Here is a 57671-nt window from a genome sequence, read left to right on the forward strand (position 1 = left end):
CAAAGTACTTTACATTTAACAAACTACCAATTACCACAACAGTCCTCATCGCAGCGTTTCTTCTTCCAACAATCGTGGTGATGGTCCTCATCGCAGCATTTTCTCTTTTTGCAACAACACTCGTGATGTTCATTATCGCAGTGATTTTTCTTTTTACAACACTCGTGATGTTCCTCATCGCAGTGGTTTTTCTTCTTCCAACATTCGTGATGTTCATTATCGCAGTGATTTTTCTTCTTGCAACAATCATGATGTTCATTATCGCAGTGCTTTTTCTTTTTACAACACTCGTGATGTTCATTATCGCAGTGCTTTTTCTTTTTACAACACTCGTGATGTTCATTATCGCAGTGCTTTTTCTTTTTACAACACTCGTGATGCTCATTATGGCAGCGATTTTTCTTTTTACAACACTCGTGATGCTCATTATGGCAGCGATTTTTCTTTTTACAACACTCGTGATGTTCATTATTGCAGTGATTTTTCTTTTTACAACACTCGTGATGTTCATTATCGCAGCATTTTTTCTTACACCAATCGTGGTGATGGTCCTCATCGCAGTGATTTTTCTTTTTACAACATTCGTGATGCTCATTATGGCAGCGATTTTTCTTTTTACAACAATCATGATGCTCATTATCGCAGCATTCTTTCTTACCCCAATCGTGGTGATGTTCATTATCGCAGTGATTTTTCTTAGAACAATCCTCGTGATAACACATAGAAATGTCACTCCTTTCTATTCTATAAAATAAATAAAGGCAAAGCCTTCTCTATTTAGAGAGGGCTTTGCTAGTCAAGATTAAAAACTACTCAACACTGTCATTTATGGAGCAGGAAGAGTATTAGTCGTTGGAGTAGTTGTAGTTTCACAACGACGTTCATTTACGTCGCAAATACCACCATGTGAATCCACGATAACTTGTCGAGTAACTGTAATTGTAGTGCGTAGTACAATCTTGACTAAAATAGCATTGGTAGAAACAAGTCCCGTGGTGCCGATGACTGGAACGCCTGGTTGAGCAAAGATCCCTTCTACTACTAATGGGGGTTCTACCACCATATCCTCAGGACAGGCACCTGGAAAATCTGTATGCTCCTGGAATGGTAAACTCGTTGAAAGTGTGGCTGTTAAAACAGGAGTGGTTGTTCCTGGTGCCGTATATGTTACCGTAATAGCTACAGGAATAAGCCCGATGTTAACGACTTTGTCCCTAATGATTGTCGTGTTACGTGTAACGCCAGCTAGATTCGGTACAACAGCTACTGAAACAATAGTGGATCCTGCTGGAATTGCTGGAGTAAACGCGGTAAAAGGAAGTGTTGCTTCTGCAACCTTTTGGACCGATTTTGAGCCTACAACGGAATTAACTAGGACACAGTCGCTGTTTAATGGAGCAGCAAGTTGGCGAGCAGCAGCTTTAAAATTGCAATTGCATGCAGACTCGTCGTGAGACTTACAAACCTTACATGGCTTTTTAAATTTTGAATGACGATCAAATCTTGAATCATTCCCAAAACCCCAGTCGCTGTCAGAACATGCAGAACCCCAGTTGCTGTGCATCGGATTATTCATACCAAAATTTCCCACAAAATCACAATCCTTTCTTGTAACCCTTTTTTTTTCGAAAATGAAATGGAGTGTAGTATCGAATCGTACTACCCCAAGTGTATTTTCGTAGTAGTTACAAAATATAGTATTAATAAATTAAGGCGATTGCTTGGACAAGTTACTTATATTTCCGGACAAACTGTAAATATTTATAGGTTTATAATGTAGCATTAGAGGGAGTATGGAACGCGGTAAAGAATTGGATGAAACCAAAAGGGAGGCAAAAAGATAAACATTGAAAAGCAGTGCCTACTAAAATACTGGTAAACGCAAAAAGGTCTTCTTTGCTCGACCTTTCGAAAAGTGAACAAAGAAGACCTAAACTCTGTTTAAGGAGTCTAAACGAAGTTTCGTTTCCGTTATCATCGTTTAAATCTATGGGGTTATAGAGGGAACTTCAACCGTTACCTTTTAATGATGTTAAAAAATAGGCGTGTGCCAAGTATATTTTACGGTTTTTCTAATCCGGCTGGGTTTGGTCAAGGGATAAAGTATTCCTTTTGTCTTCGGAGACTTGATTCGTAATCACGGATCAAATCTTTTTCAGCGATTTGAAAGGAACGGATGTTTCAAATTAGAATGTGGAATTATTCCTTTTTTTTAGAATCAGCTCTGCTATATTGTTGTTTCACTTGAAGGGAGCAAGACAGTCGTAGTGTTATAAACTACGCAAGAAATATATGCTATAATTGGACAAAAAAGGAGAAATGCTTTGACCACGTTAATTATCTCAGTATATATAATCATTACACTTGTATCGCTTTTTACTTTCGCTGGGCCTTATTCTCCATTGGTGGGACTTGCAGTTGGATTACCTATACATATTCTAATATTGCTTACACAAATATATAAAGAACTGAAAGTGATATCTAAACAATTTATGTCGTTCAATAAGGAGGCATAGAAAGGAGAACCGTATGACTCAGTACATTTATATAGCTTCACCAATGTGATTGCCAAAAAGTTCGTTCGGGTCAAACCCCTTGTCCCAAGGTCAACCTAATGTCTTTAAAAATGACATACTCAAATCACATCCCTTTAAGACTTGAATTTAAAGGAACAGCGGAAGAAGTAAAATGTTTAACAATCTTATATTCTTATTTAGATGAAGCCCTTAATGCTAGTAATGCAGTAGTGGTAAAGAGGATTCTGCACTTTCTAAGGAACGAAACATTCGCTGGATGGACATTAAAAATCCTTATGACCTAGTCATGGAGGATCGTTAGTTTTGGGAAATTATCTTTTAGAATGAAATGTGCTTTCCTTCAATAGTAGAATTTGATCTGCGGCCTTTTTCTAATGCAACTAGCGGCGGAGGATAGTTCAAGAAGCTTAGTTTATACGTTCTGTATAGTATACAAAAAAAGATAGGGGCGGAGTTCTTTGGGTTTCAATACCGGTGATATAGTATATCAACTGATTATATTTATTTTGTTGTTTGGTGTCATTTTTGCTGTTTACTTTTTTGTTCGGTCTCTCCTTACAAGGTCAAACAAATCCAATAGCATAGAACAAAAACTTGATAGAGTAATTGAGCTGCTTGAAAAGGATAGAAGAGATTAATTTCTTTTATCTTTTTCATTTTTTTTGCTCCTACATAGTTATTAAACTGGGCTGGTTAGATGTAGATCAAAGATTGTTAAGGAAAATGATGAGTAGAATGCCACTTTAATTTTTCTTGATTTGTCTTTAAACAGAAGCTTCCTAATCACAGGAAATAAAAACGCAATATTTATAAAAGCAAGTAAAGTTTTAATTATTATTGGTGTAGTTGAAACAAGCACTATTGTAAACATAACAAGCACGGTGAAAACAAGAATATAAGTATTTCCTTTTATCATAGATACCTCGAACCTTTTTACCTTAATTGTACAATAAACCGAAGTTAGTAGGAATTGCTTGTTGAACTAACGTGCCGTCCGCCATTATAGAGATAGTAGCTAACCCTGTTCCTTCTTCAGCCGAAGCTGGGAACGTCAAGTTGGTTCATGGATCGGAGATATTCTTGACCGAGATAATTGGATTCCCAAATGTTTTAGTGGGTTGTTAAAAAGTTTCCGGAGATTTTTGTGTCATTATCCTATTTGGAACATATGTTGAATTAACCCATTTAATTATTTCCTCCTAAAACGAATAAGGAGATGTTTCTATTGTCAAATTGTGGTCATGAATCAAGTTGTTGTAATGAAGTTGGTGGATTTGGTGGCGGCTTCGCTTTTATAGTCGTTTTGTTTATACTCTTAGTCATCGTTGGAGCTGCTTGTTTCGGCGGAGGTTACGGCGGCGGGTACGGCGGCGTACAAGGGTATGGCAGTTACTGCTAAAAGTAGTATATAAAAAAAAGCCGACCTTTATTGGTCGGCTTCTTTTATGACTAATTTATCGCAAGGTAAGCTTAATGACTGAATCGATAATTTGATCCCAATCTTCACTATGAATCTCATGCCCCGATCCATCAAGAGTCACTAATTCTGCATGAGGGATGGCTTTTGCAAGGGCAAGCCCATGCTCGTATGGCAAGGCTGGATCTTCTGTGCCATGAATAATGAGGACAGGTACGGATATCTCACCCATTCTATCAAAATATTCGTCCCCGCCAGCAAGCAAAGCATGATTGAATCTGCTCGGCAGTTGTTTGGCGCGGTCCGCCTCCCTTTGTGCCAGTTTATACATTCTTTCCTGCTCGTAAGGTTTGGAACCGGCTAAAGTTTTCCATCCATCCGCAAGAAAAGCGATGACCGCCTCCCGATTTGACCAATCCATGGATGCACTCTTCGCATGATGATCCAATATGCTTTGGTCCATTGGGGGGAGTTTTTCCATTACAGTCCCGAACACACTTGATGCAATTAGCGTAAGCGTAGTTACGCGTTCCGGATATCTTAAAGCGAGAATCTGGCCGATCAAACCGCCTAGGGACATCCCGACGATAGACGCCTGCTCTATGGAATAAGCGTCCAGAACACCCGCGGCATCGTCAGCCATGTCCGTTATTGTATAGTTGGAGGTACCGGGTTCATAACTGACAGATCGTCCGAGATCCCGATGATCGTACCGAATGACAAACCTCCCCGAATCAGCGAGGCGGAGACAGAAGTCATCATCCCACCAATCTAATGAAGACATCGCTCCCATGATCAAAAGCACAGCAGGGTCCTTTGGGTTTCCAAAACTTTCTGTACATATATCCACTTTATTTATTTTCAGTATCTGTTCACTCATGTTTTTTTACCTCCGTATTAAATATTATCTAATAGCCGTTACCTTGGCGCAGATCAATAAATTCTTTCCGGAGCATGATGATTGGCCTGCGCTTTTAATTATCGCAGTCTAACCCACTTAATAATCATGACGAGGCCTCCTTTTATATTTGTAAAATGGGAAATGTCCCTATATTACTGTAACATGTGCGAGGTCTGTGAACCACCAAATTTTCCCACAATCCAAGGAAGCCAGAAAACCCCGAATGCAGAGCACCTTTTTGGTGTCATTTATTCGGGGTTTATCGCGGATGCCTTTTTCCTTTTATTGAGCTGTATATCCGCCATCTAACACGACTGCCTGGCCTGTGATGCCCCGTGCTTTGTCGCTTGCGAGGAAAATGGCATAGTCGGCAATTTCACTTACATCGAGTAAGCGGTTTTGTGGGACAAGTGGATAGATGACATCTTCCAAAACGCTTTCTAGAGGTACTTGTCTTGTTTTTGCCAGATCCTCCAATTGTCCGCGGACGAGAGGTGTGTCTACATATCCTGGGCAAAGGGCATTGACGGTAATGCCAAAAGAGGCGCTTTCCAAGGCGGCGACTTTCGTTAAACCGATTACACCGTGTTTGGCACTATTGTACGCTGCTTTGTTGGCAAATCCAATCAGGCCGTTAATGGAAGAGATATTGATGATTCTGCCGAAGCCTTGTTCTTTCATGATCGGCAAAACGTTCTTTATTGAAATGAATGGCGCGGTCAGCATGATTTTGATCATCAGTTCGAATTTTTCAGTTGGAAACTCCTCGATTGGAGCAACATGCTGAAGGCCTGCGTTATTGATGAAAATATCTATTCGTCCGTATTTGTCTTTAGCTTGTTTGATTAGTTGGATAATATCCTCTTCACTTGTTACGTCCGCTTTTAGGCCGATAACATCCAAGCCTTTGTTCCTCAGGTCTAAAGCAGCTTTTTCAACTGTGTTTTGATCAAGGTCGGACAAAACGACCTTTGCGCCATTTTCCGCGAATATCTTTCCGATCTCAAAACCGATTCCTCTAGCGGATCCGGTAATGATCGCCACTTTATCTTTAACCATATTACATTCCTCCAATAAAAAATGTAATGGTCCAGGTCTGTCATTTTATGTCGTAAATAGGGAATATTTCACAAGGTAAACTCCATTGGAAATATAAAGGGAAGGTTATAAAAATATGGTTTAGGTTAATGAGTAAGAGTCTATCATGATTTTCAAGATAAAAAAAGAATTTTATTTCCCTCTAATCTTTGGCATAAATATTGCATAGATAAAAAGGTGAGTAAATAAAGGTAATGGAAACGGAAAGGGGAAGCTGGATGATTAAAAAAATAACCATTATCGGTTCAGGTGTAATGGGGAGCGGGATCGCTCAGTCTTTTGCAGTTAGCGGGTATTCCGTCACCATTAACGATATAAAGGAAGAGTTGCTACACCATGCCCAAAATCGGATTTCTGAGAATCTATCACTGCTCATTGAGGAAGGGGCATTGACTGATCAGGAAAAGCAAGATGCTTTAGCTAATATTACGTATAGCGTAGATTTGGAAGGGGCTGTAAGGGATGCTGACTTTATCATTGAGGCGATTCCGGAAGTCATTGAGCTGAAGTTGAATCTATATCAGCAAATGGAGGGAATAATCAAACCGGATGCCATTGTTGCTTCAAATACATCGACCTTTCCAATTTCTCATTTGATGGAGAAGGCCTCGTTTGCCGACAGAATGGTCATCACGCATTTCTTTAATCCTGGCCATTTGGTTCCGTTGGTTGAAGTTGTTCAGCATGACGAAACAAAGCCTGAAATCGTCAAGACAACAATGGATTTAATGCGTAAAATCGGCAAGTCTCCGATTCTCTTAAAAAAAGAAATAGCAGGATTCATCGCCAATCGTCTCCAGACTGCCTTGATGCGGGAAGCCTTTTATCTATTGAAAGAGGGCGTTGCCGATGCTGAGGATATCGATACGGCGATAACGGCTGGACCAGGTTTTCGATGGGCATTTACTGGGCCGATCGAGATTGCAGATTTTGGCGGATTGGATACATGGATGCGCGTTTTTGATAATGTTTCACCGGTATTGGATCAAAGTAAGGAAGCCCCTGATTTGATTCGTGATTTGGTAGCTAAGGGAAAGCTTGGGACGAAGTCGGGAGAAGGGATTTTTACGTATGAAGGATCTGCCGTGTCTCAGAAAATCAATGAGAGGGACCGTAATTTTATTAAACTGGGAAAATTAAAAATGGAGAAGGAGGAAGTATTATGAGAGAAGTAGTGATTGTGGGGGCAGCAAGAACACCAGTTGGTTCTTTTGGAGGCAGTCTTGCCAATGTGTCGGCGGTTGACTTGGGAGTTGTGGCTGCCAAGGAAGCGATTAAGCGGGCGAATATCTCGGCTGACATGATTGATGAGGTATTGGTAGGGAATATTCTATCTGCTGGATTAGGGCAAAATGTGGCACGTCAGGTTGCGATTCATGCAGGGATTCCGGAAACAACGCCGGCCATGGCCATAAATAAACTTTGCGGATCTGGCCTCCGGACGGTAATAATGGGCGCACAATTCATTGCCCTTGGCGATGCTGATGTGATTCTTGCCGGAGGAATTGAAAGCATGAGCAATGCTCCATATTTACTTCCGAATTATCGTTTTGGACAGAAAATGGGGAATGCCGAAGCAGTCGATTCCATGACATATGATGCCTTGACGGATGTTTTTAATCAATATCATATGGGCGTGACTGCGGAGAATATCGCCGAGCAGTGGGAAATCAGCCGTGAAAAGCAGGACGAATTTGCTTTAGATAGCCAACTGAAGGCTGAAAAGGCACAGCTTGAAGGACGATTTGCAGATGAAATCGTACCTGTTGAATATAAACGCAGAGGAAAGACGATCTTGGTGGACCAAGATGAACACCCGCGTCATGGGCTGACGATCGACCAGCTAGCGAAGCTGCGTCCTGCTTTTAAGGAAAATGGGACGGTTACGGCAGGAAATGCATCCGGAATCAATGATGGGGGTGCGATGTTAGTCCTGATGTCTAAGGAAAAAGCGGACGAGCTGGGACTGGAAGCATTAGCAACAATTAAGTCATATGCAAATGCTGCGCTTGATCCGAAAATCATGGGATACGGTCCTGTGCCTGCGACAAGGAAGGCTTTGGCAAAAGCGGGATTGACAATAGATGATCTTGATTTGATGGAAGTGAATGAAGCCTTTGCGGCACAATCACTCGCCGTGCTTAAAGACCTTAAACTGAATCCGGAGAAAGTGAATGTAAATGGCGGTGCAATAGCTCTGGGTCATCCGGTAGGTGCTTCCGGTGCCCGAATCTTAGTGACTTTATTGTATGAAATGAAGCTTAGGGATGCAAAAACCGGCCTTGCCACATTATGTATCGGTGGCGGACAGGGAACTGCGCTGATTGTGGAACGGTAATGACTTGGCCCCTTTTTCCTATGATATAATGGAGGAAACTTCAGACGGGTTAAGGAGAATAGGAATGGCCAGCGATAATAAAACTATTCAATTTGAATTAGTGAAAGCGATATTGGAAGAATTGCCTTTTGGTGTTTTGGTAACGAAAAACGAAACGGAAATCGTTCTCAGCAATCGCGTATTATCCGAGGCTTTTGCTGAGAATGAATTGGATTTGCAAATAAATTTGATTATTGAAAAAAAACTTGTACCCGCTGTAAATACTCCGATTCGTTTGAATGATCATAATGGGATTGTCAGAAAGGCCCTCATTCAAATGGGTGATGAGGAGTATCAGATTTATCTCCTATTATTTACAAATAATAAAAGTGATTTTCTTAACAGCGATAATCATGAAGAACTTCTGTTTAAGGATATTATCGAATTTGCCTATGACGGCTTGGTGATGGTCGATACGGAAGGGTATGTCCAAATGCTGAGCCACGCTTATGCGGATTTTCTTGGCGTCGATCAGGAAAGTTCCATTGGGAAACATGTAACGGAGGTCATTGAAAATACCCGTATGCATGTGGTCGCCAAAACTGGCAAGCAAGAGGTCGCTGAATTACAAAAAATAAAAGATAATTATATAATTGCGACCCGCTCCCCGATAAGGAAACAAGGTAAATTAATAGGGGCGGTCGGAAAGATTCTGTTTAAGAATGTCGGCCAATTTACCGCTCTTTCCAAACGGATAAATTCACTAGAAGTTGAGCTGAAAAAGTACAAAGGCGATTTTCGCGAGAGGAATAAGGCCTCATATACGTTTGATCATCTGATGGGGAGAAGTCCTGCTTTCATGGAAGTAAAAGGTCAAGCCAAAATTGCCGCTAAAAGCGACTCGAATGTGTTGATCTTGGGTGAAAGCGGAACAGGTAAGGAGCTGTTTGCCCATTCCATTCATAATGATAGCAGAAGGGCCATGGGTGTATTTGTCAAAGTGAACTGTGCGGCCATCCCGGCAGAGCTTCTGGAGTCAGAACTATTCGGCTATGAAGAGGGTTCCTTCACTGGTGCAAAAAAAGGCGGAAAAGCAGGTAAGTTCGAAGCGGCTGAAGGCGGAACGATTTTTCTCGATGAAATCGGTGAGCTGCCACTGCATATGCAGGTTAAGCTGCTCCGTGTGTTACAAGAAAAAGAGATCGAGAGGGTCGGTTCGACGGGAAGCATTCCGATTGATGTACGGGTAATCGCTGCAACGAACCGTAATCTGGAGGAAATGGTCTCGAAGGGGGAATTCCGACTTGATATGTATTACCGGCTGAAGGTCTTGCAAATCCAGGTTCCTTCCATGAGAGAGCGACCGGAGGACATTGAAATACTGGTAAATCATTTTGTTGAAAAGTACCAGAACCTCATGAAAAAACGCGTAACGGGGATGAGTGAACAAGCTTTACGGCTGTTGCGTCTTTATAAATGGCCGGGTAATATCCGTGAGTTGGAGAATATCATCGAACGCGCAATGAATATTGTGGAAGAAGGGGAAATGATACGTTCCAAGCATCTCCCTGAAGAAATAACGGGACATAAAGAATCAGTATCGATTCGCACTTTAGCGGAAGTAATGGATGAAACCGAACGGGCTGCAATCGTTTCATGTTTGGAAATGACTTCTGGTAATAAATCAGAAACGGCAAAGAGACTCGGAGTGAGTCGAACGACACTGTATGAAAAAATGAATAAATATGGTTTATGAATGTTGAAATTGTCCTTTTGCGAAGGGTACTTTCTGAATTTTTAAAATAGTAGATTGGACGGAAAGCGAGTACCTGGAGTAAACGCAACGTTCAAAGTATACAAAACATAAAAAAAGAATGTAGGAACAGAGGTTAAATCTAAAGTTTTAAAAAAGTTGATTGGAACGGAAGGTGCGAGACTCCTGCGGGAAAAGCGAGTCCAGGGGAGACCCCACAGGCGCAAAAGCGCAGAGGAGGCTCCCGGACCGCCCGCGGAAAGCGAGTGCCTGGAGAGGAAATCAACGATCAAATTAACTATAGACCAACTCGATTTCCATTGAGTATGTCTACAGTCTGAAGTGCCCTTTAGTCCAAGGGCACTTTTTTTATACTTATTAACCACCTCTTAAGAATTTTTCACTAGCAAATATTTGAAGTGTAAGGAAATCCGTACATAAAACGAAAGGGAATTTAAAAGTTGTAAGAAAAGTCTTACACTTTTTTGGAGTTTATCTTTGTGTGTACTGAAACCTTTACAGTTTTAAGTGATTTTAGGGAAGGAAATGTTTGAAAAAGCTTTAAAAGATGAGATTTTTCCTTGTATTTAAGTTGGCACAATAATTGCATAATTACTTTAGTGAATGGCCCATCTGTCATTTTATATTGTGTTTCCACGTAAAATGAAAAGGAATTATTGAAAGCGTTCTCAATATTTAGGGGGATCATTCAGTTTGACTTGGGGAAGGCAGGCTGAATGGTAAAAGCGGAAAAATTAAAAATATGGAATTTAGGAGATTGCTAGTCCTATTTAACGGCTTCCGAATTATTTTGGGGCAAGGGGAGAAAAGGGGGAATTGAATTGGTGATTCAAATTTTAGCCATTGTGGTGGCACTGGGACTTTTAATTTTTTTAGCCTACCGGGGCTATCCGGTCATTATCATAGCGCCGGTTGTTACTTTATTGGCGGTCATTTTATCCGGCGGACATTTGCTGCCGAGTTATACAGAGACATATATGACGTTTGCGGCTAACTATATAAAAGCGTTCTTTCCGATATTTTTATTAGGGGCCGTATTTGGAAAAGTCATGGAGATGAGCGGTGCAGCTGCATCCATCGCCAAGACCATCGTAAAATCACTAGGCTCCAAGCAGGCTATTCTTGCTGTAGTGCTGGCGTGCTCGGCGCTGACATATGGCGGGGTTTCATTGTTTGTAGTGGCATTCGCCGTTTATCCATTTGCAGCGGCAATTTTTAAAGAAGCAGACATTCCAAAAAGATTATTGCCGGGAACGATAGCATTGGGCGCCTTCACATATACGATGGATGCCCTTCCTGGAACACCTCAGATTCAAAATATCATTCCAACGAATTATTTCGGAACAGATACGTATGCAGCTCCAATCATGGGGATTATTGGCGCGATCATGGTATTCACTGGAGGAATGATCTGGTTAGAGCGTCGCCGTAAACAAGCGGTGGCAAATGGTGAAGGCTACGGGGAAGGACATATCAATGAGCCAGAAAGTGCAGAACAGCAAAACCTGCCTAACTTTTGGCTGTCCATCGTACCGCTCATCCTTGTCGTAGCGTTTAATTTTGCTTTCAGCCGCAGTGCCATTTCGGTTAAGCATTGGTATGATGCTTCGATGTTGAAGGAAACCTTCAACATTGCCGATGTAAGCACAGTGACTTCATCCTGGTCTTTGATTGTTGCCTTGGCAATCGGCATCATTGCAGCGATGCTTCTGAATGTTGGACGCATCAAGGTCAAATTGGCTAGTGGATTAACAGCTGCGGCAATGGGATCATTGCTTGCCATATTCAATACTGCATCTGAAGTTGGTTTTGGGAATGTGGTGAAAACACTTCCTGGATTCTCGGTCATTCAAAACTGGGTGTTCAATGCAAGCGGTAATCCGCTCGTATCCGAAGCTATTGCCGTCAATGTGCTCGCAGGGATTACCGGATCCGCATCAGGTGGACTTTCGATTGCGCTAGAAGTGATGGGAAGTCACTATTTGCAGGTAGCCCAAAGTGTCGGAATCACCCCGGAAATGCTTCATCGAATAGCATCCATGGCATCTGGCGGAATGGATACACTGCCGCATAATGGTGCCGTCATTACCTTGCTTGCCATTACTGGACTGACACATCGTCAATCTTACAAGGATATTTTTGCGATTACGATTTTGAAAACAGTGACCGTGTTCATCATAGCTTTTGCAACATCACTGTTTATTTAATAGAATAGTATTAGGAATGGAGATGATGGAAAATGAGTAAATTATTAACATCTTTTGATAGCGCTATTCAACAAATCGAGGATGGAGCAACCATTATCGTAGGCGGGTTCGGATTAAGCGGAATACCAGAGAAACTAATCATTGCTTTGCGTAACAAAGGTGTAAAGGATTTGACGATTGTCAGCAACAATTGCGGTGTCGATGACTGGGGTCTGGGTCTATTGCTGGAAAATAAACAAATCAAAAAAATGATCGCTTCTTATGTTGGGGAAAATAAGTTATTTGAACAGCAATTTTTAAGTGGCGAGCTGGAGGTCGAACTAGTTCCCCAAGGAACGCTGGCCGAGCGTTTAAGAGCGGGCGGAGCGGGAATTCCTGCCTTTTATACAGCTACAGGAGTAGGGACGGAAGTCGCAAAAGGTAAAGAACATAAAGAGTTTGATGGCCGCACATACATTATGGAAAAAGGAATAGTCGGGGATTTTGCCTTTGTAAAAGCCTGGAAAGCAGATCATTTCGGTAATCTTGTATATCGGAAAACGGCAAGGAATTTTAACCCTGTCGTTGCCACCGCAGGGAAAGTCACACTTGTCGAAGTGGAGGAGCTTGTGGGCACAGGGGAGCTCGATCCAGATGAAATTCATACTTCAGGGGTTTATGTACAAAAAGTGCTTGTAGGAAATGACTATGAAAAACGAATTGAAAGACTTACAACTGCTAACGCATAAAAAGGAGGAGTATCGAATGACTAGACAACTAATTTTAGAACGGGCCGTTAAAGAAATCAAAGATGGAATGTGTGTGAATTTAGGGATTGGAATGCCGACCTTGATTGCCAACATGATTCCAAATGACTTTAATGTCATGCTTCAATCGGAAAATGGCTTACTCGGAATCGGGCCTTATCCCCAAAAGGATGAAGTTGATCCGGATTTGATCAATGCAGGAAAAGAAACGGTAACGGCAAAAGCGGGGGCATCATTTTTTGATAGCGCTGAATCATTCGCAATGATTCGCGGCGGCCACATCGACCTAGCCATTTTAGGCGGGATGGAAGTTTCCGAGAATGGGGACTTGGCAAACTGGATGATTCCAGGGAAGATGGTAAAAGGAATGGGAGGAGCGATGGACCTCGTCCAAGGCGCAAAACGAATTGTCGTCATCATGGACCATGTGAACAAGCATGGGGAATCCAAAGTGAAAAAGAGCTGTACATTGCCATTGACGGGGGAAAAAGTCGTCCATTGCCTGATTACCGACCTGGCTGTTTTTCAATTTACAGAAGCTGGTATGGAATTGATTGAATTGCAAAATGGCATACCACTTGATGAAGTGAAAAGTAAAACAGAGGCTGACTTTACAATAAGCCCCTCTATTGAAATTAAGGCGTAAGTTAAAGAGATTAATAAAACAATTCATTAATAGACTACTTTCATTCGCAAACAGGCGAACGGAAGTAGTCTAATTTTTTTGGGGAAATTCCATTTCTATTGTGAAGGAACAACAGGCTTTTTCACCCTCAGTCATCAATCTTGGATAAAGATGATATATTCAAAAAAAAATAATAATTTCCGACATTCCCTCCGAATATCTGGCTAGCCGAGACCCCACAGACGCTTACGTCGAGGAGGCTTGGCAGGCAGTCGGCGGAAAGGGAGCGGATTTCTGAAATCAGCTGGAACGTTTGTTAAATAACCTATTACTTCCATTCTCTAATAAAAGAGAACAAACTTTTCCAACCATGCTACTTTTCCATTTAAAGGGCTTATATAAAGCCTGATGGGAACTAAAAGGAGGGATTGCATTGACGGTAGCATTACGAACATTACTTGATCGATCAGTGAAAAGGATGGGCAAAGGGATGAATCCTGTGGTGAAGGGATCAGCATTGGAAATGGTGGAATGTGCTTATACTGAAGGGATCACTGTACAGATAAGTGCAGGCCATCGCTCTTTGGAAGAACAAGCCGCACTTTATGGTCAAGGACGAGTTTACAGCTACAATGGAAAAAACTATAGCAATCTAGCTAAACCTATTGTGACGAACGCTAAACCAGGGCAATCTTATCATAATTATGGACTGGCCATTGATTTCTTCATTGTGAGTGATGATGGCAAGAGGGCGATATGGACAGTTGATTCAAAGTGGCAGCGCGTGGCTGCCATAGGTAAGGATTTAGGATTTAAATGGGGCGGGGATTGGAGTTCATTCAAGGATTATCCCCACTTGGAGATGACAGGCGGGTTATCTTTTACACAGTTACAAGCAGGAAAAGAACCTCACCTTACCTTCAAATTAGAAAAAATGGAAATGCCGAAGGCCAGCAAAGGAGATAGTCATATAATTTCGATACAAAAAACGTTAAATAGCCGATATAAAACGAATATTGAAGGTGATGGGTTTTATGGTCCAAAAACTCGATCGGCTCTAATAAAAGGTTTACAAACGGAGCTGAATAAGCAATACAATAAAAAGCTAATTGCCGATGGAAAATGGGGACCTAAAACCAAGACAGCAACCGTCACTATAAAAAAAGGAGCTGCTGGCAACATCACATGGATCCTGCAAGCAGCGCTCTATTTGAAAGGGTTTAACCCCGGGCCCCTTGACGGAGAATTCGGGGGGAAAACAGAGGCGGCATTATTTCAATACCAAAAGGCAAGCAAGATTTCCGCTGATAAGCTTGCAGGTAAAGAAACATGGAATGAATTGCTTGCTTGATAGAAAAACCATACCGTTAGCAGAAAGTTAAAGCTGTGGCAAAAGCGCTCCAACTTCTCACTACTTATACTTCCCCTCAATGATTAATTATGGATTGCAAAGTTCTTAATATTCCTTTAGAGTACGTACCTGTCGCTATTTTAGGATGAGCTTCCTTCGCTTCTTGAGTTGCATTCCCTACCAAGTAACCATGTTTAACACTTTTTAACATGAGCAGATCATTGCCGCTATCCCCGAATGCAAAGGCATGCTCCCGACTCAGCGCGAATTTGTCTAGCATAAAACGTACAATTTCATTTTTTCCAGTACCTAATGGAATAAAGTCTATATCATAACTATCTTCAGGATCTCCGGCAAGGGGATTGCAACGATTGATATTTACCCCTACCCCGTACTCTTTGGCCACCATCTGGATGGTGGCTAAGTTCTTCTTGTCGAGGGATTCATGTTGTATTTGATAATAATAATTTCTTTTGTAGCGTGAACTTCCCATTTGAGTCTGAGGAATCAATGGTATATTGCCGTTATGTAGAACATTATAAATTTCATCGACTTTCCTTTTATTAAATTCTTCGATAGTAATCTGTGAATGCCAATCTGGATCATTTTCCAAAAAATTATTTTCTGAGAAATAGGTGATTTCAGTACCTAAGTCACTGGCAATAAAATGCGGGAAAAATCTGAAGCCACCTTGTTCCATTTTATGTAATATTGATTCAATACCACTTCCAGTGACCCAGCCAAAGACAAGTTCTCCATCGTGACTTTTTGCCTCTAAGTAATTTTCAAGTTCATATAAATCTTTCTGTCTCTCGTGACTCATGGAGTGAGGATAATAGGTTTCATCAAAATCACAGAATACAATGTATTTTGGGTCTTCAACATTTGGCAGTAACTGAAACCCGCCCTTTTTATTCAATAACATAACAATCCCTCCATTAGCTAAAAATATCCGCTTCAATAACATGTAAAAATGCAACTCAGGAAAATTTGGTAATATGTGATATGTGAGGAACGGTTTAATAATAACTTCTGAAATCGGTAACATGTCAACCACTTATTACAAGGATGTGATCAAATGACTAAAATTAGCGAAATAGCCAAGATGTGTAATGTCTCTAAAACAACGGTATCTAGAGTCTTGAATAATCATCCATATGTATCAAAAGAAAAAAGGGAACAAATCTTAAAGGTCATTGAAGAACTTGATTATGCACCAAGTTCACTTGCCCGGAATTTTAGGACAAATAAAAACCAAACCATTGCACTATCAGTCCCAAGATTCGATCATCCATTCTTTGCCCAATTGGTTAAAGGGGTATCTCTAGCGGCATTGGAAAATGATTATAAAGTTCTTATTTTTCAAACCTTTTATGATTCGAAAAATGAATTGGATGTTATGGAAAAATTAAAGAATAGAGAAGTAGATGGAGTTATTTTAGGAGCGTTAGAAAATGAATGGAATGTAATAAAGCCTTATTTGAAATACGGCCCAATCTTACTGTGTAATGAATACCATCATTCCGCCTCTATACCAATTATTGGTTATGATGAATTTGAAGCGACTTACAAAGCGGTAAATCATTTAATAAAAAAAGGCCATAGGAAGATAGGTTTTTGCTACGATACTTCTTATAGTCAGGCTCAGGGTCAAAGAAAAAAGGGGTTTTTAAAAGCGCTAGCGGATAATAATTTACTACACAATGAAGATTGGATATTTGGACATGGATTTAATATTGAAGATGGATTCCGTATTTGTGATGAAATATTAAAATTAAAAGAAAAACCTACTGCCTTATTTACTGGAAATGATCAGGTAGCAGCAGGAATTATTAAAAAGGCAACTACATTGGGCTACAAAATACCGGAATGCCTAGCTATAGTTGGTTATGATAATCAATCGATTTGCCAAGTCACAACCCCTACCATAACCACAATCGATATACCAATTATGGAACTGGGACAATGCACTGTAATAGAATTAATAAAATATTTTAATGATGATTTGGAATTAAAGCGGGACATTATTAAATTGCCTACCAAACTTAAAATCAGGGAATCAACCTAACCATCATTAAGATATAAAACTTTCTATTCAGGTACATTATCCTTTTAGACAGACACCAAAAAGAAGAGCGGGATTAAGCAGTTCCAGCTATATGGATGTTGTCGGATAGGATGCAATCCGTCCTGCCCTGGGAATAATTCGACTTTCCCGGGAAATAATTCACCTAAACCCGTCATGATTCGACTTACCCTGGAATAATCCTTCCTGCACAAGTCCGCTAATCATCTAAAGAATTCATTCAAGTTCCAAGCACCAATCATTGCATCTCATAAAGCTCCCTGGCGGGTATTCGAATTCACATTCGGAGATGAGGTTGAAGCCGAGCTTGCGGCAAATTGCGTTTGATGCAGAATTATTGATCGAAGGGAAAGCGTGAATGTATTTGTATTTTCGTTCGGCTTTGACTTTCTCTATCAGTGCCTTCACGGCTTGAGATGGGATTCCTTTTCCTTGAAAGGAAGGGAGGACGCTCCAGCCGATTTCGTATACATATTCATCATTCCACACTTTTTGCCAGTAGCCAACGGAACCGGCTGCCTCTGCCTCCGGAAACGAGTTGATGCTAAACATGCACCCCTTATCCCCAATCTGTAGATACCGTTGATGGCGTTTCAGGATTTGTTCATTATTTTCTGTTCCGCCAAGGTGTTCCATCAAGCCAATAAATCCAAGAGTTATTATCATTTTGCTGCAACTGTTAAAAAGGGTGGAGTATATATTGGTAAGGGCTTATCAAAGTCTAAGGCAGTTGCTAGAATAAAGTCGAAGAATGATACGTGGTCTACTTCTAGTAATCAAGCAAAAGGTGTTGCATCTTCGGCTAATAAGAATGGAAAACCAATAAATGAGGTTGACAAACTTAACGGTAAACCTAAAAAAGGTTATTACTGGCATTGGCACCCTTATAAGCGAACTCCGAAAGCTCATGCTTTTTACGGTGGACCCGTCAAATAAACGCAGGGGGTAAACAATGAACAATTACGAAAAGTTATATAAACAATACCTATACAGGCAAGATGAACTATCGTTAACCAAGGAACAGGTCGTTGACCGTATTTTATCTAAATTCAAAGCTAGAGAATTTTCAAAAAAAGAAGTGCTAGATTTAGTCAATGATGACCAATTAGAATACTCTAAGATTTTCACATGTCTTGTAATAGATGATCCATCGGTGTTAAATAAACTGTTTTCAAACGAAGAAAGACGATACCACAATGAACAAGTGCTGGATAATCGCGAAAATCCGCTTAATGAGAAAAAAATAAAAAAAACCGAATGGAATTACAACCAGTTACTATTAGATGAACAAGAAGGTAGAAGAATCGATATATTCTTCGAAAGCAAAGATGGCAGATACATTTCGGAGTTTATTGTAAGAGACCAGTGTGAGAAATTGAATAGTTATTTAAATGCATTGATTGTAGGTTCACTTATTCAAAGGGGCGTCGCAGAGTATCCAACTGACATTACAGATGAGTATTTTCAATATTACTTAAAAAATTTAGAACAATTTGGATTCTTGAATTAATACGCCTTTACTTACTTAATAAATAACTCAAGTGTTTTCCAAGTTATCAAACAAAAAAGAGCTATAAAAAGCCCAGTCTCCCTTGATTGAGAGAGTGGGCTTTTGTCACTCAAATGAATGGAGTTCTAAGTTTTCAATTAAAAATGTTGATAAACTTTTTAACTGTTGAGTTTAATCCTATACAATCCAAATTTCTCTTTCATTTACTACTATCCTAATGGTAATGAGCCATTGTCAGATAAGTTCCAAGCACCAATCATTGCATCTCATAAAGCTCCCTGGCGGGTATTCGAATTCACATTCGGAGATGAGGTTGAAGCCGAGCTTGCGGCAAATTGCGTTGGATGCAGAATTATTGATCGAAGGGAAAGCGTGAATGTATTTGTATTTTCGTTCGGCTTTGACTTTCTCTATCAGTGCCTTCACAGCTTGAGATGCGATTCCTTTTCCTTGAAAGGAAGGGAGGACGCTCCAGCCGATCTCGTATACATATTCATCATTCCACACTTTTTGCCAGTAGCCAACGGAACCGGCTGCCTCTGCCTCCGGAAACAAGTTGATGCTAAACATGCACCCCTTATCCCCAATCTGTAGATACCGTTGATGGCGTTTCAGGATTTGTTCATTATTTTCTGTTCCGCCAAGGTGTTCCATCATTTCTGGGGCATTTAGTTGAAAGAGTAATGCAAGGTCTGTATCTTCCCACGGTTTAATTTCTATTTTCGTTTTTTTGCTTCGTTCTGAAATCCGACTCACCCCTGAATTTTAATTTTTCTTATATTAATTTTCTTGGCTTGGTGTGATATTCCTTTATTTGAATTTATTAATCTATTGCCTTTCTGTTGAAGTTTTAATCTTATAAGAATAATGAGATGAATGTTTCCCATTAAATGCTATAATTTACAGGTGATTCTATCAAATGACAGAGAACGGAGATGAAGAAATGAAATCTTCAGTAAATCAGTTTTCCACTCAATTTGAATGGATATTGAATGTGATCAATGTGGGTGTCCATATCGTGAATAAGGATGGGGATACAGTATTCTACAATGAAATGATGGCACATATCGACGGGCTTGATCGTGAACAGGTGCTGGGGGAGAATATTTTTCAGCTTTATCCTTCATTGACTGATGAATCCAGTACGCTGCATGTAGCATTGGAAAAAGGCAATGAAACGATTGAGTCCATTCAAACATATGTCAATGTAAAAGAGAAAAAAATAACGTCGATCAATAGTACGTATCCTCTGTATGAGGATGGTGAAATTATAGGGGCAGTGGAAATCGCAAAGGATATTACGAAGGTCATGAATATGTACGACCAAATTGTCGATTTGCGTTCCCAGCTGGTCGAGACCCATAAGAAAAGCAAGTTCTCTGAAGGGACGGCGACCTATCATTTTAGTGATTTGATTGGTAGTAGCCCTACTTTTCAGCAAGCGATTTCATTGGCGAAAAAAGCGGCCCGTACACATTCCCCAGTCATGATTTATGGACCCACCGGGACAGGGAAGGAACTGGTCGCCCAAAGTATACATAATGTAAGTGCTCAGCGAAATCAGCCTTTCATCGCGCAGAACTGTGCAGCTGTTCCAAAGGAATTGATGGAGGGGCTGCTGTTCGGCACGACGAAAGGGGCTTTTACCGGAGCGATGGATCGCACGGGCATTTTTGAACAGGCGAATGGCGGAACCCTTTTCCTTGATGAGCTGAATAGCCTCGACCTCGGTCTGCAGGCAAAATTGCTGCGAGTGCTTCAGGAAGGTGAGGTGCGCCGTGTTGGAGGTTCGAAGGAGCAGAAGGTTAATGTTAAGATCATTGCTGCGATGAACATATCTCCAGAAGAGGCGTTGGAGCGGGGAATCATTCGCTCGGATTTATTTTTCCGCCTGAATGTCGTGACGGTCCAAATGCCTTCTCTTTTGGAGCGTAAAACGGATATTCCGGAAATCGTCAATCACTTTATTCAAAAGTTCAACAAATCATTTTTTACCGAAGTGCGCGGGATCAGTCAAAAGGCGATGCAACGGCTTCTTCAATATCAATGGCCAGGGAACATTCGTGAACTGGGACATGCCATCGAGTTGACCTTTAACGTCATGGACGCAGGGGAAGATATGATTGATGAACATCATCTTCCTGCTTATCTTTTCCCTTCAGGAAATTATGCTGCAGCAAATGCGCAAAGCCATCCTTCCCCATTGCAGGACAAGATTGATTTACCTGTCGTTCTTGAAGAAATGGAAAGGGAAATGATCATCAAAATGTTCGAGAAATATAATGGAAATATCAGCAAAACGGCAGAAGCCCTCAATATTAAAAGACAGGGGCTGCAATATAAGTTAAACAAGTACGGCATTGAGAAAGTTTATACGGCGGGATCGAAGGAATCGAAGTGAATTCAAGCTTTTTGGAAACGCTGCCACTTTCTTGATCATGTAACTTGAAGAGGGCTCTTGTGAAAAGAGACCCTCTTTTTTCGCATGGCGCAAAGAAATTGGCTGCAAAAAATTATGCGTATCGAAAAATTTCTTGCGACTTTAAGCTCGGTTTGCCCCCTTTTGCTTATGTTTACCTTGTTATTCGTGTTGGCATCATTCTTGCGAGAGTATATGTATAAGCTTTTAAAATAAGGGGGGCATTTTAAATGAATTTGATGGGAATGGATGTAAAACATAAAGAATACCTAGGTGGACGCAGGCATTATAATGATATCGAATTGTGGAAAGATGTAACGGAAGAGCAGTGGAATGATTGGCTCTGGCAATTGACAAACACGATTAAAACACTGGATGATCTGAAAAAGGTCGTCAACCTGACACCTGAAGAAGAGGAAGGAGTCCGGATTTCGACTCAAACGATTCCGTTGAACATTACGCCTTATTATGCTTCATTGATGAATCCCGATGATCCTCGCTGTCCGATTCGTTTACAGTCGGTACCGCTTTCGGCAGAAATGAACAAGACTAGATATGATTTGGAGGATCCGCTGCATGAGGATGAGGATTCCCCTGTTCCAGGATTGACGCATCGATATCCGGATCGCGTTCTATTCCTTGTAACGAACCAATGCTCCATGTACTGCAGATATTGTACGCGACGCCGTTTTTCAGGTCAGGTTGGGATGGGTGTTCCGAAGAAGCAGCTTGACGGGGCGATTGAATATATCCGGAACACTCCGGAAGTAAGGGACGTGCTGATCTCTGGTGGAGACGGCCTGCTGATCAATGATAAGATTCTTGAATACGTATTGAGTAACTTACGTGCCATCCCGCATGTGGAAATCATTCGGATCGGAACACGTGCACCGGTCGTTTTCCCGCAGAGGATTACAGAAAATTTATGTAATATTCTGAAAAAGTATCATCCGATTTGGTTGAATACGCATTTCAATCATTCACTTGAACTGACGGATGAAGCGAAAAAAGCATGTGATATGCTGTCGATGGCAGGAGTGCCGCTTGGTAATCAGGCAGTCATCCTGGCTGGAATCAACGATAGTGTACATATCATGAAAAAGCTTATGCATGACTGTGTAAAAGCAAGGGTAAGACCTTATTACATTTATCAATGTGATCTATCTGAAGGGATTGGCCATTTCCGGGCGCCGGTTTCAAAAGGGCTGGAAATCATTGAAGCTCTGCGCGGCCATACATCAGGATATGCAGTGCCGACCTTTGTGGTGGATGCTCCCGGCGGAGGCGGAAAGATTGCCCTGACTCCGAATTACCTTCTTTCGCAAAGTCCGGATAAAGTCGTTTTACGGAACTTTGAAGGAGTTATCACAAGCTATCCGGAGCCAAAGAATTATGTTGCAGGCAGTGCGGATGCTTACTTTGATGAAGTGTATGGTACGGCGGATAGGAAAGAAGCCGTCGGGATTTCTGCTCTCATGACGGACGAGAAATTCAATTTGGTACCAGAGGGCCTTCGTCGTCTTGACAAGAGAAAATCGTATGAAAGCACTGATGAACATGCTTCCTTGAAGGATCGCCGTGATAAACGGGATGAAATGAAGGAAAAATTAAGGCTAGCCCAAGAAAAAAAGAACGCCATGGCCGTTAGTGGCTCGGTTAAATCCGATGGCAAGGAGGAATGAAGATGGATTGCTTGTGGTGCAACGCCCCGAACGTGGAAGAAAGTGAAAAGAAAGATTGTTACTGGATCATGCCTGACGGGAAACGCTCGATAAAAGTCCTTCAAGTTCCAGCCGTGAACTGTCCTGAGTGTGGAATCTATGTGTCCGATTCGATGAATCAAAAGGTGGATGAAGCCTTGTCTATATATGATGTGAGTGAATATCCTGATGAGTTCACGTATGAACAGCTTCTTCAGGCACCTGTCAAAAAATTATTCAATTGGAAATAGAATGCCGGGAGAAGCGGATGATATGCATCTCTTCTCCCGAATTCTTTAAATAAGGGGGGTACGTAATGCCTGTTCAAAAGCTGCCTTTTTTCACCCAAGTGGAGACTGGGGATTGTTATACGATGGAACTCTATCATGATCATGCCAATCAGCGCTTACGCATGGATGATTATCGGGGAAATGTCAAAAAAGCGATCGATCGGGCCCTTGCCATCGCAAAGGAGCAGGGCTTCACTAAAGTGATACTTAAGGCCAGAAATGAAGATTTATCAGCGGCATTGGGTCAAGGATTCATGCTGGAAGGCATATTGAGCAAGTATTTCAAAGGGAATGATGCCTATTGCATGGCCTTCTATTTGACGGATGAAAGGCGAACGAGCGACTTTTGGGTCAAGGAAGATAAAGTCATCCAAGAGGTAAGCAAGGTTCCTAGGGTGATGGAATCTCAGCAAATTCCTGAGGATTATATCCTCCGGTTTGCTACGGTTGATGATGCACAAGAGCTGGCGAAGTTATATGGTGCCATTTTTGAAACCTATCCTACACCGATGAATGATGAGCGATATATCAAGAAAGTGATGGAGGAAGGCACGATCTTTAGTGTAATCGAATATGAAGGAACCATCGTGAGTGCTGCATCCGCTGAAGTGAATGAGATGTATCACAATGCTGAATTGACGGACTGTGCAACGATTCCCGAACATCGAAAGCATGGCTTCATGAAGGTGCTCATCTCCGCATTGGAACAAGAATTGTTCAGGAAAAACAATTATTGCTCTTATTCATTGGCGCGATCCTTGTCAATGGGCATGAACGCAGTCTTTCATCAGCTGGGATATGAATATGGAGGCAGATTAACGAAGAATTGCAATATTTGGGATAAGTATGAGGACATGAATATTTGGGGTAAAGATTTATCCGTCAAGTAGGAGGATTGTTTATATGGCTAAATACACATGGGTTGATAAAGAAACCTGTATTGCATGCGGGGCATGCGGTGCAACAGGACCCGAGATTTATGACTATGACGATCAAGGGATCGCTTTCGTCATCCTGGACGATAATCAGGGGATTGCCGAAGTTCCTGAGATCCTGCATGATGACATGCAAGATGCTATGGAAGGCTGCCCTACCGAATCCATCCTGATTCAGGATGAACCTTTTAGTTGGTAGAATCGGTTTCTTTTCAGAACTTAATTGATTAATAGATAATGAGAAGTGTGTACGAACGTGAAAAAGGAGAGATGAAATGGAACGGAATCATTTGATTAAGCCCACTTTGGATCATCACTATCCCACTATCTCTCATGGGAATGGAATTTACCTTTATGATATAGATGGAAAACAGTATATAGACGGCTCATCAGGAGCGGTCACAGCAAGTATAGGCCATGGTGTATTGGACGTTGTCGAGGCAATGACGGAGCAGGCCCGCAAGGTTTCTTTTGCATATAGGTCCCATTTTACGAGTCGAGCCGCAGAGGCATTGGCAAAAAAGCTGAGTGAGTTGGCTCCAGGGGATTTGAATTGGTCATTTTTTGTGAATAGTGGCTCGGAAGCGACCGAAACGGCAATGAAGATCGCGATACAACATTGGCAAGAAAAAGGGTTCGAGCGAAAAAATCGCATCATATCCAGGTGGACGAGTTATCACGGGATCACGATGGGCGCTTTATCGATGTCAGGCCATGTACCAAGAAGAAAACGCTTTGTGCCACTATTGGAGGATTTCCCTAGCATATCTGCTCCCTACTGCTATCGCTGTCCTCATAATAATGAAACTTCCGGATGCAAGCTTAAGTGTGCAGATGAACTGGAGACAGCTATTCAAAGGGTCGGCTCCGAGAATATCGCAGCATTCATCGCAGAACCGATAATCGGTGCATCGGCTGGTGCTGTAACACCGCCGGATGGCTACTATCAAAGGATAAAGGAAATCTGCGAAACTTATGACATTCTTTTTATCGCCGATGAGGTAATGACGGGAATCGGCCGGACAGGAAAAATGTTCGCAATGGAACACTGGGGAGTCACCCCGGATATCATCGCATTGGGTAAAGGAATGAGTGCCGGCTATACGCCAATCGCAGCCACGATGATTACTGACCGTGTCATGGAGCCCATTTTAAAAGGTTCGAAATCAATCATGGCTGGACACACATATAGTGCAAACCCGCTATCTGCAGCCGTTTCATTGGAAGTGCTTTCCTACATTGAACGAAATGACCTGGTCCAGGCAGCGGAAGAGAAAGGTCAATATCTGTTTAAGAAGCTGGAAGGATTGGCTGAAAAATTCGACATCATTGGTGATGTAAGAGGGAAAGGGCTGCTCCTTGGGCTTGAGTTTGTCTCCAATCGGATTTCAAAAACGCCATTCGACTTGCAAATCGGCCTGACCACAAGGCTTGTCAATATAGCTTTTGCTAAGGGGCTGTTGATCTATCCTGCTGCAGGTGCGATTGATGGAATCGCTGGCGATGCGGTTATCATATCTCCGCCATTAATCATTACTAATGAAGAAATCGATACCCTCGTCAAGATACTGGAAGCTTCCCTCGAAGAGTTGCAGCAAGAATTGCACACGGAAGGTTTGATTGAGGACATGCAGGCTATTTAGGAGGAACGTTATGAAGCAGGCCATTACGAAGAAAAACAAAATTGTGACCATGGAAGAAGCATTGGAGCATATTTCCGATGGATGCACACTCATGTATGGCGGGTTTGGCGGAGTGGGGACTCCTCCGACGCTCGTACAGGGTATTCTTGACAAGGGCGTTAAGGAATTGACTTTGATTGGCAATGATACTGGATTCCCTGACATCGGCATTGGCCGGCTTGTGACTGCTGAAAGGGCAAAGAAAGTGATCGCCTCGCATATCGGTTCCAACCCTAATGCCGGCAGGCTCATGACTGAAGGAAAGCTGCAGGTGGAATTTTCACCTCAAGGGACATTAGCCGAACGGATTCGTGCTGGGGGTGTAGGCTTAGGCGGGATTTTTGTCGATGTCGGGATTGGTACGATAGCCGAAGAAGGCAAGGACAAGATGGTGATAGAAGGAAAAGAATACTTAGTGGAAACCGCTTTGACGGCTGAAGTCAGCATCGTCCATGCCAAAAAGGCAGATTCGCTGGGGAATTTAGTGTACGACAAGACTGCATGTAACTTCAATCCGTTGGTAGCGATGGCTGGAACCTTTACGATTGCGGAAGTGGAGGAAATCGTTCCTGTAGGCGAATTGGATCCGGAATGTATTGCTACACCAGGCATTTATGTAGATATGGTGATTCCGACAAAAGGGGTGAATTGGAAATGGGCATGGCAGTAGATGTACGAAATCGCATCGCGAAACGCGCCGCCAAGGAAATCCATGACGGATTGATCGTCAATTTAGGCATCGGCATCCCTACCTTGGTGGCCGACCATATACCTCAAGATATTCATGTGATGTTCCATGCGGAAAACGGAGTTCTCGGTACAGGGCCAAGTCCTGATCCCGGGCAAGAAGATCCAGCCCTCTGTAATGCAGGAGGGTTCCCGATCACCACTGTAATGGGAGCTTCCTATTTTGACAGTGCAACAGCATTTGGAATGATCAGGAAAGGGTACATCGACATCACCATCCTTGGAGCCCTGGAAGTCAGTGAAAAAGGGGATTTGGCGAATTGGATCGTCCCAGGAAAGCGGGTGCCGGGCATGGGCGGGGCAATGGAGCTTGCCCAGAAAGCGAAAAAGGTGATCGTCCTGATGAATCACGTGAATAAGCAGGGTGAATCGAAGATATTGAAGGCATGTACGCTCCCATTGACGGCAAGGCAGAGTGTGGATTTAATCATTACGGATATGGCTGTCATGGAAGTTACAGAAGAAGGATTGGTGCTGAAGGAAGTCATGGCGCCATATACCGTGGATGATGTGATAAGGAATACAGAGGCGACATTGAAAATCCATGCTGCCGTCAACACGATTGAATAAGTCGAAAATATGCATTCAAGATTAAGGAGGGATAAATGTGCCGGATATTAAAAAACGGATAAACCAATGGATCAAGGATCATCGGGAAGAAGGAACAAACCTATTGCAAAAAATGGTACAAGCCCCAAGTACGCAAGGAAATGAAGCAGGGGCACAGGCCATCGTCGCCCAAAAACTGCAGGAAATGGGTTTGCAAATCGATAGTTGGGAACCGGACGGCAGCGAGCTGAAAAAGCATTCTTATTTCTATTCTCCGCGCAGTGAATTTTCCAACAGCCCCAATGTGGTAGGTATCATGAAAGGGACTGGCGGCGGACGTTCCATCATTTTGAACGGACACATCGATGTGGTTCCGGATGGTGACCGGGATCAGTGGGAAGACGATCCATATAGTGGAGCGATTAAAAATGGAAGAATGTTTGGTCGGGGTGTAACCGATATGAAGGGTGGAAATGTATCGCTGATCCTTGCGATGCAGGCATTGAAGGAAAGTGGCATCCAATTAAAAGGAGATGTCATTTTTCAAAGTGTGATTGAAGAAGAAAGCGGCGGTGCCGGAACACTGGCGGCCGTCCTGAGGGGATATAAAGCAGATGCCGCCCTGATCCCTGAACCGACGAATATGAGGATCTTCCCGAAACAGCAGGGTTCGATGTGGTTCCGAATCCATGTCAAAGGACGATCAGCCCATGGAGGAACAAGATATGAAGGCGTTAGTGCGATTGAAAAAAGCATGACCGTCATCAATCATATTCGTGCCTTGGAAGAAAAGCGAAATGCACGTGTCAGTGATCCGCTTTATCAGAACACGCCTATTCCGATTCCTATCAATCTAGGTGTCATTGAAGGCGGCAATTGGCCGTCATCCGTCCCTGACCTTGTGAAAATCGAAGGTAGGATGGGCGTTGCGCCAGAGGAAACGATGGAGCAGGCGAAGGATGAAATGGCGTCCTGGTTATTGCAGCTGGCGGAAGTGGACCAATGGTTCAAGGAAAACCCGCCCGTATTGGAGTGGTTCGGGGCACGCTGGGTTCCAGGAGCAATTGATGTAGAGCATGAACTGATGAATGCGCTTGTTCATCAATATCGGCAAGTGGCCGGACAGGACCCTGTCATTGAAGCCTCCCCTTGGGGAACGGATGGGGGATTGCTGACACATGTCGGTGAAACGCCTGCAATCGTTTTCGGGCCAGGAGTAACCGAGGTTGCACACTATCCAAATGAATACATTCTGCTCGACAACGTGTTCTCCACGGCCGAAATCATTGCCCTTACATTAATTCAATGGTGTGGAATGGAGCCTGAGCAGGATGGGGTCACCCAGACCGGGAATAGGGAGACGATACCAGGCAATGGCAATTAAACTGGATAGGATCCCAGCAAGTGAAGCGAACTATTAAGACTTTCACAAAGCGATTGTTAAAAACTCTTATATTTCTTGAACTTTTAACTTTAAAAGAAAATGAGGTAGGAACCATATGGACATGAATCTCATTGATAATCAAGAACCGACAGTTAAAAGGAAACTGAAAGCAAGGCATATGACCATGATTGCCATTGGAGGTTCAATAGGAACCGGATTATTCCTGGCAAGCGGGGCAACCATTCAGAGCGCAGGGCCCGGTGGTGCCCTTGCTGCCTATGCCTGCATTGGAATCATGGTTTATTTCCTTATGACGAGCTTAGGGGAAATGGCGACATATATGCCTGTGTCGGGATCATTTTCCACCTATGCCACACGCTTTGTTGATCCCGCATTCGGCTTTGCACTTGGCTGGAATTATTGGTTTAACTGGGCTGTCACCCTTGCCGTGGAAATAGCTGCTGCAGCCATCATCATGAAATTCTGGCTCCCTGATGTACCCAGCCTTATATGGAGTGGATTATTTCTTGGAATCGTCTTCACCCTCAACGCCCTATCCATTAAAAGCTATGGTGAATCTGAATATTGGTTTGCCTTAATAAAAGTCATTGCCATCATTTGCTTCATCATTATTGGTTTATTGACCATATTTGGGGTTTTTGGCGGAAAGGTGATTGGATTCGAAAACTTCACCATGGACGAGGCACCATTCAAGGGAGGATTTTTATCGATCATCTCAATCTTTCTTATCGCGGGATTTTCTTTTCAAGGCACGGAGCTGGTTGGTATTGCTGCCGGGGAAAGTGAGAATCCCGAAAAAAATGTTCCGAATGCGATCCGCCAAGTATTTTGGCGCATCCTATTATTTTACATCGGAGCCATCCTGATACTCGGCCTCTTGATTCCGTATACAAGTCCAAGTTTGCTGAACGGGGATGTAGAAAACATTTCTGTAAGCCCTTTCACACTTGTCTTTGAACGGGCAGGACTTGCATTCGCGGCATCCGTCATGAATGCAGTCGTGTTGACTTCCTTACTATCCGCAGGGAACTCGGGACTATATGCATCAACGCGGATGTTATGGTCGATGGCGAAAGATAAACAAGCTCCCCAATTCCTCGCCAAAGTCAATCGCAGGGGAATCCCGATGAATGCTTTGATACTAACGACATTAATTGGCGGGCTCGCCTTCTTGACCTCCATTTTTGGGGACCATGTATTTACATGGCTATTGAATGCATCCGGGCTAACCGGCTTCATCGCCTGGATTGGAATCGCCATCAGCCATTATCGCTTTAGACTTGCCTATGTTGCACAGGGTGGTGACCTGAACGAATTGAAATATAAAGCAAAATGGTTTCCACTCGGTCCGATCCTATCATTCGTCCTTTGCATGGGAGTCATTGCCGGGCAGAATTATCAAGCATTCCTAAGCGGCAGCATCGACTGGTATGGCGTCGCTGTCTCCTATATCGGATTACCGATATTCCTGGCGATCTGGTTAGGATACAAGATTTATCACAAGACCAAATTAATATCATTAAAAGATTGTCAATTTGATAAATCAGATGTGGCTTGATATGAATAGATAAAAACCTGAAATCCCTTTGGGACTCAGGTTTTTTTATGAACACTAATTAGACGATATCGGACGGCAATAGAAATATATCTCCGAAAACAGGATTATATCTTCGAAAATAGAAATATACCGACGAAAGCTGCAATTATCCATTAAAATTCGCAACATGGTAATTTTTGCAATGAATCAGTTTTTATAGCTGAATAATTGGGGAGGGTAAGCAATACTATTATTCTATGTACTTTTATTACTGTGGATGAAAGGAAAATGAGGATGAAAGAGGCGTTTCGCGGTTCTGGAATTGGAGTCATTTTCATGGCGTTCTTCGGTACGCTGTGGGCAGGTACCGGTGTAATGGGATTGCAGGGGTGGGGGTTTCCTTACATGGAACTCGCAGCCATCTTCGTGGGAATCATAATGGTTATCGGCGGCATTTCATTAATTCATGCATCACAAAAAATGTCCAATCAAGTTTCAGGAGATGGGGCTAGGCGTCTGAAGCGTATCGGATTCTTGTTTAATATGGTCTTCATTGCCGAAGGTTTGCTGATTGGGATTGCCATTGTCATCTGTAACTTGATCAATCAGACCGATCTTATACCGGGGGTCATCGCCATTATTGTAGGGATTCATTTTTTACCTTTGGCGTCACTTTTCCAAATCAAGGTTTACTATGCAACAGGAGTGCTTCTCTGTTTATTGGCGCTTATCACATTGCTTATTGTGCCAGACACTGTCATGTTTGGGGAGCATCAAATCCTTGCACCGTTATCTTTGCTCGGCTTTGGATGCGCACTAATTCTCTGGATAACTGGACTTACGCTATGGCTTAGAATAAAGAATTCAAGTCTAACGATAGCCGATGAAGATTGAATCAATCAAAAAACCCGTCATGGCGAACGGGTTTTTCATTTTGATTAATTTTTCATCCAGGTCAAGAATCTGAGAATTATAAAATTGGGGTTGTCACTTATGGGAATATATTGTAATATATATAACAATATAAAAATCCATTTACATTTTTAGAAGCATTGATAAGGACATGAATCATTTTTACGGTCTTCAGAGAGGGAAGGGTTAGCTGCGAACTTCCTGGCTTAGGGAACTGATTTACCGCCTTTGAGCTATATCGGTGAACAAGAGTAACTGATATCGTCTAAGCTGCGTTACAAGCTCCAGAGCCATGAGTGATACTTGCTTATGGGAAATTGGGTGGAATCACGGGTATAAACGCACTCGTCCCTTATATAGGGATGGGTGCGTTTTTTATTATTATAATTAGTGCCATGATAAGGACATGAATCATTTTTACGGTCTTCAGAGAGGGAAGGGTTAGCTGCGAACTTCCTGGCTTAGGAAACTGATTTACCGCCTTTGAGCTATATCGGTGAACAAGAGTAACTGATATCGTCTAAGCTGCGTTACAAGCTCCAGAGCCATGAGTGTTTCTTGCTTATGGGAAATTGGGTGGAACCACGGGTAAACGCACTCGTCCCTTATATAGGGATGGGTGCGTTTTTTATTATTATAATTAGTGCCATGATAAGGACATGAATCATTTTTACGGTCTTCAGAGAGGGAAGGGTTAGCTGCGAACTTCCTGGCTTAGGGAACTGATTTACCGCCTTTGAGCTATATCGGTGAACAAGAGTAACTGATATCGTCTAAGCTGCGTTATAAGCTCCAGAGCCATGAGTGTTACTTGCTTATGGGAAATTGGGTGGAACCACGGGTAAACGCACTCGTCCCTTACATAGGGATGAGTGCGTTTTTTATTACTAAAAAAGGGGTGTTTATGTGATGGGTGAAAAAATGATTAAAGTTCAATTCCCGGATGGGCAGCAAAAGGAATATCCGCTTGGGATGACAGTGGAAGGCGTGGCAGGGTCTATCAGCTCAAGTTTAAGGAAAAAGGCAGTGGCAGGAAAACTGGATAAGCAACTGGTTGATCTATGTCACAAGCTGAATGAGGATGCCGAACTGTCGGTCTTGACTCTGGATTCGGATGAAGGATTACAAGTATTACGACATACAGCGGCGCATGTTTTGGCACAGGCAGTGAAAAGATTGTACCGAAATGTGGAATTAGGAATGGGGCCAGTCGTGGAAGATGGTTTTTACTATGATTTTAAGTTAGACCATCCTTTGAGCCCAGAAGATCTACAAGCTATTGAAAAAGAGATGGAACAAATCATAAGTGAAAATCTGGAAATAAAAAGGGTCGAAGTGACTTATGAAGAAGCTGTGAAGTTATTCGAGGGCAAAGGGGAGTCATTCAAGTTGGATATTGCAAAGAGCATCCCTAATGGTGAAAAATTAACGATCTATCAACAGGGGGAATTCGTCGATCTTTGCAGAGGGCCGCACCTTCCATCCACATCATTTGTAAAATCGTTCAAATTGACTCGTGTATCTGGTGCCTATTGGCGGGGAGACAATCAAAATGAAGTTCTTCAAAGGGTGTATGGCGTGGCATTCCGAAAGAAAAAGGATTTACAGGAACACTTTGAATTCCTGGAAGAAGCGGCCAAACGCGATCACCGTAAATTAGGAAAGCAGTTGGAGCTATTCATGTTTTCGGAGGAAGCCCCTGGAATGCCGTTTTATTTACCGAAAGGGCAAATCGTTAGAAATGAATTGGAGAAATTCTCGCGGGAGCTTCAGACTGAAGCTGATTACGACGAAGTTCGGACTCCTTTCATGATGAACCAGCGGTTATGGGAACAATCGGGTCACTGGGATCATTACCATGAGAATATGTACTTCACTGAGGTGGATCAAACAAAATTCGCGATGAAGCCAATGAACTGTCCGGGTCATATGCTCATTTTTAAAAACAGTCTTTATTCTTACAGGGATTTACCCATTCGGATGGCCGAATTCGGTCAAGTCCACCGGCATGAATATAGCGGGGCATTGAACGGGATGCTGCGTGTCCGTACATTTTGTCAGGATGATGCCCACATCTATGTTCGGCAGGATCAAATCGAAAGTGAAATTAAACAAGTGTTTCATCTGATCGATAAGGTGTACCGCACTTTTGGATTCGAGTATTCCGTTGAGCTTTCGACGCGTCCAGAGGATTCAATGGGTGATGATTCCCTTTGGGAAGCTTCTGAAACAGCCTTGAAAAATGTTCTGGAAAGCATCGGGATACATTATCAAGTAAATGAAGGGGACGGGGCATTTTATGGACCGAAAATTGATTTTCATATTAAAGATGCATTAAAACGAAGCCATCAATGTGCAACAATCCAACTTGATTTTCAAATGCCCGACAAATTTGATCTGACTTACATCGATGAAAATAATGAAAAAGTTCGTCCGGTCGTCATTCATCGTGCCATTTTTGGATCGATCGATCGCTTTTTCGGAATCCTGATAGAACACTTTGCCGGTGCTTTTCCAGTATGGCTCGCCCCGGTGCAAGTACAAATCATCCCCGTCTCACAAGTTCATTTGGATTATTGTTTAAAGGTTCAAAAAGAACTGAAGAATCGAGGCATAAGAGTGAAAATTGATGATCGGAATGAAAAGCTCGGGTATAAAGTCAGGGAAGCGCAGATGGGGAAAATCCCATATATGCTGGTTCTCGGAGATAAAGAAGAGCAAGAAAATGAAGTGAATGTCCGGAAATACGGGGAACAAGAAGTTGAAAATGTCGCAATAGAAACGTTCATCAAGAAAATGATCCAGCAAATAAAAGAACGCAGCATCTAACAAAAAAAGCAGCTTAATCCGGAACTAAAGAGTAAATGCGCGGAACTCACGAGTAAATGCACAAAACTCACGAGTAAATGCGCGGAACTCACGAGTAAATGCACAAAACTCACGAGTAAATGCGCGGAACTCACGAGTAAATGCACAAAATTCACGAGTAAATGCGCGAAACTCACGAGTAAATGCGCGAAACTCACGAGTAAATGCGCGAAACTCACGAGTAAATGTCCCTTGGATTAGGTTCGTATAAAAAGAGACAGCCGAATAAATCGGCTGTCTTTTTCTATACGAACTCACCCAGTAAATGCTTATGTAAATAAAACCTTGGCTGCTTGGATGGCAAAGTAAATGCCAATCCCTATAAGGGATATACCCGAAACGATCGAGATGCCCATTAGTAGGGGGTTGGATAATAAGCGTCTGAAGGTGCTGGCGATGATGGCCATTGCGAAATCCCAGATCAAGAGGCCGACAAGGATCCCTGAACTGTAAAAAAGTAAATGATCCATATCATATTTTGAAGCGGAGTTTGCGAGAATGGATCCATAAATGCCCAGCCAAAACAAAATGGATAAAGGATTCGAAAGGGACATGATGAAGCCTGTCAGAAATGAAGAAAAAAGGGAGTCTTTCGCTTTTCGTGCATTCACTTCAATCTTGCCTGAACTTAGCAGACTTTCGATCCCGGTATAGGTCAGTACGAAAAATCCAAAAAGCCATAAAAATGTCTTCATGAAGGAGTTGTCCAAAAAGTGGACGACACCGAAAAAGACGAGGGCTATAAAAACAAGATCTGCTAGAATGGCACCCCAGCCAAAAATCCAGGCATGCCAAAAACCCTTCTTGATTCCTTTGTCCAATTGAGCAGCGTTTATGGGACCGATAGGAGCCGCCAGTGATAAACCTAATAATATATAGCTGAAAAAAACGCCCAATTCATCACCTCATCGTTTAATACATCTTCGCTTATTTGAATGTATTCAAACAATTGGACTTGTACCACCTTTTTAGCCCTTTTAGAGTGGATATGGTGAATCGTGGTCCGGTTTGCGCTTACCTAGTCATTGTAAAAAAGAGAAACCCATTGTTATACAGAATGGTTTTTTTGTTTTAAAGGTCAAAAGGGGTAATTTTGGTTAATGCGCTACTGAATAAATCTTTCAAAGCTATAACATAATAATTTAAGACATCTAAAAAATGATGCAAAACACATATTGATTTCACGAATGGTTACCTTTTATGCAATTAGTTGCTTTTATAATGGATGAGGAGTGTAAGTATGGAGGGTCATGAGAAGCAAAATAAAGATGTAAGCGTGTGGTGCCTGATCAGTATGGCATCGATTCCATTGGTGATGACGCTTGGAAATTCAATGCTTATTCCGGTTTTGCCCATTTTCGAGGATAAGGTGGGGATATCTTCATTTCAATCAAGCATGGTGATAACAAGCTATTCCGTTGCATCCATTTTTTTAATTCCCATAGCAGGTTATTTATCAGATCGATTCGGACGGAAGATGGTGATCCTGCCAAGTCTGATCCTAGCCCTCATTGGTGGCTTGGTCGCAGGTTATGCATCATGGAAAATGGAAAATCCCTATACATGGATCATCATTGGGAGGGTATTGCAGGGGATTGGGGCGTCTGGTGCCTCGCCCATCATTTTGCCTCTTGTGGGGGATTTATACAAAGATGATGATGAAAAAACGAGCGCTTGTCTGGGTATCATAGAAACCTCGAATACATTTGGGAAAGTGCTTAGTCCAATATTGGGTTCCCTGTTTGCTGCATTTATCTGGTTTTTACCATTCTTCTCGATTTCATTCTTCAGTTTAATATCTATTGTCTTGGTCTTTTTCTTTATAAAGGTACCAAAGGAAAAGGATGATCCGAAGAAATTCAATGAATTTTGGCATGATACGAAAAAAATATTCAAACAGGAAGGAAAATGGTTATATACAGTTTTCCTGATTGGTGTATTTGTCATGTTGGTTTTATTCGGTGTTCTTTTCTTTTTGTCTGATAATCTGGAAAAAATCCATGATTTGCATGGAATCAAAAAAGGTTTAGTGATAGCGATCCCGCTATTTTTCCTTTGTGTGTCTTCTTATGTTGCCGGGAAGAAAATCAAGGGCGAATTGCCAATCATGAAAAAGATCATCATGATTAGTCTGATTGTCCTTTCAATCAGCCTTGTATTTGTCGGTTTTACAAAAAATAAAGTTTTCCTTTTATTACTCGTAACAAGTTTGGCGGGCATAGCAATTGGTGCGTTATTGCCGACACTTGACGCAATCATCACTCAAAATATAAAAAAGGAACAGCGTGGGACGATAACTTCCTTCTACATGTCATCTAGGTTCATCGGAGTTGCGGCAGGCCCTCCGGTCATGTCCCTTGTCATGAAAAATCATCTCAATTTGAGCTATATCATTACAGGGATCATAGGTATAGGAATCGTCTTGATTGTTTGGAAATTCATTAGTTCAGACAAAAAAGAAGCTGCTGCCTCCTAATCAATAGAGATTCCCGAAAAAGCCGGGCTTTCCCACGGCTTTTTTGTACTTTTCATTTATAGCTGGATGATTTTATCTTTTGTAGCTGCATTGGATTTCGCAGGTTTTTAAATGAAGGCTGTTTTCGAATACGCAGGAGTCTCGCACTTGCGCTCCAATCAACCTCAAAACAACAATCTTTACGAAAAGAGCCTAAATGAAAAAAAGCTTAATGGCTATTTCCATCATCCCTGGATTATCTTTATCGGCGCTTATCAAGGCATTTCTGCCGTCGTATCACAGTGCTTATTACATAGCACTTCAATTCTTATTCGAATACTTGATTTACCATTTGGCAAATTTCTTCCTTACATAATTCATTGTGGCATTATCAACACTATGAATGATGGAAGGAGGTAATGTTATGACAACAAAAGCCAATTGCCGTTCTGCTAAAGGGAAGACTGCTCAAAATTCAGCAGCATCCGGTGAACAACAAGGCGATATGAAATGGTGGCAGTTATCATTGGTCGGTGTTGGCTGTACGATCGGGACAGGGTATTTCCTCGGTTCGGCCATAGGGATTAAAACGACTGGGCCATCCATTGTATTTTCATTTGTTTTGGCTGCACTAGGTACTTACATCGTTTATAATCTGCTAGCTAAGATGACGGCTGCCGATCCTCAAGAGGGCTCTTTTTGTTATTATGCCAATAAAGCATTTGGACGATGGGCTGGCTTTAGCTGTGGCTGGAATTATTGGTCCTCCAATATATTGATCATGGGAAGCCAGCTTACTGCGCTTTCGCTATTATCACAATTTTGGTTTCCGAAGGTCCCGCTGTGGTTATTTGCATCCGGTTTTGCCATTGTTTCGATCGTGGTGGTATTGCTGGGAACAAAAGGGTTCGACAGAGTGGAAAACATACTTGCGATAATTAAGACGGCAGCGATCGTAATGTTCATCATTATTGCAATATGTGCCGTTTTCGGCTGGTTTGGTCTTGATGGAGGGAAACCGCCCTCATTTCCGAATAAGATCAATGAATTATTTCCAAAAGGGCTAAAAGGGTTTTGGACATCCCTTATCTATGCCTTTTATGCGTTTGGCGGCATTGAGGTCATTGGACTGATGGCGATGCAGCTTAAAAAGAAGGAAGATGCGCCTAAGGCAGGGACGATCATGCTCTTGGTTCTTACCATCATATATGTGATTTCATTGGGGTTAGCCGTAACCATGATTTCAATAGGGGCATTCAGTGAAAAAGAAAGCCCATTCGTTTCGGCATTGGACAGTTATCACCTGGCATTTTTCCCGCACGTTTTTAATGGTGCGATCATCATTGCCGGTTTCTCGACGATGACCGCTTCACTATTTGGTGTAACCAATCTATTGGTAACCCTCTCCGATGATGGGAATGCACCCGCATTATTCATGCAAAAAATCAAGAAATTCAAGGACCTTCCACTGCCCTCACTCGGTCTTGGAGCCTTGGGACTTTTAGGATCAATCATCACTGCCTTGCTCCTGCCAGGCGAGATTTATGAATATATTACAACATCAGCTGGGATATTACTTTTGTATAACTGGGCATTCATCATTCTCTCTTCTTTTAAAATCTTGGAAAATAAGATTTGGAGTAAGATTACGGCCGTTTTCGGACTTCTTTTAATTTTGGCCGCCATAAGTGGCACCCTGCTTGAAAAAGAGATACGTCCAGGGTTCTTCATCAGCCTTTTATTCATCGTGATCATCGGTCTTGCCGCCGTTTTCATGAAGTTCAAGGTTTGGAGTAAGAACAAGGCGATGGCCGCAAAAGCGAGTAAATCAGGGCTTGATTGAAAAAAGGAACTCGAGTCGAGTTCCTTTTTGTGATTTGGCGCTAAACCTCAATGATGATCGGAAGGATCATTGGTTTTTTCTTAGTTTGAGTAAAGAGGTATTGCCCCAGTTCTTTCTTTATGGTTTGCTTAATGACGTTCCAGCGGTATATTTTTTCACTTTGTAAGTCATTGACCGTTTTCGTGACAATACGGTTCACATGCCTAAGGAGATCCTCGGAATTTTGAACATAAACAAATCCCCGGGAAATGGTATCGGGTCCTGATACTATTTTTCTTTCCGTCTTGCTTAGTGTGATGACGATCACGAGCATTCCATCTTCGGAAAGCTGCTTACGGTCCCGCAGAACGATTTCTCCAACATCACCAACGCCAACACCATCAACAAAGGTATTGCCAGCAGCGACCTTTCTCGTTTGACGGGCAACGGAGTTTTCAATATCCACCACATCGCCGTTATTGATGATGAAAGTATGCTCCTTCTCCACCCCGACAGACTCAGCTAGCAATCGATGCTGGTGCAACATCCGATACTCACCGTGAATCGGTATGAAATACTTGGGTTTCATCAGTGTAAGCATGAGCTTTAATTCTTCCTGATAGGCATGTCCGGAAACATGCATGCCCGTTACAGTCCCAGAACCGTAAATGACTTTGGCACCAAGTTGAAACAGGTTGTCGATGATGCGTGAAACATCCCGTTCATTTCCGGGTATTGGAGTGGAGGCAAGAATCACTGTATCATCAGGCAATATACTAATATCCCGATAATTCGAACTGGAAAGCCGGGAAAGTGCAGCAAATGGCTCTCCTTGACTTCCTGTACATAAAACCGCGACCCTTTCAGGAGCATATTTATCCACTTCTTGCGGTTGGATAAGCATCCCATCAGGAACCTCAAGGTAGCCGCGTTCAATGGCAACGGATACGACGTTCACCATGCTTCGTCCAATCAGGGCGAGTTTCCGGTTTGTCTTCTGTGCAGCGTTCACAACTTGTTGAACGCGATTGACATTTGAAGCGAAGGTCGAAAGAATGACTTTCCGTTTTGCCTGCATGAAGGCTTCTTCAATATGGCTGCCAACCAGATGCTCCGAGGGGCTTGAGCCCGGGCGTTCAGCGTTCGTGCTTTCAGATAATAAAACCAGTACACCTTCACTCCCGATTTTGGCCATTTTATGAATATCGGGATACTGATCATTCATGGGAGTCAAGTCAAACTTAAAGTCCCCTGTATGAACGACCGTGCCTTCAGGCGTATGCATGGTAACTCCAAGGCAATCGGGTATACTATGATTCGTTTTGAAAAAGTCCAGAACCATCTCCCCAAATTCCAACCTTGAATCCGAATCGATCTGAATTAATTCCGTATCAGCCAAAAGGTTATGTTCTTTTAATTTCAATTCAATCAAACCAAGTGTTAAACGTGTGGCATAAATGGGTACATTCAATTTTTTCAGGAAATAAGGGATCCCGCCAATATGGTCTTCATGCCCATGAGTCACAATTAAAGCGCGGATCTTCTCCTTATTTTCCTGAAGAAAGGAAATATCGGGAATGATCAAATCGACTCCTAATAAACTTTCATCAGGAAACTTAGCCCCACAATCAATAATGACGAGATCGTTAGCATATTGAACCACGTACATGTTTTTACCGATTTCATTCACTCCGCCCAGAGCCAGTATGGACAAAGCATTCTCTTTCGCACTCAAGTAGATAGACCTCCCTTTATGATGATAATGATAGTGTTTCCATAGGTCCCTTTTAAAAAACCAACTCTTTTTTTTAGGCTCTTTTCGTAAAGATTGTTGTTTTTAAAACGAAACGATTTAACGTTAATTGGAGCGCAAGTGCGAGACTCTTGCGGGAGCAGCGGGACAGGTGAGATCCCACAGGCGTTTACGCCGGGGAGGCTCACCGCCCGCCCCGCGCAAAAGCGAGCATCTGGAGGGGAAATCAACCACACCGCTATAAATAGCAACAAAGTATGCGAAAACAGCCTTTTTTTAAAAACAGGGCAATTCAAAAAGCCATAAAAAAACACCCGCCGTTTTAGGCAGGTGCGTGTATCTTCAATCTTCATAGGCTCAAGCAAGAATTGATGCTTTTTTCAAAAGTCTCAATGTTTGCTTGGACCTTTGATGCATATCCAGTTTTCAAAGTGAGCAGCAAACTTTCTATCAAGAATTTTCGCGGCTTGTCCGACTGCATCAGCTCATCTTGGATAAAGTCGATCAATTCAATGGCTCTTGTTCGATCTTCATCGCAAGGCAAAGCTTTGTTTATCGCTTTTTTCAATTCCGTGGTGGTTTGAAGCAAATCATTATGGCAAGGATCAAGGTTGTTTGTAAAGTTTGGAAACCACTTATCCATTAGTTCCGGGTCAATGATCTGTTCCCCGCTTTCAGCCACTTCATTGACTAAGCGGACAATGCGGTTCATGCAATAGCGGATAATTTGTATGTCAGGTGTACCGGCGGGATTGGCCCGATAGCTAAAATGATTCATGTGGGTCATCATCGAATGAAAGATGATGACGCTATCTAAAAGATAGGGTTTTTTGCTTTCCCCGAATATATCGATAAAACGATTATATATCCAGCGTAAGTTCAACAATACTGTATTATTGATGAATTGTTTTAATTCTTCATCGTTGGAAACACGGACTTCTTCGATCAGGATAAGCAATTTGCTCTGCTTGTTCACCATCATCTGCAAATCAAGCTGCCGGATGAAAATTTCAATATCGGCTGAATCTTGACCAATCAACAGTTTTTCCCTGTCATGGCGAATCTTTGTATAGAAGGAACGGAAAATGGCTATAAATAATTCACCCTTCGAAGGGAAATAATTATAGAATGTACCTTTTGATATACCGCTGCCATCTAAAATGTCCTGGATGGACGTGGCCTGGTAGCCTTTGTCAATAAACAGCTTATGAGCCGTATCGATGACATTCTGCCTTCGATTATTCATCATATCACCTAATTTTCATTATACTGCTTGTATAAAAATAATCGTACTCTATTTTTCATCACAGTACAAACCCTTATTTAAACCAGTAAATTTTTATTGCAAAAAATGAACTAGGGGTATATTATTGATTTTGTGAGATTGGAATATACCGCTCGTCTAATAAAATGAACCAATAGTTTGAATGGAGGAATAGATAAAAAGTGAGTACTGCACAAACAAATGAGAAAAAGGGTTCGTATGGCATTTTGGCCATACTGATGGTCGGGGCGTTTATATCGATACTGAATTCAACCCTTTTAAATATTGCACTGCCATCAATCCAAACAGACCTGGGAGTCGAGACTTCCACAGTCCAATGGCTGACAACGGGCTATATGCTCGTGAACGGAATCATGATTCCGACAACTGCCTTCTTAATAAGAAAATATTCGGTGCGTAATTTGTTCCTGACAGCCATGCTCCTATTCTCAATCGGGACGATCGTTGCAGGTGTAGCGCATGTATTCCCGCTATTATTGAGCGCACGTATGGTTCAGGCTGCCGGTTCGGCAATCATGATGCCATTATTAATGAACGTACTTTTAACTTCTTTCCCTGTTGAAAAACGGGGCTCGGCAATGGGACTTTTCGGTTTGGTCATGATGTTTGCCCCTGCAATCGGGCCGACGCTTTCAGGCTGGATCATCGAACATTATGATTGGAGAATGCTATTCCATTTCATTACTCCGCTAGCCTTACTAGTGCTTATTTTCGGCTTCTTTAAACTTAAAGACCACAAGGAAAAAGTCGATATCTCAATTGATAAAATATCGGTCATCCTTTCAAGCTTAGGCTTCGGCGGTTTGCTTTACGGATTCAGTTCGGCAGGCAGCAAAGGCTGGGACAGCCCGTGGGTATACGGAACACTGGTAGTCGGTGCCATCTCCCTGATCCTTTTCATAACACGCCAGCTTAAAATGGAAACACCAATGCTTGAGTTCAAGATCTTCAAGCACCCGATGTTCGCTTTATCCGCAACGATCTCAATCGTACTGAACATGGCGATGTTCTCGGGGATGATCTTAATTCCGATGTACACACAAACAGTACGTGGCATTTCACCATTCGATTCTGGATTACTGATGCTTCCAGGTGCGTTATTAATGGCCCTCATGTCACCGGTTACCGGTAAGCTTTTCGATAAGTTCGGTGCCCGCATCCTTGCTTCAATCGGTTTGCTTATCACCGTGGTAACTACGTATTTGCTAAGTAAATTATCAATGGAAACTACGTATACAGAAATTGTAATCCTGTTTTCCGTTCGTTCCTTCGGGATGTCAATGTCCATGATGCCGATCATGACAAATGGCTTGAACTCGCTGCCAGCCCGCATGAACCCGCATGGTACGGCCATGAATAACACACTGAACCAAATTTCCGGTGCGGTCGGTACGGCATTGCTCGTTACGGTCATGTCTAACCGTGCAGCTTCTACTGCCGAAGATTTAATGACGAAAGCGATGAGCAAATTAACAAGCCAGCCCACCGCTGAGATGATGGGCCAAATGAAAGCCCAAATCGGGATGCAGGCAATGCTGGATGGAATTAACTTCTCCTTCTTTGTATCTACCTTCATTGCCGGTGTGGCGCTGATTCTGGCATTATTCATTAAGCGTGCTTGGCCGGCTGAAGAAAAACCAGCTGTGAAAAAAGATCAAACCGCTTAAATGAAACAATAAAAGGCCCTATGCCACCTGAATCGTTCAGGCAGCATAGGGCTTTTTCTTTTAGGCTCTTTTCGTAAAGGTTGTTGTTTTTAAAACGAAACGATTTAAGGTGATTGGAGCGCAAGTGCGAGACTCCTGCGGGAGCAGCGGGACAGGTGAGATCCCACAGGCGTTTACGCCGAGGAGGCTCACCGCCGCCCCGCGGAAAGCGAGCATCTGGAGGGGAAATCAACCACACCGCTTTACTTGGTAAATAGCAAAAAAGTATGATAAAATAGCCTTCTTTTAAGTTCAGCCGACTTAATCAGTATGTTTTAACCATGTGATTTTCACTTGTATATAAAAAAAGCGCAGTGCCATTTGCACTGCGCTTTTTTACATCAAGATGTCACTTCCTCTGAAGCTGCTTTTGCATGCTGGATATGACTGGCCATCCAGCCAATGATCGCTGCCGAAACGAGATAGGCTAATAAGATCCAAATCTGCGTTTGCAAGTTTTCCCAGCCGCCTAGTGAGATGACCTCTTGAAGTTCCTTTAATGAGTGGGCCATAGGTAAAAGTTGACCGATTTTCGTCAATAATGACATGCCCAGTTCGCCTGGGAATGTTCCGCCGCAGGTCACCAATTGGAACACGAGAAGGGTCACGGCTGCGAATTTGCCCACCACTCCGAATACGGTCACCAACATAAGAATGAATGTCATGAAGGTAAATGAAACGATGATGCTTGATAGAATGAATACAGGGACACTGGCCACGTGTAAATGGAATCCAAGAAGGACGACTGCATCCACTAGAAGTGCCTGTATCAAGCCTATTACATATACGAGCAATAATTTATTCGTGAAATGAACGGTTCCGGTAACCTTAAGATTCTGCCTGCGGCCAAGCGGCAAGATATTGGAAGCCATGATGCCGCCTACATAAAAGGCCAATGACAGAAAATAAGGGGCAATCCCGGTTCCATAGTTAGGTACTTCAGATAAATTGGATTGGACCAATTGTACGGGCTCAGAGAACATCGAAGTTGTCGAATCGTCGTACTGAAGACTGGCAGTTTTATCGGCGGCTTCATTAAGCTTGGTGGATAATTTGCTTGAACCCGTTTCCAGTGAAGCCAGTCCGTCTTGAAGTTCCGTCGATCCACTGGCTAGCCGGCTGCTTCCGCCGGCTAGCGAATCGATTCCGGCATGTAAAGTGGAGAAACCATTTTTCCATTTAAATAATCCATTCGCCAATTCTTCAGAACCCTCGTTTAATTGCTCGGCACCCGAGGTAGCTTGTGCCATTTTATTACCAAAGGCATTCATCCCGGTTTGAACGGTTGCTTGTCCATCAGCCACTTTGGCAGCACCTTCGCCCAATTGCTTTTGATTGGCATGTAAAGTGGCGGCTGTTTTGGATAAACCTTCCGATAGGGCAATGATTTGCTTGAAGTCTTGATCCTTTATTGCATCAGGATGACTTTTCATATAGGCATCCAATTGTTTTTTTAGAGTATTCGCTGTATCGGCAGCCTGTTCTTGCCCTTGCATCAATTTTGCATTTCCGGCTGACCAGTTCTCAACACCCTTACTTACTTCATTCATCCCATTTTCCAATGAGTCATGTGCATCAGATAGCTGCTCCATGCCAGAATGCAAGTTGTGGGAACCTGTTGCTAATCCTTTCGCACCATCCGTTAGGGCTTCTTGTCCGTCCAAGAGCTTGTTGCCTCCTGTTTGCAGCTTCTGAGCGCCTTCATTCAAATTCTGGATGCCATCATTCAATTTCTCACTGCCACTTTTCGCATCCGCCGTTCCTTGATGAAGTGTTTCCGCTCCATCTCCGGCTTCCGCCAAGCCGTTAGAAACGTCCTGGAACTTTGAAAGGATGCCTTCAGAATAGACTTTCGTGATGCTTGCGTTGATTTTTGCCGTCATTTTTTCAACAGCAGTGGAGCTGATCTGTGAGGCAACGAAGTTCTTACCTGGATTGACAGTATACAAAAGTTTAGCCGTTTCCGGTTTTTTATCCATTAAAGTCGTGACATTTTGCGAAAAATCTTCCGGAATCGTGACTACCATATAATAGGTACCTTCCTTAAGACCCGTATTTGCCTCCTTTGCCGTGACAAAGTGAAAATCCAATTCTTTCTGCTTTTTCAATTGTTCAACGAAATCCTCTCCAGCCTCGACTGGCTTATCGTCCATTTTTGAACCATTATCGAGATTGACCACTGCCACAGGGAGCTGATCCAACTTTCCATAAGGGTTCCAATATCCTGCCAAGAAGAAACCTGAGTAAATCAATGGAACGACCAAAAGGAAAATCAAGGCGATTCTCCCGTGTTTATGTTTCCACATTGCTTTTATATCTTGAAATACAAGTTGTAAACCTTTCATTATTTGAGCCTGCCCTTTCTAACTAAGAGATTATTTCATCATAATGGCTTTTTTGGATACTGTATAATACATAATTGATTATGTAATAATAGATTTAAATCTATGTGAAAAGAGTGGGAAAATGGAAATATTACAGCTCCAGTACTTTCAAACCGTAGCACGGTTGGAACATATGACGAAGGCTGCGGAACAACTTCAGATTGCTCAGCCATCCCTCAGTAAAACCATATCCCGGCTTGAAGAGGATTTGGGAGTCGCACTGTTCGATAGGGAACACCGGAAAATCAAGCTCAATGCAGCCGGACGAATTTTCTTGAACCGTGTTGAACGCGCTTTTGCGGAACTGAATGAAGGGAGGCGCGAAATAGTGGAATTAACTGACCAAGACCAAAAGAACATCACCTTGGCCGTTACCATTCCCAGGGTCCTGCCTGATTTATTGGGGACATTTTTATCTCAATACCCGGATGTCCGTTTTCAACAATTCCTAAAATCCATATCATCCATGAAGCAGCTTCTAATAGAAGGGGAAATTGATTATTGCATATCATCTGTTCCGATTGAAGGTCCAGACTTAAAGTGGGAACCGCTGATCACCGAAGAAATATACTTGATCGTGCCTCCCAATCACCGGCTGGCAGGCAGGGAAAGCATTACACTTCAAGAAGTGAAAGATGAACCATTCATCAGTATGAACACAGGCTTCGGGTTCCGCAGCCTCACCGATCAATTTTGCCTCGAAGCGGGATTCGTCCAGCACATCGCATTTGAAGGAGATGAACCTGCTGTCATCTCGGACCTTGTCAGGAAAGGTTTGGGAGTCGCCTTCGTATCCGAGCTGACATGGCTTCATCAAACCGGTTCATTATCCCATAAAATCCGGATAACCGAACCTGCTTGTCAAAGAACGATAGGGCTCGGCTGGTCAGAAAAACGCTACTTCACCCCAGTAGCCAAGCAATTTCGGTTATTTGTCATGGATTACTTCGCTGCCGCCAACTCCGCCAGACCAAAGGATCAATAAATGTGGGAAAGGTCGAAATAATCGGATTAAGACAGGAATGAATAGCTGTTAGGGCGAATTAATGGGTCAAGGCATAAAAAGTATTATTTAATTATCGTGAACATAGTATTTTAGGAGGTTTTCTTAAATAAATCGGGTTCAAAAAGACCAATGCCGATCCTAGGAGATGAATGGAGATGGAAATACGGGTTAATCAAATTGAATTGAATGGACACACGTTTCAATACCGGGAGAGCGGGGATGTTTCTGCACCGCCGGTTGTTGTTCTTCATGCGCTGGGCAAAAGTGCAGAGTCATGGGATCAAGTGGCTGCCGCATTAGGTGAAAATTATCGTGTATTGGCTCTAGATCAACGGGGACACGGTGGGAGTGCGAGAACTAGTACATACACTTTCGAATTGATGTGCGATGATTTGCTTCATTTTGCGGATGCGCTGAATTTGGAAGGATTTTCGCTAATAGGGCATTCCATGGGAGGGACAGTTTCCTATCTTTTTTCGCAAACTTTTCCTTCGAGGATAGATAGGTTGATTGTCGAAGATACGCCTCCACCTTTCTCGGATGAACCAATAGATATTCCTTCCCAACCTTCTGGCCCTCTGCCGTTTGATTGGCAGGTTGTGCCTTCGATTCTACAGCAGCTTAATGAACCCGAACCCGAATGGTGGGCACGCCTTACCGATATTATGATTCCGACGCTTGTTATAGGGGGAGGGTCGAGCCATATCCCCCAAAATAAATTGCAGGAAGTTTCCGAGCTTATTCCGAATTGCGAATTGGTGACGATAGAGGATGCAGGACACTTTGTGCATGAAGATAATTTATCAGCTTTCTTGTCTGCCGTAACAAGGTTTCTTTCCAAAGGGCAGGCGTATTAATGAGATAGGAGGGGTGTCGATGCAGCCCTCTTATTCCTGCTTAAATGTATGGTTTATTTTATAGACGGCATTTACCGATTTATTATTAATGATTTCCAGTAACTGTTCAGCCATATAGTCAGCGCTGTATTTAAAGCCGGTGTTGACCCATTCGATGATCATGCCTAATATCGCATATGCTTGGTAACTGGAGGCAAGTTCTGTATTGATCTTAGGATTCGGTCGGTAATCTTCTAGGTCTTCCAATGGAAGTTTCTTTAATTCATCACAAATCCTTTCCAGTAAAGTAGGCCATGCATTCGACTTTAGGATGAGGGTATAAATGTTTGCATAATTAGCTACATGTTCAAATATTTTGACCACTGAAGCCGTTAGTTCATTGATGGTGAAAGTTTCAACATTTTTATAAGGTTCCCGGTAAGATATGATCAAATCCGCAATTACATCCTCCATGACCTCTTCAAGCAGTTCCTCTTTATACTGATAGTGTTTGTAAAATGTACCTCGATTAAGGTCGGCGCGTTCTACAATGTCAGTAATCGATATTTCCCTGAAATCCTTGTTTTGCATTAATGATATGAGAGAATCTTTCAAAGCCAGTTTGGATTTCCTGATCCTTCTATCAATCCCAGTGTTATTATTGGACATTTTCTTCACCCTTTGTTGGTTATTGTGCTTTTAATGAACATAATGAATACTTTTTGTTCATTGTTCAACATCAAGGTCAGCATTTGCTGATTGTATAAGCCTATTGAAACTAATTATACTATAAAGGAAGTAAGTTAATGAACATCTGTACGATAAGTATCACTTCACTAGAATGAATGGGGGAGTTCAAATGAAATTACAAGACAAAGTTGCAGTAGTGACAGGCGCAGCATCCGGCATGGGGAAACAAATCGCTATAGATTATGCTAGAGAAGGGGCTAAAGTCGTCGTATCGGATTTAAATCTTGATGGTGCGAATGAGACGGTAGAAGAAATAAAAGCGAATGGCGGAATGGCTTTTGCCATTAAAACAAACGTAGCGGTGGAGGAAGATATTCAACATTTGATCGATACCACGGTAAGTACGTATGGTACGGTGGATATTTTGGTGAATAACGCAGGTATCATGGATGGCATGGAACCTGCTGGAGACATTGAAGATTCTAGGTGGGATCGGATTTTTGCCATTAACACGACAAGCGTCATGCGTTCGACTAGAAAAGTATTGCCGATCTTTTTGGAAAAACAAAAAGGGGTCATCATCAATATTGCTTCTGCTGGCGGTTTGCACGGTGCTCGAGCGGGCGCAGCATACACTGCCTCTAAGCACGCAGTGGTTGGGTTCACAAAAAACACGGGTTTCATGTATGCCAATAAAGGGATTCGCTGCAATGCAATAGCACCAGGCGGAGTTGAAACCAACATCGGTTCCAGCATGTCGAGCATCAATGAGTTCGGCATCTCTCGCCAACAATTGGGTATGGCCATCAATCCACGCAATGGCAAACCTGAGGAAATCGCTAAAGTGGCTTTGTTCCTTGCTTCAGACGATTCCAGTTTTGTTAATGGCACGGTCATCACGGCAGATGCTGGTTGGAGTGCATATTAAGCCGTAAATGAACAAGAGGATGGTCAAGAGAACTTGGGACTGATTCATGCATTCCTGCTAGTAAGCAGGGATGCATTTTTTTGAGTGGAGACTTGGATGGGGATCGGGAGGTTTCGACTTCATCGGGGAACATTTTCATTTCAATCGAAAGTGGATAAGTGGGGGCTGGATAGATCAACTACTATCCAGATTTTTCTCAATAAGAATGATGCTATCAATTGGATTTAAAAGATAAGTTGAACTCTGAAATCTTGGAAGCAAAATAGGTTCCCTGAAAAAATCCACTTTCCCTATGAAATTGGATCATTAGAGTGATCCATTAGTTTGCTGCGATTACTTCCATCCATCTTCCACACAAACGATACATTAATTTGCGTGAGAATATTGAAGGACTTTCTGACGGACGTAATCAAGGTGCTTGTACATTTGACTGAATGCTTCATGTGGATCATGTGCTGCAAGTGCCGCATAGATGGCTTTATGATACTTTACAGTCAGTTCCCGTTCCCTGAATTGTATCAGGCTATTTATTTTATTATGGGTAATCAATAAGGAATCGATCATGCCTTCAATAATGGGATTGTTCGCACTTAAAGCAATGATCTTGTGGAATTCTTTATCGGCCTCTCCATAATCGTTGTCTTCACTATTGGCAATCGTGTCAATCGTAACTTGCAGTTTCTCCAGTTGTTCGTCTGTGATCTTCTCGGCAGCCATAGTTACCAGTCCCAACTCCAATGCCATTCGCGCTTCGATGATCGCTGGTAAATTATCCGTAGCCAGCGCCAGCATGACAGAGAATGGATGTGTACCGATTTTATCGTTAAAAAAGGTTCCTTCACGCGTTTTCCGTGTAATGACTCCTAGTGTATCAAGTGCACTGAGTGCCTCCCGTAAAACAGGCCGGCTTACTTCAAGTTCTTTCATAAGTTCCATTTCAGGAGGCAGTTTGTCGCCTGCTTTCATTTGTCCGCTGACGAGCAGATGCACGATTTGATCCACGACTTGTTGTGAAAGAGTGTTGCGATGTACCGATTGTACGCCTAATTTCTTTGACGATTCTTCCATTGTGTAACCCCTTTTCTGTTAAATCCTATATGTATTCATACTGTAAGACTAATTATATAATATAATACACTTATTTGCATGTAAGGAAGAGAAGAACCATACCCAAAAAAAGTAAAATGCGCCGCTCTAAAGAGAGAGACGCACGCATTGTTGGAAAAAATCATCTGACAAGGCAAGGTGATTTTGGATTGAACTCCCATCCGGAGATCAGGTATTGCATCGCCATTGAATCATCACGGGCACCAAGTCCTTCTTGTTTATAAAGCTGATGTGCCTTCTCGATTTGTTCCATATCCACTTCAATTCCAAGTCCGGGCTTGGAAGGGACATCGACCATACCGCCGACTATTTTAAAAGGTTCTTTCGTCAAACGCTGCCCATCCTGCCAAATCCAATGGGTATCGATCGCAGTGATTTTTCCTGGTGCGGCTGCAGCAACGTGTGTAAACATGGCAAGCGAAATGTCAAAGTGATTATTCGAGTGTGATCCCCATGTCAATCCCCAGTCGTTGCACATTTGAGCGACACGGACGGAGCCTTGCATCGTCCAAAAATGTGGATCGGCAAGAGGGATGTCCACGGATTGAAGTTGAATGGAGTGCCCCATTTGCCTCCAGTCCGTTGCAATCATATTAGTAGCGGTCGGAAGGCCCGTTGCGCGCCTGAATTCCGTCATGATTTCCCGGGCGGAAAAACCATTTTCCGCTCCGCATGGATCCTCCGCATAGGCTAAGACATGATGTTGATCCCGGCAAAGTTCAATCGCATCCTTAAGCAGCCAGCCGCCATTTGGGTCAAGGGTGATCCTGGCTTCAGGGAAGCGTTCCGCAAGAGCCGTCACCGCTTCGATTTCTTCTTCCCCGCGCAAAACTCCGCCTTTCAGTTTAAAATCATTGAATCCATAGCGAGAGTGGGCGGCTTCGGCCAAGCGGACAATCGATTCAGGTGTGAGCGCTTCCTCATGACGGAGGCGAATCCAATCATCTTCCGCTTCAGGCTCGCTTAAATAACCAAGATCCGTTTTATTGCGGTCACCTACATAAAATAGGTAGCCTAGCATTTCCACCTTATCACGCTGCTGTCCTTCGCCGAGAAGGGCTGCAACTGGAACACCTAAATATTGGCCGACTAAATCCAGAAGTGCCGCTTCCAATGCTGTTACGGCATGGATGGCTATACGGAGATCGAACGTCTGAAGGCCGCGGCCTCCCGCATCCCGGTCCGCGAACTGCTTACGGATGGTATTCAGAATGTTGTTGTATGTCCCAATGGACTGGCCGACAACCAATTGTTTGGCATCTTCGAGCGTCCGGCGGATTTTTTCGCCTCCGGGAACTTCACCTACACCTGTATTACCCGCATTGTCCTTCAGAATAACAATGTTCCGGGTGAAATAAGGAGCATGGGCACCGCTCAAATTCAACAGCATGCCGTCATGGCCAGCAACTGGAATAACGCTCATTTCTGAAATTACCGGTGTGCCGATTTTTACATGATCCTTAAGCATTTGATTGTTCATGATTCTTCCCCCTACCAGAATATTTAGTTGACTATGATTTTAACTCTACACGTTTGATTTCACCAACAAGGAATAAATAGCTGCAGACTGCGACAAGAGCATTGGCACATACGAAGACCAGCGCCCCATTAAATGATCCTGTCGTGGCAATGATGTATCCGATGATAATCGGTGTTGTAATGCCTGCAATGTTACCGAATGTGTTGAAGAGCCCGCCACTGACACCGGACATTTCCTTTGGTGAGGTATCGGCCACTACCGCCCAGCCGAGTGCCCCAAATCCTTTTCCGAAAAACGCAAGGGCCATAACGAATATAACCACCCATTCCGTATCTACATAGTTTGCAGCTACCAAGCTCATCGATAGAACCATCCCCACAACAATTGGCACTTTTCGTGCGACAGTCAATGAGAATCCCTTCCGTAACAAGAAATCCGAGAATGTCCCTCCGAGAATGCCGCCAAAAAATCCACAAATGGCTGGAAGGGAAGCGACGAGTCCAACTTCAAGAATGGTCATCCCTCTTTCTTGTACAAGGTACACAGGAAACCATGTCAGGAAAAAGTACGTTAACGTTGTAATGCAATATTGTCCGAGATAAACACCTAACAGCATACGGTTTGATAAAAGCTGCTTAATATTATTCCAGTTGACGCCTTTCTTTTCTTCCTTATTTGCAGTGGTTTGATCCATATTGATCAAAGCGCCGCCTGCTTCGATATATTCAAGCTCAGCTTTGTTGATGCGCGGATGTTCCTTTGGGCCATATATCGTTTTCAGCCAGAAGAAAGCGACGATGATTCCTAAAGCGCCCATAAAGAAGAAGACGTATTCCCAACCAAATTTATACGTAATGTAACCCATGATCGGTGCAAAGAGAACGGTTGCAAAATACTGGGCAGAATTGAAAGTGGCAGCCGCGGTTCCGCGTTCATGGCTTGGGAACCAGGTAGCAACGATGCGGCTGTTGGCCGGGAAGGAAGGAGCCTCTGCCAATCCAACTAAAAAACGCAGTCCGAACAATACCATGACAGCCATTCCGGCAGAGCCGAGAAATCCGATAAACCCTTGTAAAAGCGTAAAGGTAGACCATAGCGTGATACTCCAAAAGTAAACTTTTTTTGAGCCAAAACGGTCCAAAAGCCATCCACCCGGAATTTGTCCAGCTACGTAAGACCATGCAAAAGCGGAGAAAACATAGCCCATCATGACTGAATCGAGACCAAGCTGACCAGACATGTCCGTACCTGCGATTGATAGCGTCGCACGATCCGCATAATTCAGAGCTGTAACCAAAAATAGCATGAAGACAATGAACCATCGTGTCCGTGTTTTTTTCTGGGCATACGGCAGTTTAGGAGATGTTTGAAAAACTTTTTCTTCAGCGTTCATATACTCACTTCCTTAAACGTATTTAATTATATTTTTTGGTTGTTACCGCTTACAATGTCGGCCGCGTCTCCCTTCGTGAAAATTCTTAATATTTAGTTTTGTCCAATGGTAAGACAAATGAAATTGTTTGTCAATCGCTTTTTTTATAAATCTTTTTTCATTTTAGCTCCTTAATGATCGTGCTTTTTTTGTATATATTAGAAGCGAAATTATTATGGGATAAGGTGGTGGATTGATTTTTCAGAAAATAAAAAAAATACGATTGACCAGAAGGTGTATTTGTCTTACAATAAAACAATAATACACAAGGGGGAATACAAGATGAATAAAATTCGCAAGGCGCCTAAAGGGATCCTCGGATTTCCCGTGGCACCATTTACAACGATTAACAAGCTTGATGAAAATGCACTCGCCCAAAATATCCAATTTTTACTAGATGAAGGACTCGAGGCTATTTTCGTAGCATGTGCAGCAGCGGAATATCCATCATTAAGTAAAGAGGAATATGAAGCGATGGTTGAGGTGGCCGTATCCGTCACGGCTGGAAAAGTCCCTGTATACACAGGGGTAGGCGGGAATATTCAAACTTCCCTGGAACTTGCCAGAATATCAGCGGATAGAGGGGCAGACGGATATTTAATATTACCTCCATATCTTGTTACTGGAGAACAGGCAGGTCTGGCGGCTTATTTCAAAGCGATCGCAGAGAGTACAGACTTGAATTCCATAGTATATCAGCGTGATAATGTTTCACTTTCAATTTCAACTTTGGAAGCGCTTGCGGAGGTCCCGCAGGTGGTCGGCGTCAAAGACGGTCTAGGCAATATGGAGTTGAATGGACTTCTTACATATACCTTCGGAAAGCGTTTCGGCTGGCTGAACGGAATGCCGCTTGCGGAAGTTACCATGTCGGCCTACGTTCCACTCGGCTTTGACTCTTACTCATCTGCGATATCCAATTACATCCCGCACATCTCACGAAAATTCTATAATGGCATTTTGAGCGGAAATCAAGAAACGGTCAAAGAAATTTACCAACAGGTCATCATGCCAATCAATAATATTCGCCGTCAGCGAAAAGGGTATGCCGTTTCTCTCATTAAAGCAGGTATGGAGATTATGGGAATGCCAGTTGGGCAAACAGTCAGATTACCAATTCTTCCGGTGGAAAAAGAACATTATGCAGAAATGCAAACGATATTAGAGAATGCTTTAGATCGTTTTCCAAAAGAAACACCAATTCAATCAATCTAATAAGGGCGGGATTATAGATGATAACTACAGTTCAAACAAAAACGTATCTTAACTATATTAACGGTGAATGGGTTGCTTCCATTTCAAATGAAGTTGAAAAAAGTTTAAACCCGGCAGATAATCAGGCAATTGTCGGATATGTACAGAAATCTGCCAAGGAAGATTTGAACCTGGCAGTGGAAGCGGCGAAAAAGGCGAAAGATAAATGGCGCAAACTAGCTGGTTCAGAGCGCGGGGAGTATCTATATAAAGTAGCGCATATTCTTGAAAAGCGGATTGATGAAATCGCAGAATGTGCAACACGGGAAATGGGTAAGACCTTTGCGGAAACAAAAGGGGAAACGGCACGCGGTATTGCGATCCTGAAATACTATGCAGGAGAAGGAATGCGTAAAGTGGGGGATGTCATTCCATCCACCGACAGTTCAGCGCTTATGTTCACGACACGTGTCCCGCTTGGTGTAGTGGGTGTCATTACACCTTGGAATTTCCCAATCGCCATCCCGATCTGGAAGATGGCTCCTGCTCTCGTTTATGGGAATACGATTGTGGTGAAGCCAGCCACCGAGACGGCCATCACCTGTGCGAAGATCATGGAGTGTTTTGAAGAAGCCGGTCTACCGGCGGGTGTTATCAATATGGTCACAGGGCCGGGCAGTGTCATCGGGCAGGGCATCGCCGATCACGAAGATATAAACGGCATTACCTTTACCGGCTCAAACGGCGTTGGGAAAAGGATTGGACAAGCGGCGTTAGCACGCGGAGCGAAATACCAGCTTGAAATGGGCGGGAAAAACCCGGTCATCGTTGCAGCGGATGCGGATCTAAATCTGGCTGTAGAAGCAGTCATTACCGGCGCGTTTCGCTCGACGGGGCAAAAATGTACCGCGACAAGCCGTGTCATCGTTGCAGCTGAAGTTTATGAAGAGTTCAAGCAGCTGCTGGTGAAAGAAACGAAAGGCATTTCCATCGGGGATGGATTGGATAGCGGGACATGGATGGGACCATGCGCTAGCGAAGATCAATTAAATACGGTTCTTTCTTATATCGAAAAGGGAGTCGAGGAAGGCGCTGCACTTCTAACTGGCGGAAAGCGTGCTGAAGAAGGCACTCAGGCTAATGGCTTTTATGTAGAGCCTACGATTTTTGATAACTGTACGTCAGATATGACAATTGTACAGGAAGAAATTTTTGGTCCGGTGATTGCTTTATTGAAAGCTGATTCAGTTGATGAAGCCCTGCAACTTGCGAACAGCGTCGAATACGGCCTTAGTGCTTCGATTTTTACAGCCAATATCCAACACTTGCTTTCATTTGTTAAAGATATGGAAGCCGGATTGATCAGGGTCAACGCTGAGAGCGCAGGCGTTGAATTGCAGGCGCCATTTGGCGGCATGAAAAACTCCAGTTCCCACTCCAGGGAACAAGGAGAAGCAGCAAAAGAGTTTTTTACATCCATTAAAACGGTGTTTGTAAAATAATATAACGTGAATGCGATCAATGGATAACGCTTTCGAATGAATGATTAAAGAACTTATGAAGTTAATGAACCTGGAAGGAAGTTCAATGATGAAATCGCATTCCGATCATGATATGGCAGACTGCGATAAAATTCATTTGCTTTCATCACTTTATCTAAGCCCTCACTTTATTACGAAGAGTAAAAATAAAAGGTATTAAATGTTTCTTAAAAATTAAGCGGAAAAAAGAGGAAGCGTATGACAACGCATCAGCAATGAGACTGAACATCCTAAAAAAACCAATGTGCGTGCTTGCCTGGTGTATTGTTCATAGGAGCTCTATCCTGCATTTTCATAGTAAATAAACCTGAAAGAATCGTATTGATAGCTAAAAAATTAAAGGCTCTTTTCGTTAAGATTGTTGTTTTTAAAACGAGACTATTTAAGGTTGATTGGAGTGGAAATGCGAGACTCCTGCGGGAGCAGCGGGACAGGTGAGACCCCACAGGCGTTTACGCCGGGGAGGCTCACCGCAGGCCCCGTGGAAAGCGAGCATCTGGAGGGGAAATCAACCACACCGCATTACTTGGTAAATAGCAACAAAGTATGCGAAAACAGTCAAATTAAAAGAAAACGAACTTTTGAAAAATGAAGATTCCCAATAGCATAAGGAATATAATTGAAGCCATTTAAGAAGCTACATTTATATCCATAACAGACAAGTATGCTAGCTTTATTATATTGAAAGGGTTGGTAAAGTGGATACGAAAACGCAACTGACGGAGGTACCGCTTTATATTAAGGTAAATAGGCTAGACAATGTCGCCATCGTGGTTAATACGGGGGGGCTGGATCAAGGAACCGTGTTCCCTTGTGGGCTTGAATTGAAAGAAAGAGTACCACAAGGCCACAAAGTGGCTTTAATGGATATAGTCGAGAATGAAGCCATCATCCGCTATGGGGAAGTTATCGGCCATGCGGCTGAATCAATCAGTAAGGGATGTTGGATTGACGAGTCATTGGTGATGCTTCCGGCTTCCCCGGATTTAAAGGAATTGCCGGTAGCAAATGATATACCCGAAGTTTTACCCCCGCTTGAAGGTTATACATTTCAAGGATTCCGCAATGAAGATGGCAGTGTTGGAACCAAGAATATATTAGGCATTACAACAAGCGTTCAATGTGTAGTGGGCGTGCTGGATTTCGTCGTGAACCGGATAAAAAAAGAGCTTCTCCCGAGGTATCCGAATGTTGATGATGTTGTCGCCATAAATCACAACTATGGGTGCGGTGTCGCAATCAATGCACCGGAAGCGGTCATTCCCATTCGCACGATACAGAACCTTGCGAAACACCCGAATTTCGGCGGGGAAGCCTTGGTAGTTGGATTGGGGTGTGAAAAACTGTCTCCAATGAGAATAAATCCAAGCGGGGACGATTCAGATATCATTTCCCTTCAAGATCAGCATGGATTTGCGGGAATGGTCCAATCCATTATCGAAATGGCCGAGGAACGTTTAATCAAGTTGAACCGCAGGCAGCGGGAGACGTTTCCGGTTTCCGAATTAGTCATCGGCACGCAGTGTGGAGGAAGTGATGCATTTTCTGGTGTGACAGCTAACCCTGCAGTGGGATATGCTACAGATCTGTTAGTTAGGGCAGGGGCAACCGTTCTATTTTCTGAAGTCACAGAAGTACGGGATGCGATTCATCTATTGACGCCCCGTGCAGTGAATGAAGAAGTGGGGAGAGCGTTAATAAAGGAAATGGATTGGTATGATAACTACCTGGCTTTAGGTGATGCCGATCGAAGTGCCAATCCGTCTCCAGGAAACAAAAAAGGCGGATTGGCCAATGTAGTGGAAAAATCATTAGGCTCCATTGCCAAATCCGGAGGCAGCCCCATTTCAGGCGTACTGGCTCCAGGTGAAAAAGCAACGGAAAAAGGGCTGATTTTTGCAGCTACACCAGCTAGTGACTTCGTTTGCGGAACGCTGCAGCTCGCTTCCGGCATGCACCTTCAAGTTTTTACAACCGGAAGAGGCACACCTTATAACCTGGCAATGGCTTCCGTCATCAAAGTATCTACAAGAAATACATTGACCGAGCAATGGAAAGATCTGATTGATATAAATGCAGGAACTATCGCTACAGGTGAAGCAACCATAGAGGATGTCGGGTGGGAAATGTTTCACCTCATATTGGAAGTGGCCAGCGGTAAAAAGAAAACCTGGGCAGAGCATTGGGGCCTGCATAATGATTTGGCCCTGTTCAATCCTGCGCCAATTACCTAATAATGATGTTACTTAAGAAGGACTTCCTTTTAAAAGGGGTCCTTTTTTGTTGGTCCAATTTTTTTCCTCCAGAAAAGAGGACCGCCTAACTTTTAGTTGAAGTTATTAATGAACGATCGGTTAACCAGCATAATGAAAAAAGAGCAATACTGTACAGGAGGGATATCATGGTAACATTCAGGAATGCGACGGTAAAAGACTTAAG

The 57671-nt window shown here is 42.8% G+C and carries 49 protein-coding genes and 3 other annotated features (2 of these 52 running past the window's edge); of the genes, 33 read left to right on the plus strand and 16 right to left on the minus strand.

Features of this window, described 5'->3' with window-relative positions; all coding sequences use genetic code 11:
• Both ACQKFG_RS10655 and ACQKFG_RS10660 read right to left on the minus strand, forming a co-directional pair.
• Nucleotides 1-733 carry the 5' portion of a hypothetical protein gene (locus ACQKFG_RS10655; RefSeq protein ID WP_427558684.1) on the minus strand. It extends 179 nt beyond the left edge of the window, so only the first 733 of its 912 coding nucleotides appear in the window; its start codon is at nt 731-733; its stop codon lies beyond the left edge, outside the window.
• A gap of 93 nt (nt 734-826) precedes the next feature.
• Entirely contained in the window at nt 827-1576 is a 750-nt protein-coding gene (locus ACQKFG_RS10660; RefSeq protein ID WP_427558687.1) for a hypothetical protein, read from the minus strand.
• 1419 nt (nt 1577-2995) lie between these two features.
• On the opposite strand from ACQKFG_RS10660, the gene ACQKFG_RS10665 reads away from it, so the two are divergent.
• Together ACQKFG_RS10665 and ACQKFG_RS10670 are read left to right on the plus strand one after the other, a co-directional pair.
• The gene (locus ACQKFG_RS10665) at nt 2996-3175 is read left to right on the plus strand and encodes a DUF4083 domain-containing protein (protein ID WP_349727645.1); all 180 of its coding nucleotides are present in this window, start codon (nt 2996-2998) and stop codon (nt 3173-3175) included.
• A gap of 587 nt (nt 3176-3762) precedes the next feature.
• Nucleotides 3763-3936, plus strand: coding sequence for a YjcZ family sporulation protein (locus tag ACQKFG_RS10670; RefSeq protein WP_427558690.1), 174 nt, complete (start codon nt 3763-3765; stop codon nt 3934-3936).
• Between the two features lie 55 nt (nt 3937-3991).
• Here ACQKFG_RS10670 and ACQKFG_RS10675 read toward each other — a convergent pair whose 3' ends face one another.
• Nucleotides 3992-4834 carry an alpha/beta fold hydrolase gene (locus ACQKFG_RS10675; RefSeq protein WP_427558693.1) on the minus strand — a complete coding sequence of 281 codons (843 nt, stop codon included), beginning with the start codon at nt 4832-4834 and terminating at the stop codon, nt 3992-3994.
• Between the two features lie 303 nt (nt 4835-5137).
• A complete protein-coding gene (locus tag ACQKFG_RS10680) occupies nt 5138-5914 on the minus strand; it encodes a 3-hydroxybutyrate dehydrogenase (protein WP_192206321.1) in 777 nt (258 codons plus the stop codon).
• Nucleotides 5915-6171: 257 nt separating this feature from the next.
• Between ACQKFG_RS10680 and ACQKFG_RS10685 the strand changes: the two genes are divergently transcribed.
• The 7 genes from ACQKFG_RS10685 (at nt 6172) to ACQKFG_RS10715 (ending at nt 14973) form a co-directional block, all read left to right on the plus strand.
• Nucleotides 6172-7119 (plus strand): 3-hydroxyacyl-CoA dehydrogenase family protein, encoded by a 948-nt coding sequence (locus ACQKFG_RS10685; protein WP_427558696.1) that lies wholly within the window; start codon nt 6172-6174, stop codon nt 7117-7119.
• Nucleotides 7116-8291 (plus strand): acetyl-CoA C-acetyltransferase, encoded by a 1176-nt coding sequence (locus tag ACQKFG_RS10690; RefSeq protein ID WP_342614422.1) that lies wholly within the window; start codon nt 7116-7118, stop codon nt 8289-8291. The genes ACQKFG_RS10685 and ACQKFG_RS10690 overlap by 4 nt, the downstream gene beginning before the upstream one ends.
• Nucleotides 8292-8355: 64 nt before the next feature.
• On the plus strand, nt 8356-10026 hold the full coding sequence (locus tag ACQKFG_RS10695; protein ID WP_427558700.1) for a sigma-54 interaction domain-containing protein: 1671 nt from the start codon (nt 8356-8358) through the stop codon (nt 10024-10026).
• Nucleotides 10027-10865: 839 nt separating this feature from the next.
• On the plus strand, nt 10866-12251 hold the full coding sequence (locus ACQKFG_RS10700; protein WP_057276920.1) for a GntP family permease: 1386 nt from the start codon (nt 10866-10868) through the stop codon (nt 12249-12251).
• Nucleotides 12252-12283: 32 nt separating this feature from the next.
• Nucleotides 12284-12979 carry a CoA transferase subunit A gene (locus ACQKFG_RS10705; protein WP_034309718.1) on the plus strand — a complete coding sequence of 232 codons (696 nt, stop codon included), beginning with the start codon at nt 12284-12286 and terminating at the stop codon, nt 12977-12979.
• A gap of 16 nt (nt 12980-12995) precedes the next feature.
• Nucleotides 12996-13643 (plus strand): 3-oxoacid CoA-transferase subunit B, encoded by a 648-nt coding sequence (locus ACQKFG_RS10710; RefSeq protein ID WP_427558703.1) that lies wholly within the window; start codon nt 12996-12998, stop codon nt 13641-13643.
• A gap of 412 nt (nt 13644-14055) precedes the next feature.
• Nucleotides 14056-14973, plus strand: a complete 918-nt coding sequence (locus ACQKFG_RS10715) for a peptidoglycan-binding protein (protein WP_427558706.1) — start codon at nt 14056-14058, stop codon at nt 14971-14973.
• Nucleotides 14974-15049: 76 nt separating this feature from the next.
• On the opposite strand, the gene ACQKFG_RS10720 is transcribed toward ACQKFG_RS10715, so the two are convergent.
• Complete coding sequence (locus ACQKFG_RS10720; protein ID WP_353872414.1) at nt 15050-15898, minus strand: HAD-IIB family hydrolase; 849 nt, start codon at nt 15896-15898, stop codon at nt 15050-15052.
• A gap of 153 nt (nt 15899-16051) precedes the next feature.
• Between ACQKFG_RS10720 and ACQKFG_RS10725 the strand changes: the two genes are divergently transcribed.
• Nucleotides 16052-17041 carry a LacI family DNA-binding transcriptional regulator gene (locus ACQKFG_RS10725; RefSeq protein ID WP_427558709.1) on the plus strand — a complete coding sequence of 330 codons (990 nt, stop codon included), beginning with the start codon at nt 16052-16054 and terminating at the stop codon, nt 17039-17041.
• A gap of 234 nt (nt 17042-17275) precedes the next feature.
• Here the strand turns inward: ACQKFG_RS10725 and ACQKFG_RS10730 are convergent, their stop codons facing one another.
• On the minus strand, nt 17276-17725 hold the full coding sequence (locus ACQKFG_RS10730) for a GNAT family N-acetyltransferase (RefSeq protein ID WP_427558712.1): 450 nt from the start codon (nt 17723-17725) through the stop codon (nt 17276-17278).
• Between the two features lie 286 nt (nt 17726-18011).
• Here ACQKFG_RS10730 and ACQKFG_RS10735 point away from each other — a divergent pair, with 286 nt between their 5' ends.
• A complete protein-coding gene (locus ACQKFG_RS10735) occupies nt 18012-18569 on the plus strand; it encodes a hypothetical protein (protein ID WP_192206311.1) in 558 nt (185 codons plus the stop codon).
• A 234-nt stretch (nt 18570-18803) separates the two neighbouring features.
• Here ACQKFG_RS10735 and ACQKFG_RS10740 read toward each other — a convergent pair whose 3' ends face one another.
• Complete coding sequence (locus ACQKFG_RS10740; RefSeq protein WP_427559692.1) at nt 18804-19316, minus strand: GNAT family N-acetyltransferase; 513 nt, start codon at nt 19314-19316, stop codon at nt 18804-18806.
• A gap of 172 nt (nt 19317-19488) precedes the next feature.
• Here ACQKFG_RS10740 and ACQKFG_RS10745 point away from each other — a divergent pair, with 172 nt between their 5' ends.
• The 12 genes from ACQKFG_RS10745 to thrS all read left to right on the plus strand — a co-directional run bounded on the left by ACQKFG_RS10745 (nt 19489) and on the right by thrS (nt 33574).
• Nucleotides 19489-20970 carry a sigma-54 interaction domain-containing protein gene (locus ACQKFG_RS10745; RefSeq protein WP_427558715.1) on the plus strand — a complete coding sequence of 494 codons (1482 nt, stop codon included), beginning with the start codon at nt 19489-19491 and terminating at the stop codon, nt 20968-20970.
• A 263-nt stretch (nt 20971-21233) separates the two neighbouring features.
• Nucleotides 21234-22670, plus strand: coding sequence for a lysine 2,3-aminomutase (ablA, locus tag ACQKFG_RS10750; protein ID WP_192208015.1), 1437 nt, complete (start codon nt 21234-21236; stop codon nt 22668-22670).
• A 2-nt stretch (nt 22671-22672) separates the two neighbouring features.
• Nucleotides 22673-22939, plus strand: coding sequence for a YokU family protein (locus ACQKFG_RS10755; RefSeq protein WP_403081229.1), 267 nt, complete (start codon nt 22673-22675; stop codon nt 22937-22939).
• A 65-nt stretch (nt 22940-23004) separates the two neighbouring features.
• Nucleotides 23005-23868: a putative beta-lysine N-acetyltransferase gene (gene ablB, locus ACQKFG_RS10760; RefSeq protein WP_427558718.1), complete on the plus strand. Its 864-nt coding sequence runs from the start codon at nt 23005-23007 to the stop codon at nt 23866-23868.
• A 13-nt stretch (nt 23869-23881) separates the two neighbouring features.
• Complete coding sequence (locus ACQKFG_RS10765) at nt 23882-24112, plus strand: ferredoxin (protein WP_076364212.1); 231 nt, start codon at nt 23882-23884, stop codon at nt 24110-24112.
• Nucleotides 24113-24188: 76 nt separating this feature from the next.
• Nucleotides 24189-25556: an aspartate aminotransferase family protein gene (locus tag ACQKFG_RS10770; protein ID WP_349727656.1), complete on the plus strand. Its 1368-nt coding sequence runs from the start codon at nt 24189-24191 to the stop codon at nt 25554-25556.
• A 10-nt stretch (nt 25557-25566) separates the two neighbouring features.
• On the plus strand, nt 25567-26265 hold the full coding sequence (locus tag ACQKFG_RS10775) for a CoA transferase subunit A (protein WP_342614417.1): 699 nt from the start codon (nt 25567-25569) through the stop codon (nt 26263-26265).
• Nucleotides 26250-26912 carry a 3-oxoacid CoA-transferase subunit B gene (locus ACQKFG_RS10780; protein WP_427558723.1) on the plus strand — a complete coding sequence of 221 codons (663 nt, stop codon included), beginning with the start codon at nt 26250-26252 and terminating at the stop codon, nt 26910-26912. Before ACQKFG_RS10775 ends, ACQKFG_RS10780 begins: the two co-directional genes overlap by 16 nt.
• A gap of 37 nt (nt 26913-26949) precedes the next feature.
• Entirely contained in the window at nt 26950-28275 is a 1326-nt protein-coding gene (locus tag ACQKFG_RS10785; protein WP_427558726.1) for a peptidase, read from the plus strand.
• A 115-nt stretch (nt 28276-28390) separates the two neighbouring features.
• Entirely contained in the window at nt 28391-29854 is a 1464-nt protein-coding gene (locus ACQKFG_RS10790) for an amino acid permease (protein ID WP_228467506.1), read from the plus strand.
• 267 nt (nt 29855-30121) lie between these two features.
• Nucleotides 30122-30727, plus strand: a complete 606-nt coding sequence (locus ACQKFG_RS10795; protein WP_369619447.1) for a DUF7010 family protein — start codon at nt 30122-30124, stop codon at nt 30725-30727.
• 149 nt (nt 30728-30876) lie between these two features.
• Nucleotides 30877-31101: a binding site (T-box leader), on the plus strand.
• A gap of 30 nt (nt 31102-31131) precedes the next feature.
• Nucleotides 31132-31354 (plus strand) — a binding site (T-box leader).
• A 30-nt stretch (nt 31355-31384) separates the two neighbouring features.
• Nucleotides 31385-31607, plus strand: a binding site (T-box leader).
• A gap of 59 nt (nt 31608-31666) precedes the next feature.
• Nucleotides 31667-33574, plus strand: a complete 1908-nt coding sequence (gene thrS, locus ACQKFG_RS10800; protein ID WP_427559697.1) for a threonine--tRNA ligase — start codon at nt 31667-31669, stop codon at nt 33572-33574.
• A gap of 24 nt (nt 33575-33598) precedes the next feature.
• On the opposite strand, the gene ACQKFG_RS10805 is transcribed toward thrS, so the two are convergent.
• Nucleotides 33599-33871, minus strand: coding sequence for a hypothetical protein (locus ACQKFG_RS10805; RefSeq protein ID WP_427558730.1), 273 nt, complete (start codon nt 33869-33871; stop codon nt 33599-33601).
• 11 nt (nt 33872-33882) lie between these two features.
• Nucleotides 33883-34509 carry a LysE family transporter gene (locus ACQKFG_RS10810; protein ID WP_427558733.1) on the minus strand — a complete coding sequence of 209 codons (627 nt, stop codon included), beginning with the start codon at nt 34507-34509 and terminating at the stop codon, nt 33883-33885.
• A gap of 344 nt (nt 34510-34853) precedes the next feature.
• Here ACQKFG_RS10810 and ACQKFG_RS10815 point away from each other — a divergent pair, with 344 nt between their 5' ends.
• Nucleotides 34854-36089 (plus strand): MFS transporter, encoded by a 1236-nt coding sequence (locus tag ACQKFG_RS10815; protein WP_228467504.1) that lies wholly within the window; start codon nt 34854-34856, stop codon nt 36087-36089.
• A gap of 484 nt (nt 36090-36573) precedes the next feature.
• On the plus strand, nt 36574-37911 hold the full coding sequence (locus ACQKFG_RS10820) for an amino acid permease (protein WP_427559700.1): 1338 nt from the start codon (nt 36574-36576) through the stop codon (nt 37909-37911).
• 40 nt (nt 37912-37951) lie between these two features.
• On the opposite strand, the gene ACQKFG_RS10825 is transcribed toward ACQKFG_RS10820, so the two are convergent.
• Both ACQKFG_RS10825 and ACQKFG_RS10830 read right to left on the minus strand, forming a co-directional pair.
• Complete coding sequence (locus ACQKFG_RS10825) at nt 37952-39625, minus strand: ribonuclease J (protein WP_427558736.1); 1674 nt, start codon at nt 39623-39625, stop codon at nt 37952-37954.
• A 367-nt stretch (nt 39626-39992) separates the two neighbouring features.
• On the minus strand, nt 39993-40889 hold the full coding sequence (locus tag ACQKFG_RS10830; RefSeq protein ID WP_427558739.1) for a TetR/AcrR family transcriptional regulator: 897 nt from the start codon (nt 40887-40889) through the stop codon (nt 39993-39995).
• Nucleotides 40890-41089: 200 nt separating this feature from the next.
• On the opposite strand from ACQKFG_RS10830, the gene ACQKFG_RS10835 reads away from it, so the two are divergent.
• Nucleotides 41090-42595, plus strand: coding sequence for a DHA2 family efflux MFS transporter permease subunit (locus tag ACQKFG_RS10835; RefSeq protein ID WP_370662560.1), 1506 nt, complete (start codon nt 41090-41092; stop codon nt 42593-42595).
• A gap of 380 nt (nt 42596-42975) precedes the next feature.
• On the opposite strand, the gene ACQKFG_RS10840 is transcribed toward ACQKFG_RS10835, so the two are convergent.
• A complete protein-coding gene (locus tag ACQKFG_RS10840; RefSeq protein WP_427558742.1) occupies nt 42976-44979 on the minus strand; it encodes a YhgE/Pip family protein in 2004 nt (667 codons plus the stop codon).
• A 121-nt stretch (nt 44980-45100) separates the two neighbouring features.
• Between ACQKFG_RS10840 and ACQKFG_RS10845 the strand changes: the two genes are divergently transcribed.
• Together ACQKFG_RS10845 and ACQKFG_RS10850 are read left to right on the plus strand one after the other, a co-directional pair.
• Entirely contained in the window at nt 45101-46003 is a 903-nt protein-coding gene (locus ACQKFG_RS10845; protein WP_427558745.1) for a LysR family transcriptional regulator, read from the plus strand.
• A gap of 176 nt (nt 46004-46179) precedes the next feature.
• Nucleotides 46180-46881 carry an alpha/beta fold hydrolase gene (locus ACQKFG_RS10850; protein WP_427558747.1) on the plus strand — a complete coding sequence of 234 codons (702 nt, stop codon included), beginning with the start codon at nt 46180-46182 and terminating at the stop codon, nt 46879-46881.
• A 30-nt stretch (nt 46882-46911) separates the two neighbouring features.
• Here the strand turns inward: ACQKFG_RS10850 and ACQKFG_RS10855 are convergent, their stop codons facing one another.
• Nucleotides 46912-47529 (minus strand): TetR/AcrR family transcriptional regulator, encoded by a 618-nt coding sequence (locus ACQKFG_RS10855; RefSeq protein WP_192206294.1) that lies wholly within the window; start codon nt 47527-47529, stop codon nt 46912-46914.
• 190 nt (nt 47530-47719) lie between these two features.
• Here ACQKFG_RS10855 and ACQKFG_RS10860 point away from each other — a divergent pair, with 190 nt between their 5' ends.
• A complete protein-coding gene (locus ACQKFG_RS10860) occupies nt 47720-48478 on the plus strand; it encodes an SDR family oxidoreductase (RefSeq protein ID WP_427558751.1) in 759 nt (252 codons plus the stop codon).
• A gap of 366 nt (nt 48479-48844) precedes the next feature.
• Here the strand turns inward: ACQKFG_RS10860 and ACQKFG_RS10865 are convergent, their stop codons facing one another.
• The 3 genes from ACQKFG_RS10865 to ACQKFG_RS10875 form a co-directional block, all read right to left on the minus strand.
• Entirely contained in the window at nt 48845-49546 is a 702-nt protein-coding gene (locus ACQKFG_RS10865; RefSeq protein ID WP_063232459.1) for a FadR/GntR family transcriptional regulator, read from the minus strand.
• 160 nt (nt 49547-49706) lie between these two features.
• Complete coding sequence (gudD, locus tag ACQKFG_RS10870; protein ID WP_427558754.1) at nt 49707-51065, minus strand: glucarate dehydratase; 1359 nt, start codon at nt 51063-51065, stop codon at nt 49707-49709.
• A gap of 31 nt (nt 51066-51096) precedes the next feature.
• Entirely contained in the window at nt 51097-52458 is a 1362-nt protein-coding gene (locus ACQKFG_RS10875; protein ID WP_427558757.1) for an MFS transporter, read from the minus strand.
• Between the two features lie 321 nt (nt 52459-52779).
• Here ACQKFG_RS10875 and kdgD point away from each other — a divergent pair, with 321 nt between their 5' ends.
• The 4 genes from kdgD to ACQKFG_RS10895 form a co-directional block, all read left to right on the plus strand.
• Nucleotides 52780-53712, plus strand: coding sequence for a 5-dehydro-4-deoxyglucarate dehydratase (gene kdgD, locus ACQKFG_RS10880; protein ID WP_427558760.1), 933 nt, complete (start codon nt 52780-52782; stop codon nt 53710-53712).
• A gap of 17 nt (nt 53713-53729) precedes the next feature.
• On the plus strand, nt 53730-55193 hold the full coding sequence (gene gucD, locus ACQKFG_RS10885) for an alpha-ketoglutaric semialdehyde dehydrogenase GucD (RefSeq protein ID WP_427558763.1): 1464 nt from the start codon (nt 53730-53732) through the stop codon (nt 55191-55193).
• Between the two features lie 737 nt (nt 55194-55930).
• Nucleotides 55931-57466, plus strand: a complete 1536-nt coding sequence (gene garD, locus ACQKFG_RS10890; RefSeq protein ID WP_342614408.1) for a galactarate dehydratase — start codon at nt 55931-55933, stop codon at nt 57464-57466.
• A 167-nt stretch (nt 57467-57633) separates the two neighbouring features.
• Nucleotides 57634-57671, plus strand: the 5' end (the start) of a protein-coding gene (locus tag ACQKFG_RS10895; RefSeq protein WP_076364265.1) for a GNAT family N-acetyltransferase. The gene runs 415 nt beyond the window's last position; 38 of the gene's 453 nt are visible here — the first part of the coding sequence; its start codon is at nt 57634-57636; its stop codon lies beyond the right edge, outside the window.

Origin of the sequence: Peribacillus sp. NPDC076916, from assembly GCF_050269675.1 — a bacterium.
GTDB classification, from domain to species: Bacteria; Bacillota; Bacilli; order Bacillales; family DSM-1321; genus Peribacillus; species Peribacillus aracenensis.

Excerpts from the sequence above, each read along its gene's own strand:
- gucD (WP_427558763.1), top strand. The coding sequence starts at position 53,730 with ATGATAACTACAGTTCAAACAAAAACGTATCTTAACTATATTAACGGT.
- ACQKFG_RS10770 (WP_349727656.1), top strand. The coding sequence starts at position 24,189 with ATGGAACGGAATCATTTGATTAAGCCCACTTTGGATCATCACTATCCC.
- kdgD (WP_427558760.1), top strand. The coding sequence starts at position 52,780 with ATGAATAAAATTCGCAAGGCGCCTAAAGGGATCCTCGGATTTCCCGTG.
- ablB (WP_427558718.1), top strand. The coding sequence starts at position 23,005 with ATGCCTGTTCAAAAGCTGCCTTTTTTCACCCAAGTGGAGACTGGGGAT.
- ACQKFG_RS10730 (WP_427558712.1), bottom strand. The coding sequence starts at position 17,725 with ATGATAATAACTCTTGGATTTATTGGCTTGATGGAACACCTTGGCGGA.
- ACQKFG_RS10735 (WP_192206311.1), top strand. The coding sequence starts at position 18,012 with ATGAACAATTACGAAAAGTTATATAAACAATACCTATACAGGCAAGAT.
- ablA (WP_192208015.1), top strand. The coding sequence starts at position 21,234 with ATGGATGTAAAACATAAAGAATACCTAGGTGGACGCAGGCATTATAAT.
- ACQKFG_RS10695 (WP_427558700.1), top strand. The coding sequence starts at position 8,356 with ATGGCCAGCGATAATAAAACTATTCAATTTGAATTAGTGAAAGCGATA.
- ACQKFG_RS10850 (WP_427558747.1), top strand. The coding sequence starts at position 46,180 with ATGGAAATACGGGTTAATCAAATTGAATTGAATGGACACACGTTTCAA.
- ACQKFG_RS10790 (WP_228467506.1), top strand. The coding sequence starts at position 28,391 with ATGGACATGAATCTCATTGATAATCAAGAACCGACAGTTAAAAGGAAA.
- ACQKFG_RS10845 (WP_427558745.1), top strand. The coding sequence starts at position 45,101 with ATGGAAATATTACAGCTCCAGTACTTTCAAACCGTAGCACGGTTGGAA.
- ACQKFG_RS10875 (WP_427558757.1), bottom strand. The coding sequence starts at position 52,458 with ATGAACGCTGAAGAAAAAGTTTTTCAAACATCTCCTAAACTGCCGTAT.
- ACQKFG_RS10865 (WP_063232459.1), bottom strand. The coding sequence starts at position 49,546 with ATGGAAGAATCGTCAAAGAAATTAGGCGTACAATCGGTACATCGCAAC.
- ACQKFG_RS10720 (WP_353872414.1), bottom strand. The coding sequence starts at position 15,898 with ATGTTATTGAATAAAAAGGGCGGGTTTCAGTTACTGCCAAATGTTGAA.
- ACQKFG_RS10675 (WP_427558693.1), bottom strand. The coding sequence starts at position 4,834 with ATGAGTGAACAGATACTGAAAATAAATAAAGTGGATATATGTACAGAA.
- thrS (WP_427559697.1), top strand. The coding sequence starts at position 31,667 with ATGATTAAAGTTCAATTCCCGGATGGGCAGCAAAAGGAATATCCGCTT.
- ACQKFG_RS10725 (WP_427558709.1), top strand. The coding sequence starts at position 16,052 with ATGACTAAAATTAGCGAAATAGCCAAGATGTGTAATGTCTCTAAAACA.
- gudD (WP_427558754.1), bottom strand. The coding sequence starts at position 51,065 with ATGAACAATCAAATGCTTAAGGATCATGTAAAAATCGGCACACCGGTA.
- ACQKFG_RS10690 (WP_342614422.1), top strand. The coding sequence starts at position 7,116 with ATGAGAGAAGTAGTGATTGTGGGGGCAGCAAGAACACCAGTTGGTTCT.
- ACQKFG_RS10745 (WP_427558715.1), top strand. The coding sequence starts at position 19,489 with ATGACAGAGAACGGAGATGAAGAAATGAAATCTTCAGTAAATCAGTTT.
- ACQKFG_RS10840 (WP_427558742.1), bottom strand. The coding sequence starts at position 44,979 with ATGAAAGGTTTACAACTTGTATTTCAAGATATAAAAGCAATGTGGAAA.
- ACQKFG_RS10780 (WP_427558723.1), top strand. The coding sequence starts at position 26,250 with ATGGGCATGGCAGTAGATGTACGAAATCGCATCGCGAAACGCGCCGCC.
- ACQKFG_RS10765 (WP_076364212.1), top strand. The coding sequence starts at position 23,882 with ATGGCTAAATACACATGGGTTGATAAAGAAACCTGTATTGCATGCGGG.
- ACQKFG_RS10830 (WP_427558739.1), bottom strand. The coding sequence starts at position 40,889 with ATGAATAATCGAAGGCAGAATGTCATCGATACGGCTCATAAGCTGTTT.
- ACQKFG_RS10680 (WP_192206321.1), bottom strand. The coding sequence starts at position 5,914 with ATGGTTAAAGATAAAGTGGCGATCATTACCGGATCCGCTAGAGGAATC.
- ACQKFG_RS10710 (WP_427558703.1), top strand. The coding sequence starts at position 12,996 with ATGACTAGACAACTAATTTTAGAACGGGCCGTTAAAGAAATCAAAGAT.
- ACQKFG_RS10860 (WP_427558751.1), top strand. The coding sequence starts at position 47,720 with ATGAAATTACAAGACAAAGTTGCAGTAGTGACAGGCGCAGCATCCGGC.
- ACQKFG_RS10820 (WP_427559700.1), top strand. The coding sequence starts at position 36,574 with ATGAAATGGTGGCAGTTATCATTGGTCGGTGTTGGCTGTACGATCGGG.
- ACQKFG_RS10685 (WP_427558696.1), top strand. The coding sequence starts at position 6,172 with ATGATTAAAAAAATAACCATTATCGGTTCAGGTGTAATGGGGAGCGGG.
- ACQKFG_RS10775 (WP_342614417.1), top strand. The coding sequence starts at position 25,567 with ATGAAGCAGGCCATTACGAAGAAAAACAAAATTGTGACCATGGAAGAA.
- ACQKFG_RS10705 (WP_034309718.1), top strand. The coding sequence starts at position 12,284 with ATGAGTAAATTATTAACATCTTTTGATAGCGCTATTCAACAAATCGAG.
- ACQKFG_RS10815 (WP_228467504.1), top strand. The coding sequence starts at position 34,854 with ATGGAGGGTCATGAGAAGCAAAATAAAGATGTAAGCGTGTGGTGCCTG.
- ACQKFG_RS10660 (WP_427558687.1), bottom strand. The coding sequence starts at position 1,576 with ATGAATAATCCGATGCACAGCAACTGGGGTTCTGCATGTTCTGACAGC.
- ACQKFG_RS10855 (WP_192206294.1), bottom strand. The coding sequence starts at position 47,529 with ATGTCCAATAATAACACTGGGATTGATAGAAGGATCAGGAAATCCAAA.
- ACQKFG_RS10795 (WP_369619447.1), top strand. The coding sequence starts at position 30,122 with ATGAGGATGAAAGAGGCGTTTCGCGGTTCTGGAATTGGAGTCATTTTC.
- ACQKFG_RS10755 (WP_403081229.1), top strand. The coding sequence starts at position 22,673 with ATGGATTGCTTGTGGTGCAACGCCCCGAACGTGGAAGAAAGTGAAAAG.